General features: G+C 36.0%; 35 protein-coding genes (1 of these 35 running past the window's edge). 7 read left to right on the plus strand and 28 right to left on the minus strand.

Annotated elements, in window-relative coordinates; genetic code table 11:
- A partial coding sequence (locus DCO46_RS06410; RefSeq protein WP_116751740.1) for a DUF4844 domain-containing protein occupies positions 1–632 on the minus strand: 632 nt, incomplete at its 3' end.
- Between the two features lie 168 nt (positions 633–800).
- Positions 801–1,691 carry a winged helix-turn-helix domain-containing protein gene (locus DCO46_RS06415; RefSeq protein ID WP_116751741.1) on the minus strand — a complete coding sequence of 297 codons (891 nt, stop codon included), beginning with the start codon at positions 1,689–1,691 and terminating at the stop codon, positions 801–803.
- Positions 1,692–1,868: 177 nt separating this feature from the next.
- Here DCO46_RS06415 and DCO46_RS06420 point away from each other — a divergent pair, with 177 nt between their 5' ends.
- Both DCO46_RS06420 and DCO46_RS06425 read left to right on the plus strand, forming a co-directional pair.
- Entirely contained in the window at positions 1,869–2,408 is a 540-nt protein-coding gene (locus tag DCO46_RS06420) for a hypothetical protein (protein WP_116751742.1), read from the plus strand.
- A 35-nt stretch (positions 2,409–2,443) separates the two neighbouring features.
- A complete protein-coding gene (locus DCO46_RS06425; RefSeq protein ID WP_116751743.1) occupies positions 2,444–3,115 on the plus strand; it encodes a YceI family protein in 672 nt (223 codons plus the stop codon).
- Positions 3,116–3,249: 134 nt separating this feature from the next.
- Here the strand turns inward: DCO46_RS06425 and DCO46_RS06430 are convergent, their stop codons facing one another.
- Entirely contained in the window at positions 3,250–3,765 is a 516-nt protein-coding gene (locus tag DCO46_RS06430; protein WP_124019547.1) for a hypothetical protein, read from the minus strand.
- Between the two features lie 282 nt (positions 3,766–4,047).
- Between DCO46_RS06430 and DCO46_RS06435 the strand changes: the two genes are divergently transcribed.
- From DCO46_RS06435 to DCO46_RS06445, 3 genes are all read left to right on the plus strand, one after another.
- Positions 4,048–4,407: a VOC family protein gene (locus tag DCO46_RS06435; RefSeq protein WP_116751745.1), complete on the plus strand. Its 360-nt coding sequence runs from the start codon at positions 4,048–4,050 to the stop codon at positions 4,405–4,407.
- Between the two features lie 137 nt (positions 4,408–4,544).
- Positions 4,545–5,006: a MarR family winged helix-turn-helix transcriptional regulator gene (locus tag DCO46_RS06440; protein WP_116751746.1), complete on the plus strand. Its 462-nt coding sequence runs from the start codon at positions 4,545–4,547 to the stop codon at positions 5,004–5,006.
- Between the two features lie 65 nt (positions 5,007–5,071).
- Positions 5,072–5,275, plus strand: a complete 204-nt coding sequence (locus DCO46_RS06445; protein WP_207784953.1) for a hypothetical protein — start codon at positions 5,072–5,074, stop codon at positions 5,273–5,275.
- Between the two features lie 91 nt (positions 5,276–5,366).
- On the opposite strand, the gene DCO46_RS06450 is transcribed toward DCO46_RS06445, so the two are convergent.
- Positions 5,367–6,290, minus strand: coding sequence for a hypothetical protein (locus DCO46_RS06450; protein WP_116751747.1), 924 nt, complete (start codon positions 6,288–6,290; stop codon positions 5,367–5,369).
- A 204-nt stretch (positions 6,291–6,494) separates the two neighbouring features.
- Between DCO46_RS06450 and DCO46_RS06455 the strand changes: the two genes are divergently transcribed.
- The gene (locus DCO46_RS06455; protein WP_116751748.1) at positions 6,495–6,878 is read left to right on the plus strand and encodes a VOC family protein; all 384 of its coding nucleotides are present in this window, start codon (positions 6,495–6,497) and stop codon (positions 6,876–6,878) included.
- 118 nt (positions 6,879–6,996) lie between these two features.
- Here the strand turns inward: DCO46_RS06455 and DCO46_RS06460 are convergent, their stop codons facing one another.
- Both DCO46_RS06460 and DCO46_RS06465 read right to left on the minus strand, forming a co-directional pair.
- Positions 6,997–8,469 (minus strand): serine hydrolase domain-containing protein, encoded by a 1,473-nt coding sequence (locus DCO46_RS06460; RefSeq protein WP_116751749.1) that lies wholly within the window; start codon positions 8,467–8,469, stop codon positions 6,997–6,999.
- A 155-nt stretch (positions 8,470–8,624) separates the two neighbouring features.
- Positions 8,625–9,764, minus strand: coding sequence for a helix-turn-helix domain-containing protein (locus DCO46_RS06465; protein WP_116751750.1), 1,140 nt, complete (start codon positions 9,762–9,764; stop codon positions 8,625–8,627).
- A gap of 232 nt (positions 9,765–9,996) precedes the next feature.
- Here DCO46_RS06465 and DCO46_RS06470 point away from each other — a divergent pair, with 232 nt between their 5' ends.
- Positions 9,997–10,395, plus strand: a complete 399-nt coding sequence (locus tag DCO46_RS06470) for a VOC family protein (protein WP_116751751.1) — start codon at positions 9,997–9,999, stop codon at positions 10,393–10,395.
- 110 nt (positions 10,396–10,505) lie between these two features.
- On the opposite strand, the gene DCO46_RS06475 is transcribed toward DCO46_RS06470, so the two are convergent.
- The 22 genes from DCO46_RS06475 to DCO46_RS06580 all read right to left on the minus strand — a co-directional run.
- The gene (locus DCO46_RS06475; protein ID WP_116751752.1) at positions 10,506–12,911 is read right to left on the minus strand and encodes a sugar-binding domain-containing protein; all 2,406 of its coding nucleotides are present in this window, start codon (positions 12,909–12,911) and stop codon (positions 10,506–10,508) included.
- 152 nt (positions 12,912–13,063) lie between these two features.
- Positions 13,064–16,585, minus strand: coding sequence for a malectin domain-containing carbohydrate-binding protein (locus DCO46_RS06480; RefSeq protein WP_116751753.1), 3,522 nt, complete (start codon positions 16,583–16,585; stop codon positions 13,064–13,066).
- 183 nt (positions 16,586–16,768) lie between these two features.
- The gene (locus tag DCO46_RS06485) at positions 16,769–19,498 is read right to left on the minus strand and encodes a glycoside hydrolase family 20 zincin-like fold domain-containing protein (protein ID WP_116751754.1); all 2,730 of its coding nucleotides are present in this window, start codon (positions 19,496–19,498) and stop codon (positions 16,769–16,771) included.
- 109 nt (positions 19,499–19,607) lie between these two features.
- Positions 19,608–20,495: a sugar phosphate isomerase/epimerase family protein gene (locus tag DCO46_RS06490; RefSeq protein ID WP_116751755.1), complete on the minus strand. Its 888-nt coding sequence runs from the start codon at positions 20,493–20,495 to the stop codon at positions 19,608–19,610.
- Positions 20,496–20,746: 251 nt separating this feature from the next.
- On the minus strand, positions 20,747–21,892 hold the full coding sequence (locus DCO46_RS06495) for a sialidase family protein (protein WP_116751756.1): 1,146 nt from the start codon (positions 21,890–21,892) through the stop codon (positions 20,747–20,749).
- Positions 21,893–22,037: 145 nt separating this feature from the next.
- Entirely contained in the window at positions 22,038–24,791 is a 2,754-nt protein-coding gene (locus DCO46_RS06500) for a glycoside hydrolase family 78 protein (RefSeq protein ID WP_116751757.1), read from the minus strand.
- Positions 24,792–24,976: 185 nt separating this feature from the next.
- The gene (locus DCO46_RS06505; RefSeq protein WP_116751758.1) at positions 24,977–26,545 is read right to left on the minus strand and encodes an MGH1-like glycoside hydrolase domain-containing protein; all 1,569 of its coding nucleotides are present in this window, start codon (positions 26,543–26,545) and stop codon (positions 24,977–24,979) included.
- A 103-nt stretch (positions 26,546–26,648) separates the two neighbouring features.
- The gene (locus tag DCO46_RS06510) at positions 26,649–29,105 is read right to left on the minus strand and encodes a glycosyl hydrolase family 95 catalytic domain-containing protein (protein ID WP_116751759.1); all 2,457 of its coding nucleotides are present in this window, start codon (positions 29,103–29,105) and stop codon (positions 26,649–26,651) included.
- Between the two features lie 308 nt (positions 29,106–29,413).
- A complete protein-coding gene (locus DCO46_RS06515; protein ID WP_116751760.1) occupies positions 29,414–30,841 on the minus strand; it encodes an acetylxylan esterase in 1,428 nt (475 codons plus the stop codon).
- A gap of 155 nt (positions 30,842–30,996) precedes the next feature.
- Positions 30,997–33,777, minus strand: coding sequence for a glycoside hydrolase family 78 protein (locus tag DCO46_RS06520; protein WP_116751761.1), 2,781 nt, complete (start codon positions 33,775–33,777; stop codon positions 30,997–30,999).
- A gap of 117 nt (positions 33,778–33,894) precedes the next feature.
- On the minus strand, positions 33,895–35,760 hold the full coding sequence (locus tag DCO46_RS06525) for a six-hairpin glycosidase (protein ID WP_116751762.1): 1,866 nt from the start codon (positions 35,758–35,760) through the stop codon (positions 33,895–33,897).
- Between the two features lie 143 nt (positions 35,761–35,903).
- The gene (locus DCO46_RS06530; protein ID WP_116751763.1) at positions 35,904–36,821 is read right to left on the minus strand and encodes a glycoside hydrolase family 43 protein; all 918 of its coding nucleotides are present in this window, start codon (positions 36,819–36,821) and stop codon (positions 35,904–35,906) included.
- Between the two features lie 97 nt (positions 36,822–36,918).
- On the minus strand, positions 36,919–38,487 hold the full coding sequence (locus DCO46_RS06535; RefSeq protein WP_116751784.1) for a glycoside hydrolase family 28 protein: 1,569 nt from the start codon (positions 38,485–38,487) through the stop codon (positions 36,919–36,921).
- Between the two features lie 123 nt (positions 38,488–38,610).
- A complete protein-coding gene (locus DCO46_RS06540; protein ID WP_116751785.1) occupies positions 38,611–40,014 on the minus strand; it encodes a glycoside hydrolase family 140 protein in 1,404 nt (467 codons plus the stop codon).
- A gap of 150 nt (positions 40,015–40,164) precedes the next feature.
- The gene (locus DCO46_RS06545) at positions 40,165–43,263 is read right to left on the minus strand and encodes a DUF6298 domain-containing protein (RefSeq protein WP_116751764.1); all 3,099 of its coding nucleotides are present in this window, start codon (positions 43,261–43,263) and stop codon (positions 40,165–40,167) included.
- A 146-nt stretch (positions 43,264–43,409) separates the two neighbouring features.
- Entirely contained in the window at positions 43,410–45,074 is a 1,665-nt protein-coding gene (locus DCO46_RS06550; protein ID WP_410503662.1) for a polysaccharide lyase, read from the minus strand.
- A 134-nt stretch (positions 45,075–45,208) separates the two neighbouring features.
- Complete coding sequence (locus DCO46_RS06555) at positions 45,209–45,886, minus strand: DUF3826 domain-containing protein (RefSeq protein WP_116751766.1); 678 nt, start codon at positions 45,884–45,886, stop codon at positions 45,209–45,211.
- A 135-nt stretch (positions 45,887–46,021) separates the two neighbouring features.
- Positions 46,022–47,725, minus strand: a complete 1,704-nt coding sequence (locus DCO46_RS06560) for a polysaccharide lyase (protein ID WP_116751767.1) — start codon at positions 47,723–47,725, stop codon at positions 46,022–46,024.
- A gap of 100 nt (positions 47,726–47,825) precedes the next feature.
- Positions 47,826–49,793 carry a RagB/SusD family nutrient uptake outer membrane protein gene (locus DCO46_RS06565; RefSeq protein ID WP_116751768.1) on the minus strand — a complete coding sequence of 656 codons (1,968 nt, stop codon included), beginning with the start codon at positions 49,791–49,793 and terminating at the stop codon, positions 47,826–47,828.
- Between the two features lie 18 nt (positions 49,794–49,811).
- Positions 49,812–53,186 carry a SusC/RagA family TonB-linked outer membrane protein gene (locus tag DCO46_RS06570; protein WP_116751769.1) on the minus strand — a complete coding sequence of 1,125 codons (3,375 nt, stop codon included), beginning with the start codon at positions 53,184–53,186 and terminating at the stop codon, positions 49,812–49,814.
- Positions 53,187–53,802: 616 nt separating this feature from the next.
- Positions 53,803–55,827: a glycoside hydrolase family 127 protein gene (locus tag DCO46_RS06575; RefSeq protein ID WP_116751786.1), complete on the minus strand. Its 2,025-nt coding sequence runs from the start codon at positions 55,825–55,827 to the stop codon at positions 53,803–53,805.
- A 127-nt stretch (positions 55,828–55,954) separates the two neighbouring features.
- Positions 55,955–57,671, minus strand: the 3' portion of a protein-coding gene (locus DCO46_RS06580; RefSeq protein ID WP_116751770.1) for a T9SS C-terminal target domain-containing protein. Its footprint extends 743 nt past the window's final position; 1,717 of the gene's 2,460 nt are visible here — the last part of the coding sequence; its start codon lies beyond the right edge, outside the window; it ends in the stop codon at positions 55,955–55,957.

The following is a 57,671-nucleotide window of genomic DNA, read 5'->3' on the forward strand; positions in this document are numbered from 1 at the left end:
AAGGCTTTCTCTAAATCATATATATCTTTTGGAAGTTCTTCTACTAATTCATAATTAAGAAATCGATACCTTTTTATTCCAGGACCATTATCAAGAATATTATATTCCAAACACTTTACACATTTTACAATTTCAAAATCAAAATCAGGGATTTCACTATCTCTTTCTAATATAAAAGTTTCTAATTGAGTTTTACATTTTCTACATTCTGTAGAAAGAATCTCATGTCTTTTACGTTCGTCTTCTAGTATTTTGTCTGAATATTGTTTTTTAGTTAGCTCATAATTATTAAGAGGAATTTGATATACCAAAAAGTTTAATTTTTCACCAATATTGATTTTTAAAATTTGCGCAATTTCTTCAAAATAATCCGCTATAAATTCTCTTTCTTCTGTATCGAATTCATGAGAATCAATTTTTCCCAAATAATTTTCTAATACATTTTTTATTTCTTCCTCTGATTTTTTATTTTCACAAGTAGAAATCAATTTTACAAGTAGGTTATTAAAAAAAATCTCCAATTTAATGCATAAATCTTTTTCAGATGGATTTAATCCGCGCTTTTCCCATTCTTCGTCAGAAAATTTTTGTTTATTTTTTAAATCATTCAATTCAGAAATTTTAATATTCATATTTTTTATTTAAAATTAATGAGCAAAAAATTGCTTGACAAATAAATGCATTTTATAGGCTTTCAATATAATCCCAATGGGATATTTTTATTGGTTTCTTGTTTTTTTCTACCGACATATAACTCCTAACGGAGTATTTCAAGGAATTAATATTATATAGAAACTTCCTTAAAAACTAATCTCAAGCTTATACCCTTTTCCGCGTATCACAACAATTTGGACATTCGGATCATATTCCAGTTTTTTTCTAAGTTTTGATATAAACATATCCAGACTACGTCCCACAATAACCCCTTCATCTTCCCATATCTCTTTTTGCAGTCGGCTTCTCTCTATGGTTTCATTGGGAGACAATGCAAAAATGAGCAATACTCGGGTTTCAGTTGCCGTCAGGTCTATTGTCTGTTCATTCATGATAAGCTTCCGATTCTTCGCATCAAACAACACTGAACCCAAAGTAAACATATTAGTCTGTTGACTGACAGGCAAATCTTTTCTTGGCTTAACAGGTCTCAAAAAAACAAATCCAACAAATGCTAAAAATGACAGACCGCCCAGGAGATATTCTTTTTTTACTGTAGTTATACCTGTTGGTTTAAATTTAATGTTAATCATGTAACATGCTCTGGGCTGCTTTCTTCCTAAACAGGCTACAATATCATCTTTCTTATTTTTTGATATAGCGTATCCGTAAGCTACACTTGTATTTTCACAGTTCACTACGTTGACAACATAATCACGTGCGAGTGGATCCTTGGCTAACAAACGCTCAGTAATATTCACCAAAGAGTCCGTTTGAAAAGTAAAGTCATTCTCAAAACTGATCTGGTATTCATTTTCGGCGATTTTTTTTACCGGAAGCACTCTTGATGTATTGTCTCCTGATTGTAAAAGTAGTTCATGTCCGATCCTGCGGAGCAAAACTTCCCTTCTGGAGATATCAAAATCATCACCATCACTTATATTGAAAGCCACACAGATTACAGAGATAAACAGGAGTACTATCAGCGTAAGCAGGTATCTGCGTTTTCCGGACAAAAGGTTTTGGCTACTAAACATAGTGTCAATTTTTTATTTACAAAGTTTACATTTTTATTTACAATCTAAGTTCTTCAGGCTGAAATATATCAAAGTAATTTTGTTCTACTACTTTAAAGGATGTAAAAAATAAAAAGAATGCCTTAGATGAACAAGATTTATCATGAGATAGATCTATTTAATTAAACCTGTAAAAATATGAAGAAAATCATTTATGCGCTGATCTTATCGCTGGTTGTGGTAAGTGGACTAGTGTTTGCAAATTGCGAAATTAAAAACGAAACTCCTAAAAAATCAATCTCAAAGACACTCTCTGCCGCTGAAAGGAAAGCCGGATTGAAAAAATGGGAAGCTACTCCTGATGGTATAAAACTCAAAAAGTGGAAAGTGTCTCCACAAGGTAAAAAAGTGCTTGCCGGTGCTGCTAAAATAAGCAAGTACACAAGCACCTTTACCAATATGGAGGCAGTTGTAACCTCCCTTTCTCTTCCGCCAGGATCATTATTAGGTTTCGGAGTGATGGCCAGGATTAATGGTGAGGATTATATTCTTAGATTTGAGCCGCAAAAGTCTCAACTTCAGCAATTGCAAAGCCTGAAAGTTAATGACAAAATAATTTTAAAAAGTCATAGTGTATCGTACGCGCCCAAGTATTCATATCCAATAATATCGGGCGACTATGTAGAACGAGATAGTAAAGTAATTTATAAACGAACCCCTCGCAAAGGCGGTTGCTAAGTAATAAATTAAAGATAAATTCACGTATATACATTATGAAAAACAAGCTAACAATTTTAATTATTATTCCTTTCTTCTTCGGTTGCCGAGGGCCTGTAAAAGAGGAGAATAAAAACAATGCACCAGCAAGCTCCTTATCCTTAAATAGTGGAAATGAAAACTATGTTGCAATAGACACTAAGCAAAGTACTGTAACATGGAAAGGTTCTAATCTGATTGGTTCAAACAGTCATACAGGATATGTCCATATCTCAAAAGGAGAACTGCTTATTGAAAACGGTCAGCTTATGGGTGGTATAGCTGAAGTTGACATGAATACAATTGAAGATGAAAACCACGGGAGAGATAACGACCTTGTTAATCACTTAAAAGATACTGACTTTTTTGATGTCAAAAAATTTCCCGTTTCTACAATCGTACTTACCAGCGCCACATCAATAAATGGAGAGAACAAAAAAATTGCCGGAAACCTGACCATTAAAGGCATCACAAATCCAGTCACTTTTCCTGCCAAAATAGAAGTCAGGGACGGAATTGTTAAAATGAATGGCAAACTGGCTATTGATCGGACAAAATGGAATGTCCGTTATAAATCAGGAAAATTCTATGATCTTTTAGCCGATCAAACTATATCTGATTCTATTCAGTTCCATATAAAGATCTTAGCAAAAAAAGAAACATATGAATCTATAAAAGACTTTAATTAAATCAGATTATGTTTTCCTATTGCGGAATCATATCAGGTGTTCGATTGCCTACCCTGATATTCCACAAAGTCCTAAAACCTTCAAAGTCAATTGATTTTGGAGGTTTTAATTTATAAAATGAATATTTTTGACCGTTAACGGATGTTTTTGAGTTCCCAATGTTTAACTATATAGTAATTCCAAATTCCTTTTTGCATCGTAATTTCTAATTGATAGTCTTTGGGATTACGGTTATAATTTTTTCGATTCGTTTCAGAATTAACTTTAAGGACTTCAGTCCGGTTTTTAAATTTAAAAAACACATGTGGATTTTTTTTGGTATAAAAACCTCCTACGTTGCAACTTACTATTTCTATTTTGTTTTTTTCTGCTTCTTTTTTATTTAGGTAACTCCACATTACATTCGCAAGTTGTCCAAAACTCAAATATGAAACTACAATACCCTGCAATAAATAAAATCCAACCACATAGATTTTAGCATACGTTTCTTTAAAACTCAGGTATGTTTTAATTAAAAATTCTCTTCTGTAAATTCCAAAAAACACCAGACCAATAATTAATGGAAGGCAAAAAATATACATAACATATCTTCTATCGTGTCCAAGTGTAACATCTTCAAAAAACATATAATTTACAATGAAAAAAATCATGGAAAAGATCAAAAGAGGATAATGTATTCTGTCTGTTTTTTTCTCTTTATTTCTAAATTTTCTTTTTTCTATTTTCTTTAGGTTTGGTTTTTTTCTCAATATATTTTGTTGATTGTTACTTTTCTTCAAGCGAATATAGAGAATATTTACACTACAATCTATTTAACTTAATCGGAGCTAAACACCATAGCTTTTTGACAACCAAAAAATAAAAACACAAATTTATTTGCATATTGTTGTCGTGTATACTATATTTGCGACAACAATTTAAATATAGAAAAAATGAGAGAACTTACATTTGCATCATTACAAGTAAAAAATTTAGAAGCATCAAAAGACTTCTACGAAAAGAAATTAGGATTTGAAGTTGGAAACACTAATCCGCAGGCTTGTATTTTTAAGTACGACGAAGGAAGAGCAAGCTTTGCTATTCGTACTCCGCTTGAACCTCTGGAAAATAGAGAATTAGGAATTGGCGTGGCACTTTGGTTTGCTGTTAGCGAAAATGTAGACGAACTGAAAGAGAAATTCATCGGAAACGGAATAACAACAGCGGGACCAGTTATAGAAACTCCTTTTGGAAGAGCTTTTCATGTAAAAGACCTTGACGGCTATAAACTTACTTTTTTGGAGACAAAATAAAAGTAAATAATCCGTAATTTTAAAACAGACTGACGGAAGAAAAATTTTTCCTTATCCGGTCTACTAAAGGTTCTGTTGGCTATCTTTGAAAACATAAACCTGTTTTTTAATATTGATACAAATGCTTTAACATCATTATGGCTAAGGAAATTAATTTTCATTTTAAAAGTCCAAAAGACAGTCCCGGGTATTTACTCGGACAACTCACAATGCTTTGGCAGCGCAAACTAAAAAAGGTTTTAGATCCGTTAGATTTAACACAGACTCAGTTTGTATTGTTGGCCGCTTTGGGCTGGCTGTCAAAAAAAAGCAATTCTGTAACGCAAATTGACATTGCGAACCAAAGTAATGCCGACAGAATGATGGTGTCAAAAGTATTGCGAACGCTGGAAGAAAAAGGTTTTGTTACAAGGCACGAACATGAAACAGATACAAGGGCAAAAACCATTCGATTGACGAATACAGGCGAAAGCATTTTGCAAAAAGGTCTTATTGAAGTAGAAAATGCCGATCTTGATTTCTTTTCTTCTTTAGATGAAAATCTTCCGTTATTCAATTCTAATATGGCAAACCTTATTGATAAAAATAAGACGGAGTAAAAGTGATTCTGTTTAATATTTATCTTGGCGTAACAGTAGAAGCTATTAAAAATTATTGTGATGATATGATATTGAATATCATAAACAATACTTTTACCAATACTAGTCACGATAATTCAACCATTAACTCTATTAATGTTCAGCCTAATTTTAATCCGATTGATAAAGTTGTAGAACTTTACGAAGAAAAGGAAAAACTTTATGAACGTTTAATACAAGCTGAAAAAGACAAAGTCGAATATCTTGAAAAAATAATGAACCGAAAATAGCATATAATAGACAACAAAAAACTCCTTAATTTCTTAAGGAGTTTTTTGTTGTTTTACTTTTTTACTAACCACTTGATATTGGTGTGTCAGCTTATTTTTTTTCTAAAACATGGATGACTTTATTTTTGGTATCCCATATTGTAATGTACGCTGATAAAAAAGAATGATCAAGAGTGAATGTATTTTTTTCAGTTATTTCTAAAGGCTTATGAGCGGGGCTAAAATCTTCTTTTTCCATACCATAAAGGTTTACGGTTAAACGTTCATCGATTTTAATGTTAGACCAATTGTACATTGAACCGGGTTCGTCGTAAAAATTTTCAATATCCCCTTCTTTTTTCAACTTTTCAAAATAGGAATCCTCAATAGTAAAACTACCTTTTCCACCAGCTGTATCAAAAGTTATCAAAAGATCAGTTCCTTTATGTTTTATTTTCATCATTGGGTGATTGTCTAATTTTCGTGTAAAATACGGTAGTGAGGTAATGTAATTTTTATGTTTTTTAATGTCTTTCCAATTCTCAATATTCTCTTTTTGTTTATAGAAAGTAAGTTCGTTTCTTAAGTAATCTATTTTCATGTCATAGCCTTTAAAATAATCAAAACCTATCTGACCAATCACTGTAGGGGAAATCTGCTCCAGAAAATCAAAATTATTACCTTTTATATTTTTTAAAGCCTTATACTCATTAGTTCCAACTTTGACCTGATCAATTAGCGGATATTCGAGTACTTCATATTTTTGTCCGCTAGCCACAAATCCAGAACCTATTACTTTAGATTCAACTCCAACTACTTTTTTTGAATGAACAGAAAAAGCTTTGCTGTTTCCCGTATCAAACATCCAGCGACCTTTTACTCCATTGACTTCTCCATCAATAAAAGGCCAGTCATTAATAATGTCAACCGGTATTTTTACCACATCTCCTTCTAAATAGATTCTTTTATTTTCTTGAGAATAAATAGTAAAAGATGTAGAAAAAAAGACAAAAAACAAGAACTTTAGCAGCTTCATAAGTATGTTATTATTTATAGATTAATATTTATCAAAATTGTTCTAATGTAGGCAAAAAATGGTACGTGTGCATCGTCGCTTTTAAAAATGCCTCCTAAGTCATTTGATTTTTTATTTACAATAATTTATTTCCTGTACATTTATAATCCTTATTTTAGTTTTCCATTTTATTAGGCATAAATTTATTAATCTAAATAAATAGTTATGAGTGACAGCAAAACCACCATAAAACCTTTTCTGACAGTAAATAATGGTATAAAAGCGGTAGAATTTTATACTTCGGCCTTTGGAGCCATTGAAAAAGAAAGGTTTGAAATAGAAAACCAAAAAATATCTTCGGTTATCGAAATCGAAAATGCAGAATTTTATCTGAGTGATGAGGAACCTTGTGATGGCGCAAGCCCTGATATAAAATCAAATAGTTCAATCAGAATCATTTTAGAAACCAAAAATGCGGACGGGATATTCGAAAAAGCAATAAAATTTGGCGCAATAGAAATTTGCCCAATGACAACCGAAGAAGACTGGAGAATCGGAAAACTGAAAGATCCGTTTGGGCACATTTGGGAGATTGGCTATACTCTGTAGTGATACTTAGTTCTTCGAATTAACTGGTTTATTTTGATTTATATAAAAAACCACCTCCCAGGTCATTTAGAATTGGTGGTGGTTTTTACATTAATTGTATTTACCTGATCTGTCAGGACTACTTTTCTTTAGCAGTAATCTCGATTTGAGCAGTCATATTATCTCTTACCAAGGTTACAGCATTTATTTTTCCATCTTTAAAATCAAATTTCAATAAGTTAGGATAGTCTGTAATTTTAAATAAACCATTTTTCAAATACACCAACTCATTATCATTTTTCCCTTTAAAATGTTCCAATATCATAGATTCAACATAAAGACGGTTATTTCTTTCTACTATTTTGGTTTCTACTCCCTGCCCATACAGAAAATCGTCATAAGTTCCGATTAGTTTTTCTTTTAGGGAAGATGGTATTTCCTGAATGCTTTCATTAGTTGTTTTATTGTTCCAGTCCATCAGCTTCAGAATCGTTTTTTGAGTGTGGCTCATTACAGGAAAACGATTGGGTTTTTCGCCATTGGCCAGAAATGCAAAACCGTTTCCATCTTTCATCGTACCTCCTACAGTACCCCCAACTCCGGTATTAGAACCGTTACAAAAAAACCAGTCATAGTTGTTGTAACCAAAAGACTTTTGCCATCCGTAGCTCCAGCCCCCAACAGCATTTTTTAGAGCGGTTACTGTGGTTACTTTTTTTGCCACATTATGAGAAATCACTTTGTTGTTTTTATTGCGTAAAGCATTTTGCATTTCAATAGCAAATTTGGCTAAATCGGTTGGCGTAGACCACATTCCTGATGGTGCAACTTGTGGCGTAATTGGTAAACCTGTTTTGATCACTTTTCCGTCTTTATCATGAACAAGAGCCACATTTGTTAGAAATCCCTTTTCATTTGGCTGAATCATTGTGGTGTTTTTCAATCCAAGAGGCGAAAAAATATATTCTTTTGCAAGCTCTGCCATAGATTTATTAAACGTGTCTTCTAATGCCATTTGAATAATGGTATAACCGCCACCGCTGTATTGCCAATTGGTTCCCGGAGTAAACAAAAATTCTATTTCTTTATCATATCTCGGTATCTGGCCTAAAAGACTTTGTTTTAGTGTCGGGATTGCTTCTCCCTCATAATGGTCTTCAAAACCTTCCTGACTTGTACCAGCGGTATGGTTTAGAAATTGTCTCCATGTTGGGCTGTTATTTTCAGTAAACTTGCTTTTTGGCAAATGCCAGCGTTTTAAGTAAGGATCTATTGGATTATCTAAATTAATTAATCCTTTTTCTTCAAGCATAAAACAAAGAAGCGCCGTAATTGGTTTTGAAATTGAGGCTGTAGAAAAAGCGGTATTCTGATCTATTTTTTCTTTAGAATCTATTGATTTTACACCAAATTGTTTTGAATAAACAATCTCGTAATTTTCAAAAACCACAACACTAAATCCGGCCAGTTTATATTTTTCTAATTGCTGGTCAATATTTAAGCTGTCTGTAAGAAAGCTGTAATCTTTTTTGTTTGTCGATGCTTTTTTGCTTGTCTGACAATTCGCATTTGTTACTATAAGAAGCAGTAGTACATAAATAATATTTTTCATGGTATCGATTTTTTTTGGTTAAAAATTTATTTCGATACAAAGATGTGGAAGCAGTCGTTCCTGCGCGACCGAATGAAAAGATTCGAACGCATTTGTGTGGAAAAATAAGTACGAGTCGTTTCAACAACAAGTACGAGTAATTACAAAATTTTGATTTACAAGTTTTTACGATACGAAGTTGGCGTATTTCCTGTATGTTTTTTAAAAGCGGTATTAAAAGAAGATTTTGAATTAAATCCAACTTCATACAGGATTTCAAGAATGGTTACTTTGCTTTTTGCAGCATCTTTTAAAATATCCATCGCATTTTCTATTCGATACGTATTAACGAAGTCGTAAAAATGCTGTTCTAATTTATGATTGATTAAAAGAGATAAATCACGAACAGGAATTTCAATAGCAACAGCAACATCCTGAATTGTCAGCGAAGGATTTAAAAATGGTTTTTCTTCAACCATATACTGTTTCAGTTTTGATAAAGCGGCATTGTATGCTGTTTCGTTTACGGCTGCCGGTTCATTATTTTTTTCTTCTAAAACAATATCCGAAACGAGTTTTAATTTTGAATCGATATTTCTAAATAAATCAGGATGATTTAATGCGTTATATAAATACCAGCAAATAATAAACAGCTCTAATACTAAAATTACAATTTTGATTGATTCAGAGATATATAGGTAATCAGAAAATTTAAAAATATTTTTAAACATCACAATCAAATATAGAACAGACAGTACGCTCGTAAACTGAAAAAGCCAGTTATAAGAATTAATGTTCGTACCGGCATTATTTTCGAGATATAGTTTTTTTGCTTTTCGCAACAGCATAAAAACGGCAACCAGATATACAACTGTCTGAAGATGAAAGAGAATATGGGTAAACTGCAGTTCTACCCTACTTTGGCGGTTTATAATAAAATTAATTTTAGAAGCGAGATCTACGGCATAAAAACGAGGCAGCAAAATAATGTTCACAATTAAAAAGGGAAACAGATGTATGATGTATTTGAGTTTAAACTTAAAATCAGAAAAACAAACCGATAAAACATAGAGATAAAAAAGAGGAATTTGTAAAAAAGAAAGTGTTATTCTTAACATTCCCAGATTTGAAGGGCCATCCGATACTAATTCAAATAAAGGCCCGCTAATATCTATAGCCGTTACGATTAAAAAAGCAGCAAAAAGATAATTGCTTATTTTGTACTTTGTTTTTACTGTCACCAGAAAAAAGGCAAGAAATAAAGAAATGAACAGGGAGATTACAGTTACAATCATTAATAAATTAATCTTATCCATTCATTTGGTGTTTTCTTATTAGTAAGCGTTTAGACTTTGTGGAATAATTTTCATTTTCCTGAAGCGAATATAAGAAATATTTGTACTACAATTTTTTGCCTTTTTTTAGTTAAAAAACAGAAAGAACCCCGTTTTCTTCATCGCATAAAACCATAACATTTTCTGAGTGGAATATAAAAGTTAAAACACTGAATTTCATAATTTTACCAATTAATCGAAAAATAAAAAAAATATGGAAACCAGAATGATATGGGCAAATCTAACTTCGGAAGACCTGGAAGCCACACATAAGTTTTATACTCAGCTTGGGTTTGAGTCAAATGTCAAACATAGTTCTGACGAAATTGCAAGTTTTTCTTTTGGTAAGGATCGGTTTATTATCAATTTCTTTAAAAAAGAAAGATTAAAAGATGAACGAAATGGCGGGGTTGGAAATTGGGAAAATCAAAATGAGGTTATATTTTCACTTTCTGCCAACAGCAGGGAAGATGTAGATAAATGGTGCGAAAAAGTTCGTGAAGCATGCGGAGAAATTTTCTCTGAACCACAAAATTATGAACAAAGCTATACCTGTTGTTTTTCGGATCCCGATGGCCACAAATTTAATTTCTTGTATTGGCCCGGAATGTAGAAATCTAAAAAATAAACCATATAAGTAATATAAGTGCTTTTAAGTTTTTCGCTTATTGCCTTATATAACTTATATGGTTCAAAAACTTTGCGTCTCTCGACTTTGCGGGATTAATCTACTTTAACTTCAATTATGGAAGCTTGTAAACCAGAAGTTGTCGCTTTTAACTGAATATTTTCTTTCTTTCCATTCGACTGGATAATTGCAATACATTTTCCGCTGAAAAGTTTACAGGAATTTGCTTTAAAAGAATTCAGATTGGCCTGATAACCATTATCAACACCCACTAATTTTCCGCCTCCGGTTACTTCAAAATTGATTAAATCGGTGGCATTTGGCAATAAATTCCCGTCTTTGTCAACGGTAGAAACCGTTACATAAACCAAATCATAAGTATCATTTTTAATGGTCGTTTTATCTGCTTTTAAATCAATTTTAGAAGCTTCTCCGGCAGTATGAATTTCCTTTTCTAAAACTACTTTTCCGGCTTTTCTCGAAATCGCTTTTAATGTTCCCGGTTCAAATTTTACTTTCCAGGAAATATGCAAATCATCATTTTGCTTTGCTTTTTTTCCTAAAGATTTTCCGTTTAAGAATAATTCTACTTCATCGGCATTATTATAGTACGCCCAAACATCTACTTCCTGTCCTGCTGTCCAATTCCAATGCGGAAAAATGTGTAAAACGGGTTTCGCAGACCATTCGCTTTGGTACATATAATACACGTCTTTTGGAAGTCCGGCCAAATCGATAATTCCGAAATACGAACTTCTTGCCGGATACGGGTATGGATCAGGTTCTCCGATATAATCAAAACCTGTCCAGATAAAAGTTCCCGCCATGAAATCCTGTTTTTTGATAGTTTTCCAGTTTTCTTCATGCGTTGCACCCCAATAGGATTTCACCTGATCGTAAGCCGAAACGGTCCAGTCGGCATTTCCGTCAAACGGCGCACCGTGTTTTGTTGGCCAGGCTTTAATTCCATCCGGAGCATCATAATGCCCGCGCGTTTCCAAAGCCGAAACACTTTCTGAAGCCAATATTTTCTGTCCTTTAAAACGTTCCGGGAAATCTTTGTAGTCTTCGTGTTTATAATTAAAGCCCAAAAGATCCAAAGCGCCCGACTGGTAAATAAAATTCTTTTCAATTATATTTTCGGTCAAAGCCGAAGTTACGGAGCGGGTCGTGTCTAAAGATTTTACGATTTTGGCCAGCTCTCTCGTAATTGCAATTCCGGTACTGTCGAACTGCTCACGAATTTCATTACCAATACTCCACATCATAACCGATGGATGGTTGCGGTCTCTTTTAATAAAATCTTCCAAATCCTGTTTGTGCCATGCATCCCAGTCTTTATGGTAATCGTTGGTTACTTTTTTCTTTTTCCAGACATCAAAAGCTTCATCCTGAACGATAAAACCCATTTCGTCGCACAATTGCATCATTTCTAACGAATGCGGATTATGTGACATTCTGATGGCATTGGCTCCCATTTCTTTTAATAAAATCAGCTTTCTTTTTACGGCATGAATATTTTCTGCCGCTCCCAAAGCGCCATTATCATGATGAAGGCAAACGCCCAGTATTTTTGTCGGAATTCCGTTTAATGAAAAACCTTTTTCCGAGTCAAAACTAAAAAATCGAAAACCAAGCGGTGTTTCGTAATTGTCTGTTAGTTTTGATTTTTCGTAAACTTTAGTAACAACTTTGTACAAATAAGGATTTTCTGTATTCCATAATTTGGGTTGTTTTACTTCTAAATTATGAATCTTTTTTTCAGATGTTTTGGCACCGATTTTTTCTGTTGAAGTAAAATTAGCTACTTCTTTGTTTTCTGCATTTACAATAGAAGTAACCAGTTTAAATTCTTTTGCAGATGCATTATCATTATCAATCGTAACTTCAAAATGTACTGTTGATTTTTCTGCCGAAACCTCCGGGGTGGTTACAAAAGTTCCCCACTTCCCTACGTGTAGTTTTTCACTGGCAACCAAACGGACATTTCTATAAATTCCCGAACCGGTATACCATCTTGAATTGGGTTGTGCATCATTATCTACTTTTACGGCAACAATATTCTCTTTTCCGAAGTTTAAATATTGAGACAAATCATAACCAAAAGAAATATAGCCATTTGGACGAATTCCTAATGACTTACCGTTTATGAAAACTTCACTATTCTTAAAAACACCGTCAAACTCAATTGAAACGGTTTTATTTTTCCAGTTGGCAGGAACTGTAAATACTTTGCGGTACCAGCCCTTTCCGGCAGGCAAAAATCCCTGCGCCTGTTTTGTTTTACTGTCTTTATCAAAAGCTCCTTCAATACTCCAATCGTGCGGTAATTGGAGTGTTCTCCAATCGGCTGTATTGAAATTGGCTTTTACAGCTTCCGGGTGATTCCCCAATTTGAAGTTCCAGTTTTTATTGAAATCTTCTACAATTCTGGCTTGTTTTTGTGCAAAAATTGCTGTTGAAAACAAGATTGCAAATGCAAGTGTAATTTTCTTAACCATATTTTTATTTTTTCTCTCGCAAAGTCGCAAAAGCGCAAAGTTTTTTTCTGAACCATATAAGCTATATAAGAAAATTTAAGTTTTGCCTTAATTGAACTTATATAGCTTATATGGTTTAATTTTCTTAGCGACTCTGCGAGATTAATTTTTATTTACTGAAATTCAAAATTATCCAGCAACAACCCTTTCAAATCATCTCCTTCTAATGTAATTTTATACGTTCCGGCATTAATATAACCTCCTGATGTTGTGTTTAAAATTTTCCATTTTTCGGGTGAAGGGAAGAATTCAATTGTATCATTTCGCATTAAAATTCCGTATGCGTCTTCCATTTTGAATTTGACTTTTAACGGTGTTTCATTTCGATTCATAAAACGGAAACGCATCAAATAAATTCCGGCCACTCCGGGTTTTACTTCAAATTCAATACTGTTTTCAGTCTTTTTAGTGAATTCAATATAATCTGCTTTTTTGAAATTTCCTTTTTCGATTCCAGTTCCTGTTGTTTTTGTTTTTTCAGCTTCGATAACGACTACTGGTCTTGAATCGTCCTTTTCCCCCATATCATACGTTGGAACAACTACAATTGAAGGTATTGTTTCTGAATTATCAAAAAGAACTTTTTCTCCTTTTTTTATTTTTTTAATAAAAACCGTAAATTCAGTCTGATTACTATTTTTTGCTTTTTCTTCTGTTTTTTTATAATCCGAAAGCCATGCTGCTGTTTGGAATTTACGATCAACCAAAGCATACATATCTGAATCTTCTTTGGCCGTAAACGAGCCTTTATTTTTAGAATTAGACGAAAACTGTAAATAATCCGCTCCAAAAACCTCCGAAGGCAATTCGGTAAAAACAACTTCAGAATCTGAATATTGTTTTGAATTAATATCCAGCCATGAAGCTATTCTGTTGGTTTTATCATAAGAATCTAAAACCAGATTTTGAATGTTTTTTGAAGATTCTGACGCTGGTCTTGCATGAATATCTTTTGTTGCAATTGCAATTGCCGAAATAATCGCCTGTGAAGCTTTTATGTCTGGAAAAGAAATAACAATTTTTCCGTTTTTGCTTTTTATCACAAATGTTTTCTTCAGTGCGTTATCATGTCCGGCTTCTGCCCAAATATCAAAATCCTTTAAAACTACATTTTCGTTAATAGCAACGTCAAACAAACGCCAGCCTTTGCAATCCATTCCGCCTCCTGTTCCGTACCATGGTTCTGTAAAGTATAATTCTACTAAATATTCTCCGTCTGGGGCAGGAAATTCGTAGCGTAATTTATCAACACCATATCTAAAACTCTGAAATAACGCCGGATCTTTAGTGCCATTTATTGGATCGAAAGTGGTTCTCTGGCTTGCGAAAAAATCCGGAAGTTTTTCGAAATTATCCGTCCAAGATAAGGAACCCCAAGTATTTTGTCCATTTTTGTGCGTATCGGTAAACCAGGTATTCCCGGATGAATCTGTCAATTCAGAACCTCCGCAATTTACCCTGTATATATAATTATAACCGCTTTTAGCTTTTGTAATGTCCGCTTTATCAGTTATTAAAGCATCGAAATTTGGTGCTTTGGGAAGCGTATTTAAAACAATATAATCTTTGGCAACCGCTTTTCCGTTTACATATCCAACCGCATACAAAACATTGTATTGAATATTGACATTATTGAATTGAAAATGCTGTCCGACTCCCGGATTTTTTAGTTTTCCTAAGGAAGATTTATTCGCATCATTGAACAATTCTACCTCATCACAATTCGAGTAAATATCGATTCCATTTTTGATTCCGGTTGTTTCCCAACGGCTTGGCCAGGTATGCGAAACAATATAAACCATCGGATTGGTTTTGTTGGAAACATAATTGGCACGGTACATATAAAACGCATCCAGAGGTTCGCCCCAAATCGTAAAAAGTCCTTTGTAATTTACAGGTCCGACTTTGTCAATATCCCTAAAGCCTTCTCCGTTCTGAACACGTCCCGGATTTTCGTGCGACGCAAAAAGCCAGTTGAATTGTCCGGCAATTTTATCTTTTACCGATTCGGCTTCGCGGACTTTGATTTCCATTAATTGAGAAAAACGGTTCTCGCTTAAAGTTCCTTTTTGATCAAACTCCCCTTCTGTGTGTAAATCTGCTGAACGCCATGCCCCGTACTCTCCGTTTAATAACTGAGTGGTCATTTCCAAATGATATTTTAACGGATCTCCGCCATACGTTCCGGACCAGTTTTGAACCACATTCCAATCGGTTCCTTCTCCTCCATTGCAAGTGGTTACAATTCGTTGCGAAGCCGATAATGGATCCATCTCGCGGATTATCTGTGTGCATTCTTCTGCAAATTCCTTCGAAATCGTACTTTCATTTTGCAAACCCCACATGACAACCGACGGGCTGTTTCTGCGTTCCTTAATCCATTCGCGTAACAGCGTTTTAAAATTCTCTTTAAACTCAGGCGTATCATACCAAATATGTGCTGAAAACTGACTCCAGAACAGAATCCCGTTTTCATCCAGTTCTTTTTGGTACAATAAATTATGAGGCTGGTGTGCTTCTCTAAAAGCATTAAATCCACCCGCTTTGATTTGTTCGATTCTCGAATGAATCATTTCATCTGAAAACGAATGACTTTTCCCGATTAAATGTTCGTATTCACAAACGCCATTAATAAAAACAGGTTCGTCATTAATAAAAAATCGATTGTCTTTTCCGTCGCGGCTAACCGGCCAGCTCACCCAACGAATTCCGTAAGGTGTTGTTAACTGATCGATTATTTTTCCGTTTTCAAAAACCGAAGTCACCAATTTGTATAAATACGGATTTGATGGAGACCATAATTTCGGATTTAGAATTTCCGGAAGGGTCTGTACAACTGTTTTAATTTCTCCTGAAGTATTTTTTAAAGTGCTTTTTGAACTTACAACCTTTTTTCCTGAAATATCAAAAAGGACATTTTCTATGATTAAATTCCGATCTGAAGTTCCGTAATTCCTAATCTCTGTTGTTGCATGAAGAATAGCTTTTTGTTTCGAAACCGATTTGTCATTCCAGATATGAACACCAAAAGGTTCGATTCGAACCTCATTTGTTATAACCAAAGAAACTGGCCTGAAAATCCCCATTGGCTGCGAACCTTCAGAAAATCCCCATTCACCAGAACAGCCACCACAAACCCAGGGAAGGTCTGCTATAAATGATGGATGGGCTGCTTTTACAAGAATCTGATTTTCTTTAGTAAAAGAAACTGCTTTTGTAATATCTAATGTAAAAGTCGTTCGCCCGCCTTTGTGCTGCCCGACTTTTTTGCCGTTCACCCAGACATCCGCATATGAACTTACACCTTCAAAATAAAGAAAAAGCCGTTTCCCTGCCGTTGATTTATCTAATTTTAAAGTCTTTTTGTACCAGGCAGTTCCATGTAAATTTCCATGTTTTGTTCTTCTAAAACCATAATACTGATCCCAATTGTGAGGTACATTTACCTTTTCCCAATTGGAATCAGTTTTTGGATTTTCTACAAAATCTTCTTCTTTCAGCGGAAGATTATCCAACATTACGGTTTCCCAAGATGAGTTCAGCGAAATTTCTTTACGGACTGAACTTTTGCTTTGACTCCAAACAAAGCAAAAACCTGAAAAAAAACAAAAAATAAAAAAAACTATTTTCTTCATATTTTTTTATTGAACCATATAAGTAATATAAGGCTATTAAAGTTTTTATTCTACTAAACGTAGAATCGTGTTTGTCATTTCGACGTAAGGAGAAATCACACTAGTAACTCGACAAAGATTGGCGAACTGTTTGTGTGACACTACGTTCCTCAGGATGACAAGATTGTGTTTATATTTTTAGTTTTAATAAAACAACCAGTCTATTGCTGCTTTTTCTCCTGCATCGATATATCCGACATCACGTGGTGTAATGATTTGATCTGCATCTATAAAGCCTAAAATCAATACTTTTCCTTTTCCTAAATCTAATTTATTCTCACCCGGCTGGAACGTGTAAGTATGAATATTTACACGTGGCAATTCTTTTAAATTCATTGCACTTGCCAGAATAACTTCGGCCTGACCGTGAGCGTTTCCTGCAGCATCGGTTTCTAAACTTGGCGGCAATAAAAACCTCTTTTGATCTGAATTGAAATAACCGACTACTAATTTAACTGCTTTTGTATTTCTAAACTTCAAATGTGTTCCTTTTTCATTTTGATCGTTTTCTACGAAAGTAAATCCGCGTAGGTTTTGAAGTTCAGGAGCAATTTTGGTTAACTCCGAAATATCTGTTCCGTACACTTTTGTTCCCGGTTTGATTAGATATGTTCCCGGTTTTTCATCGATAAAAGATACTTCTGCCGTTTTCCACGGTTTTCCTTCTTTGGTTTCAATTTTACCATCTTTTGATGCTTTTAACTTCTCCAGATTTCTTTTAAAGTTAGCTAATTCACGTTCGTAATGAGGCAATAATTCGGCCCATGTTTTGTTATTCCCGTCATCGCCTCCAATCGGAATCCTGCGTTGTGCAGTCTGCATACTATTGGCATACAGATAAGAGTCTTTGGTAAGCTTCACCAATAATTCGTAATGCTCAATACTTTTTTCTAAATGAGGCATCGCTTTATCCAGATCTGAAATATCATTTGAATAACTGTATTTTAAAACCAACAAGGCTGCTTTTACTTTTTCTGAGAAGAAATCAGCGAAAGCCTTATAAGCATGAATATCATTTTTAAGACGTAAAAATTCTTCTTTGTCTTTGGTTACGCCTGCTTCCGCTTTATCGATTGCTTCAACCGCTAATCTTCCGTGTTCTGTGATTTCCGCTATAATTTGCGTCGGAAGTTCGCCCGAATGTGGTTCTTTGTTCCATTCCTTTTTAGCATATTCCAAAAGCAATTCGCCCGCAGGTCCGCAAGATTCGTGGAATCCCGGATACACACGCCATTTTGCCGGATTTACCAACTGGCTTTCGAACATTCCTAATAATAAGGTTTGACGGTTTCCTTCTGTAATTCCGAACCGTCTTAAGGTTTTTGGAGCAATTTCTCCTGTTTCTTCGTAGGCTTTTAAAATATTATTGGCTGCTTTCTGGCTAGTTCCATATTTTGAAGCTAGATCTTTATCCCAAAATTTAACTTCTTCATTTCGGTCTCTTTTACTGTCCCAGGCATATCTTGCCCAGGCTTTGTACCAAATCCAGTCACGATCCATTTCCAGAAGTCGCTCTCCCGTTTTGGTTTTATCTGCCGAATATGGCCAGTCCCAATACGATGCCTGTGGATATAAATGTAAGGCATTGGCTCCGTGAACACTGTGCATGGCTTTTACCGTTTTCTGAATAAAATCCGGTGAACCGTATCTGAAAGGTTCTAAATTGGCTAAAATATGTACGTTCTCAATATGAATTGATTTTAAAGCACTTAATTGTTTATGTGTTTCTCCCCAGGGTCCGCCCGGCGTATAAGTTGTTAAAGATTCTCCTGTATATTTACTTTCTGTATAAAGGTTTTTATATAACGGAAGTGATTTTTCCATTACCAAAGGCCCGTCTGTATCGTGAGAGCGCAAAATAATTGGTGGTTCGTCAGTTCTTCCCAATGCTTTTAATCCGTCCTGAACTCCCGGAATAATTGTTTTCGTAAACCATTCTACATCATCATCAACCGTATTTATTGCTTCTCCTAAACAAACCAATAATCCAACGTTTGGATATTTTTCGATAAAAGCGGCAATAGATTTTCGGGTATAATCTGAAAGTAATGGCGTAATTGGACGTGAACGATCCTGAGTTTTGATGTTGTAATGTTCTGCAAATGGTTTAGAAACAATAATATTATAAAACATCTGAATGACCCAGATTCCTCTTTTGTTGGCTTCAACCGTCAGGAATTTATAGATTTCTTCATTCTTTTTGAAATCTTCGTCGCTTACTTCTAATGCAAAAGGATATTCTTTTAGTTTCACTAAGGAAGCGAAAGGGTGTCCGTTCCATAAATATAAGGAATTCATGCGGTTGTCTACCAGCATATCCAAATACTTTATCCATAAAGCTTTATCATAAAACCACGGAAAAGTTTCCGGCGTGTAAGGATACTCATAAACATCACGTCCGGGAAGATAAACCGGTTTCTGCATTCCGATACAGGCACCTCTCAACACCATTTCCGGACTGTCATCGATATTGATTTCTGACGGAAGCTGGCCTGAATTTTTAATACGGTCTGTTAATTCCAGTGCGCCATACAAAGCTCCGCTCGCATCTGTTCCTTCGATATAAATGATATTTTTTTGAGTACGAATCTGAAAGCCTTCTTTTTTAGTCAGTTTACTATCGTCAATTTTAGCGCTTTTAGCATTTTTTTTCCAGAAATCGGTTCCTTTTTCTCCAATAACAATTACTTTATCTTTTGAATTTTTGAATTTATCAGAAGAAGTTACGCTGAATCCTTTTGTTGAAAGGGTTTCAGATAATTTATCTGCTCCAAATTTTGCTCTTGGCGAAGCTGCATCACTAACAATAGTGATGTTTTGCGCTGTTGCGAAAGAGGCGTAAAAACATAAAAAAAGTAATTGTAAATATTTCATGGTAATATGATTTATTCTGGAAAATGAATTAATCTGCTTGATCTGCTAAAAATCTGCGAGAGTATTTTTTTCCCGCAGATCTAGCAGATTTAGCAGATATTTTTTGACTTTAGTTTTGGAAAATGCGTTTTAAATAAGCCACATTTGCGCCGTAATTGGCTTTTACATTATGTACTTGAGTAACATCACGGGAACGCTCTACAATCAGCCATCCGCTCCATTTCATTTCTTCGAGTGTTTGTTTGATTTTTGGCATATCGATCGCCGGATCATTTTCTAACCAAAATTTATCTGTATTTGATGCATGTATTTGCGCTAAATATTTCTTCCCTAAGATTTTTAATTCGGCTGAAATATCTCTTCCGTTATCAACCGCATTAGCAAAATTGAAAGAGCTTTTAATATATTTTGAACCGACTTCTTCCAATAGTTTTTTCTCGTCTGTAGCATTCAAAGAAGTTTCAATCGCAATAACACCGCCAATTTTACCCACTTGTTTTCCTGCCCATTTTAGTCTTTCTATCACAATTGGCCTTAATTCAGGATTCTTAGTCAGATCACTTTCTGTTCCAAGTGGTAGGTACGCCACTTTTACTTTCATATTTTTCATGGTTAAAACACAATCATTAACCATTTGTTCGATGCTTTCTCTTTTTGCAAAAGACTGCGCATAAAACCCGGACATCGCAATTGAACTGATTCCCACTCCTGTTTCTTTTGATTTACCAAGGAATTTTTGTCTTTCAGCAGGATCGCCTAGTTTGCTGTCAAAAGTCGGTCTTTTTCCTAAACCTCCCATATCCAGTTCAATTCCGTCAGCTTTTATTTCTGCTGCTAAACCAAAAGCACCTAATTTTTGTCTTTTTAAAATCATCCAGTCACAAACCGCAACTTTATATTTTTGCTTTTTATTGGAAGATTGAGCTGTTACGCAACTATTGAAAGTCGTTGATATAACAACAAGTATTGCGATAAGTAAATTTCTTTTAGATTTCATGCTTATATTTTTTTTGTCACAGATTATATAGATTAAATGGATTAAAAAAAATCTGCTCGATCTGCTAAATCTGCGTGAAAAAAATTACTCTCGCAGATTTAGCAGATTTTGGAGATTAACTAGAATAAAAAATCATTTTAATCCTTTTAATCTGTAGCTTTATATTTTTTTGCCACTAATTCCACGAATTTTTACGAATTATTATTTTAAAAAATTTGTGGAAATTAGTGAAATTCGTGGCAAACTTTATTTTACTCTTCTTCGGCTTTTACTGCCGTTACCACTTTATTTTCATCGCCCGGCCAGATTCCTTTTTTGATTGGAAGTGCAACCAGTTTACGCGGATCAACTTTAACGTATTTTAGTTTTTCTCTTCTCCAGGTATAAACGATATGAACCATTCCGTCTGAACTCTGAATCATGGATGGATATGAATACTGACTGATTTTTGAATCTTCTAAAACCAAAGCTGCATTCCAATGAATTCCGTCTTTCGAAACCGAAACATTCAATGGCGTTCTTGGACCTTTTGCTTCTGTTCCCGGAGGAAGAACGTGATTATAGACCAATAAATGTCTTCCGTCTTTAAGTGTTACGGCATCCGTTCCTGAATTATTATTGGGAAGTCCGATTAATTCTACATCCGACCATGTTTTTCCGTTATCTTTTGAAAATGTGCTGAAAATGGCTCTGTTTCGGGTTCTGCCGATTGCCTGAATACTTCCGTCTTTGTGGAATAATATACTTGGCTGAATAGCATTTATTTTTTGTTTTCCTCTTGCAAGCGTATCACCCATGACCCATGTTTTTCCGAAATCCGGAGTAGATTCCATACGAAGTCTCCATCCATCACCTTCGATACTTGACGGACATAATAAAGTTCCGTTGCTTAATAAAACAGGTTTGTTTTTGATTGGTCCTAAGAAACCATCTGGCATTTTTTGTGCCTCAGACCAGGTTTTTCCTCCATCAGATGAAGTTCTGATTACACCCCACCATTCTGATGGTTTTGGACCTATTTTATAAAATAACATCAAATCTCCACCGGGAATCTGATATAAAACCGGATTCCATGTTGGTAATCTCGGACCTTCTTTCATTACACCGTCAGCAACTTTGACGCCTTCATTCCATGTATCACTTCCTTTTGGTTTGATAGCAACATAAATACAAACGTCAGGATGTCTTTCGTGTGTACCGCCAAACCATGATGCAACTAAATCGCCATTGGTCGCTTCGACAATTGTAACAGCATGACAAGATGGATAAGGAGCTTTATCGTAAATAAACTGATCTACCAAAATACCTTCTTTCCACGTCTTTTTTTCCAAAGCCGATTTACAACTTCCTAAAAGAAATAAACAAAACAGGACAAATGTTACTTTTAAAATCTTCATTCTTAGGTTTAATTTGTGAATTACAATTTTTGATATTTAATGCAAAGTCAATAATTTTTTAGACAAAATTATTTATTAAGTGTAAAAATGACACTAATTTTTTAAATATCTATCCTGTACTGTCCCGAATTAACAGAAATGCCGATTATTTAACATTTAGAACGTAAGATCCTGAAGAAAGTATAAGGACAAGATTACCTTTTTCTGTTTTATATGTATTTGAAGTTTTATTTAGTTTTTGATTATTGATCGTAACATTTGAAGCATTTTCTGTCGGAAGATAAACAACTGCCGATGTGTTGGGCGGAATCGTAACATTCCAGACTAATGTATTTTTGCTCTTTTTCCAATGGCTTTTGATTAAGCCGTGAATAGATTCATAGGAAGCATTAACGAAAGTCAGTCCCGAATTAAAATCAGGTTTCATGATGATTTCCTTGAAGCCCGGAGTTTCAGGATTACTCTTAATTCCTGCTGTATTTTCATAATACCAAATCAGTAAATCACCTAGTAACATCACATGGTTCTGCGAATTCATTTTAGGATCGGCCGTATTGCCGTTCCATAATTCCCAGATTGTTGTCGCTCCGTTTTTTGCCATGTATCCCCAACTCGGGTAGGTATTGTTTGAAGCCAGTTTATAAGACAGATCTGGTCTGCCAAATTGAGATAAGGTTCTCATCAGAAACTGAGTTCCGATCACACCAGTGCTAATATGTCCTTTGTATGTGACTTCGACTTCATGAATGATATTTTCAAAAACTTTATTTTCTAAGTTTTCAGGGACCATTCCGAAAGTCAGTGGTAAAAGATTTGCGGTTACGGTATTGTTAGCATAATTGTTGGTTTCTGAATTGAAAAATTTAGTATTGAATGCCGATTTAATTCTTTGCGAAAGATCTTCATAATACTGAACATCCCCTTTTTCGGCATTGCTTATTACTGCAAACTTTTTCATTTTTTGCAATAAATGATAATAAAATGCACTTGCGATCAATTCGCCATTTGTAGTTCTGGCCGAATCTTTAGAATGAATCAATTCCAGGGATTCCGGCGGAACACACCAATCTCCATATTTGTCTTTGGTCATTAAATCTTTAACCAGATAATTTTTCTCCATGTACATTATCCATTTTTTCATTGACGGATAATGTTTTTCGATTACTTTTTTGTCAGCAAATTGCTGATACAGCATATCGGCAACCGTAATATAAGTTCCCGGCCAGGTTACATTGTCTCCATAATAACGCCAAAAGGCCGGTGCCACGTCCGGGATTCCGCCATCGGCAGTCTGGGCGTTTTTAATATCGTCTAACCATTTTGCATACAAAGTCTGATTATCGAAAATAAAACTTTCGCCATAAGCTCCCGTTGTTCGGTCTCCAAGCCACGGCTGACGCTCATTTCTTTGTGGGCAGTCGATTGGCATTCCTTTGTAATTTCCTCTGATTCCCCAATAGGCATTTTTAAAAACCTGATTCATTGTAGCATCAGAAGATTCAAAAGTTCCGGTTGTTTTGATATTGTCATAAATCACCTTTCCGACAAAATTATCCAGAGCAGGTTTTACCGGAAATCCTGAAACCTCAACGAATCTAAATCCGTGAAAAATAAAACGGGGTTCCCAGGTTTCCTCACCTTCGCCTTTCAGAATATAATGGTCTGTAGTTCTGGCGTCACGCAGGTTTTCGATGTATAAAGAACCATCGGTTTGTAAAGATTCGGCAAATTTTAAAGTGACTTTATCTCCGCTTTTTCCTTTTACTTTCAATTGCAGCCAGCCGACCATATTCTGACCCATATCCAGAATATAAGTTCCTTTTGGAGTCTGTTTTATCGAAATTGGTTTTACTTCGCCCATCACTTTCATGTTCGGCGTCATTTGCGCTTCGTAAAATCCACCCGGTTCCTGAACATATTCTGCATTCAGCCAGTTTTTATCGTCAAAGTTTACGGTGTTCCAGTTTACTAATTCTTTACGGGCATCATAATCTTCGCCATCATATTCATTATTGGATAAAATGGGTCCGTTTGTAGTAACTTTCCAGGTATCATCTGTTCTGATTATTTCTTTGCTTCCATCAGTATATTCGACAAACAATTGCAAAGCCATTTTCGGGTAACCAAAGGTTTTGATTTTGTATGGTTTATAATCCTGACGCATGGTAAAAAAACGTCCGTTTCCTAAAATAGTTCCAAGGGCATTTTTTCCTTCTTTTAATTCAGAAGTGACATCAAAAACATTGTATTTTACGTTTTTGGTATAATCGGTGGGAACGGGTGCCAAAACCTGATTTCCGATTTTGTTTCCATTAATATACAATTCGTACATTCCTAAACCCATCAAATATACTTTGGCGCTTTTTATTTTCTTTTTCAGGTTGATTTCTTTTCTTAAATAACGCGCTGATAATCTGGAATACTGCGAAATACTGTCTCCCGGAGATGCCTTTTCATAACCAATCCAGCGTGTTGATTTCCAGTCGGCATAATTTAAAATTCCCATGCTGAAAAATGCTTTTTCAGCAGATTGAAATTCACCTTTATTGGTCCAGATTTTTACCTTCCAAAAAGCATTTTGTCGGTTTTCTAATGTTTTTCCTTTGTAAATAATGGTTACGGATTCGTTGCTTTCAACTTTACCGCTGTCCCATAAATCGGCGTTATTGGTGTTTAAATTTTCCAAAGTCGAAGCGACAATAATATGATACGCAGTTTGTTTTACCTCGTTTACATCTGCTTTTATCTGCCAGCTTAATCGGGGCTGCAGAACGTCTATTCCTTCCGGGTTATTTAGCATTTCACATTTTAAATCCACAACGCTGATTTTGCTTTGGGCTTTCGCCGAAATTGTGAAAAGTGAGATGATTATTGTGAGATGTAAAAAAAACTTTTTCATGGTATTGTTATAATTGTTTCTCGCAGATTTAACAGATACAGCGGATTATTTTTTATTTAAAAATCTGCAAAATCTGCGAGAGTAAATTTTATTTTCCTTTGTCAAAAATCGCCAATCTTTGTCGAGCCACTAGTGTGATGCTTCGTTCCTCAGGATGACAAACTGCCCAATCTGCGAGAAACCAATTATTCCGAAATCACTCTCTCCAATTTCTCAGAAACCGCAATTTCTTTTCCGTTTTTAAAGATCCTGAAACCTTTTCCCTTTTTATATTTTTCTCCTGTTTTATCCCAAAGAATCGTAATGATATTACCGTGGTATAAAACATTATCGAGACAAAACCAATCCCATTTTTCTTGTGGAATCAACGGATTCACTTCGATTTTTTCATCGGCTCTCGGGCGAAGACCAACCAAACCGGTTATCATCAAATCATTAAAAGTCGAATGGTTATAATAACGGCTTCTTTCTCTGTCTCCCATTAACCAATATCCGGTTGTTTCGTCTAAATATTCTCCTAAATAGGGTTTACCTCTGTAATATTGCGATTGGACGTACAAATCCATTTGCTTGAAATAATCTGTTTTCGCTACATAGTTCTGATTGTAATTATTCAAAACATTGGCTAAAGCTGTTAATGTCTGCGAGCTTGCAAATGGCCAGATGGCACCATCCCATTCGCAGGTTCCTGTTCCGTGTGTTCTAAAACGCGGGCTTCTTCTTTCTGCCGTTGTCAATCCAAACGGTGCCGAAAATCCTTTTTCGTCTTTAATCTGTTCCCAGGCTTTTTCAAAACCTTTATTTTGTTCCGGCAGATTAAAATACCACGGAATAAATCCGATGGCTTCCCTAACCTGAGCTAATGTATCTTTTTCTGTAAAGGTCTCAAAAAACTCGCTTTTTGGGTTCCATAATTTGGTTTCAACCAATTTTTGAAGTGTATCTGCTTTTGCCGAAAAATAACTTTCCTGATTCGAATCGCCTTTCATCTTTGCCATTTTCGCCAAAGCTTTTGCATTTCCAAACATATAACTGTTAATCGTTGGGCGTGCATTTCTAAATTTTCTTGCACCGCTTAACGATTCTTCCATTCCGTCTTTTACATCAAACTGCCAGAACAAACCGTCCTTACGTTTTCTGTCGCCTTCCCAGGCTGCATATTCTGAAACTAAATCAGGGTACATATCCAGTAAAAACTTATCGTCTTTATTCACCAAATAGCGATTGTATAAAGCATCTGCCGTCCAGCTGCTAAAGGTTCTAAGCTTTTTCATTGGCTTTCCGTCATTTCCTCTAAACCATAAATGAACGTCCTGCTCGATATATTGCGGATCATGAACCCATCTGAATTCATTAATATGATGTCCCAAAGCACAACTGATCATATTATATTTATCGGCATACGAACGATCTACCAAAAACTCCGTAATCGCAAATCCCTGCGGTGTTTTCTTAATATGTTTTCTCACACTCCACCATCTGAAATAATAGATTTCCTCAAAATTCTGCTGCGGACATTCAAACAACGGAATATTCTTTTCCATCCAGGTCCACGCACTGTCATTTGGAATCGCAAATTTCAAATTTTCATCTTCCATGGTGTTGAAATAATCAACATAATGTTTGAAGTTTTTTTCTTTTAAAATAACCGCTTTTCCTTTTTGAGAATGCCCCGCACCCGATTTGCAACCGCTGTTTATACAAGCGATTACTATTGAAAGTATTATTATTTTATGTTTGAAATTTGTCAACATTTAAAATACATCTTTTTTAAAGTTAAACCATATAAGCAATATAAGTTCAATTAAGTTTTACTTTACATTTTCTTATATTGCTTATATGGTTTTAAAATATTTTTTAATTCCCAATAAAAGTATAGGTCTGACCTGCTTTCATATTCACATCGTAAATAGTATAATTTGGCAATTGTACTTTAGGCAATTTTGCTTCTTTAGAAATAATCGGTTTCTTTACTTCAACATCATAAAACAAAGGATTTGGATTTTTTGCTTTTGCTTTTTTAATCGAAGATCCTTTTAAAGTGTTTTCTACTTTCAATCTACAGTTTCCTCCTATTTTCGAATAAATTTTCAATTCTGAAACTTTATTGTTTTTCCAGGTCATGTCAATTACAAATCCGCCTCTGGCAACCAATCCTTTTATGCTTCCGTCTTTCCAAACGTCTGGTAAAGCCGGTAATAAATGAATGGCATCTTCCTGGCTCTGCATCAGCATTTCGGCAAAACCGGCCGTGCATCCAAAGTTACCATCAATTTGAAAAGGCTGATGTGCATCTAACATATTCGGATACGTTCCTCCGCCTTTTCTTTGCTCAGCTGTTACCAAATGCAATTGATCCTGAATCAATTTATAAGCATGATTTCCGTCTAATAATCTGGCCCATAAATTCACTTTCCACCCCATTGACCAGCCTGTAGATTCGTCTGTTCTGTAAATCAACGATTGTTTGGCTGCTTCAAATAATTCAGGCGTTTTAATTGGCGAAATCTGATTACTCGGATACAAGCCATACAAATGCGAAACATGTCGGTGATTGTCTTTCGGATTGTCCCAATCGTCCTGCCATTCCTGTAATTGATTGTGTTTTCCAATTTTCATTGGAGGCATTTTTGCCAAAGCATCACTCACTTTTTTCACATAAGCAGCATCTGGCGAAACCAATGCCGAAGCTTCAACAACATGGGTAAACAAATCAAAAATCAATTGATTATCCATTGTTGTTCCGGAAGCAATTGTCGATTTTCCGGTTCCGCCTGCGTGTGTATTCTCAGGTGAACTTGACGGAACTACTACTAAATATTTCGTATTAGGATCTATCACCATAAAGTCAAGAAAGAAATCAGCCGCTCCTTTCATGATCGGATAAATTTCTGTTAAATATTTTTTATCTCCGGTATACAAATATCTTTCCCACAAATCCTGACAAACCCAGGCACCGCCTGTTGGCCACATTCCCGAAGCAGCAGAATCTACCGGAGCGGTGACACGCCAGATATCGGTGTTGTGATGTAAAACCCAACCGCTGGCATTGTACATTATTTTGGCCGTTTCTGCTCCTGACACAGCTAACTCTTTTGCCATTTGCACAAAAGGTTCGTGCATTTCCTGCAAATTGGTTACTTGTGCCGGCCAGTAATTCATTTCGGCATTGATATTTGTGGTGTATTTACTATCCCAGGGCGGAGTCACCATATCGTTCCAGATTCCCTGTAAATTCGCTGGCTGTCCGCCCGGCTGAGAACTCGATATTAAAAGATATCTACCGAATTGAAAATATAAAGCGGCCAACTGCGGATCAAATTGTTTTGAAAAATCTCTGATTCTCTCATTTGTTGGTTTCTTTGCCAAATCATTTGAACCTAAATCCAAAGAAACTCTGTTGAAGAATTTTTGGTAATAATCGACGTGGGCTTTCTTTATTGTTTCAAAATCTTTTACTTCGGCTTTAGCCAGATATTCTTTGCTTTTTGCAATTTCATCCCCAGATATGTCCTTATAATTTTTAAAATTAGTAGCAATCGAAATATATAAAATTACTTCATCGGCTTTGTTAATGCTTAAAAATCCGTTACTTGCGTCAATTTCCCCACCCTTATTTTTAGCGGTTAATCTTCCCTGAAATTTTACTTTTCCTTTTACGCCTTCAAAATTGGTTCCCAACCCCGAAAGTATAATTTGGTTTCCTTCTGTTGAAGCCACCGTTTTATCAATCGGACTGTTCATAAAAACATTACAGGTAATTTGTCCCGGCTGACTCGCAGAAAGTTTTACCACAATAACCTGATCTGAAAATGCGGTTAGAATTTCTCTGGTAAATTCAACTCCGTTTACTTTGTATTTAACTTTTGCCGTCGCATTGCTGATGTCTAAATCTCTGTAATAATCAGTATATTTTTGATGTCCGGCGAAAGAAATATAAACGCTTCCAAAGGTCTGATACGGCATTCCGTCATTGGTCTGAGACATGATATCCTGTGTAGCCAGATCCTGCGCTTCATCAAATTTTCCGTCAAAAATTAACTGACGAACAACCGGAAGTGCTTTAATAGATTTGGAATGTGCATTGCTGTTTGGAGAACCTGCCCAAATCGTTTCTTCGTTCAATTGCAAACGTTCTACTGCCGGATCGCCAAAAACCATTGCGCCCAAACGTCCGTTGCCCAAAGGCAAAGCTTCGTTCCAGATTGCAGCAGGTTTATCGTACCATAATTTCAGGTCGTTTTGAGCTGTTGTGCTTTGTAAAACAAACAGCGAAATTCCTAGAAAAGCAATTATTTTATTTTTAAACTTCATATTTTATACTTTTTGGGCAAAACCCAACTTATTTTTTAACCACAAATTTGCTTCGCCTATTCACTATCGTTCGGGTCACAAATTAGCACAAAAACATTTGTTTTGAAATTTGACGAATACCTGCAGGTTTACAAAACCTTGCAGGTATTGTTAATTTTAATGCGACAGTGTCGTCTTTCATTACGAGCGCGTGAGGGATAGAAGCTGGCTACCGAAGTAGCGCGGATAGCCCGACCCGATTTGGGAAAGTGGGCGAATTGAGCGGTTTCTAGATTGCCCCCTTTTTCAAATTGGGTCACGCCCAAATTTTACTTCTTAACCTCATAAACTTTCAGATTTTTTTCTCCGAACATTTCATATAATTTGTTGATGTCTTTCAGAGCATTTGCAGGAAGTTTTTCTCCTTTATCTCCAAAGACAAACAGCTTTTCTTTTGGTTCGATTACACAAGCCGACTCGTCGATTTCCCCTTTCTCATTCTTTACTTTATTCAAATCTAAATCTAAATATTTTGCCATAAATGGATATAAAGCCATACGTTTTGAAACTCCGAAATCATGTCCTTCTTTTGCAAAATGAGCATTTTCTACCAAATCTTTCTTTCCGTACAATTCATACGTTCTTTGGATAAAAGGAAATTCCAGTTCCGGAACCGCCAGTGTCCAGTCTTTTCCATCAGAAACAATTAATTGTGGTTTTGGTGCCATCATCGCTGAAACCTCAGCGTTGTTTGTTCCGTTTCCGCATAAGTGTATTCCGCGTCCGCTCTCGCAAGGACATCCGCCTGAAAAATGCGAAGACACCATCACAACCGGAGCGGTCACTTTTACCCTGTCGTCTATAGCTCCCAAAAACATGGTATGCGAACCTCCGCCTGAACCTCCTGTAACCCCAACTCGTGACATATCTGCATTTTTTACCGTTGCCAAATAATCTAATAAACGTATTCCGGTTAAAACCTGAACCGTTGAGGCTATACTGTTTCTATGTGTTTCTTCCGGAAACTGAAGCAGTGATTCTCCCCAGGCAAACAAATCGTAACTTACTACCATTGCTCCCATTTTTGCCAAAATCGCACAACGATACTGCTCGTCTTTTCTATATCGTCCATCCCCAAAATGTCCGTCAGGAGTTAAGATAACTGCTGCTTTTTTGTTTAATGGATAAGGTTTGTAAATCGAACCCGTTGCATAAACACCCGGCAATATTTCTAATGCAATATTCTCAACACTGTAATCTTTGTATATTCTTTTAGGAGTTAAAAGTGGCTTAGATTTAGGCCTTGGGGGAGCCTTGTCTAAACCAAATGAGGTTATCATACATGCTTTTAACTCCTTTTTGCGTTTCTCCCAATCTGCTTCGGTCGAATAAAGGCTTTCTAAGTAAAACAAGCGTTCTTTTCCTTTATCTACAGAAACTTTATGGTTTTCATATTTACGAATGATAAATGTTCCGTCCGGCTGTTTGAAATACATCAATTCGAATGGAGCTAAAATATTGGTCAACGAAACAGCAAGGTTTCCGGGTTCAATTCTCCAGTCGGCATAATCGAGTTCTTTTCCTTTTAATAAACCTCTGTCATCGTTGATGGTTACGTTAAAAACAGTTTCTATTTTCTTTAAAGTCTCTGATACAGGTTTTCTAAAATTAGTATCAGATGTGCTTTGCGCGTTTGAAAACGTCAAAGCAAAAATGGAAACTGCAATTGTAAATATTATTTTTTTGAGATTCTTCATTTTTATATTGTTGAGATTTTAGACGCTGATGACACGGATTTACTTTGTAAAGACGCGGATAAAAACGGATTTTTTTAAATGTTTAATCTGATAAAGCAAAAAAAAATCCGCGCAAATCTGCGTCTTCGCGTTAGCGAATCCGTGTGATCCGCGTTCTATATTTTGCATTCTATAGTATAATTTCCAGACCCCAGTTCTAAAGTCGGCTTTTTATCTTTTTCATTAAAAATTGTACGTACCACTTTTTTATCAATCTTTATTTCTGAATTTTTAGAAACTGGCAGTTTTATCGTTGCTGTTGTATTCGCGGGAATTTCAACTTTCAGGATAAATTTTCCCTCTTTCTTTTCCCATGACGAAACTATTTTTCCATAAACCGATTGATAATCCGCTTCTGCGAAAGTCATATCGCCCACTACTTCAGGCTGAATAAAGAAATGTTTGAATCCCGGCTGCTCAGAATCAGCTACTATTCCGGCCAGACTCTGATAAAACCATTCTTCAATTTGCCCCATCATAAAATGATTCCACGAATTTCCTTTTCCCGGATCCCATTGTTCTGTCAAAGTGGTCAATCCAAATTTTATCTGAAAACCGTAACCCGGCGCATCATAATGATTGTTTATTTTATACATCGTTTCGTTTTCTCCATTTCTGGCCAGAGCCTGAAACAAATAGCGATTTCCAACATCACCCGTTGTTAACCGGTCGCCTTTTGCTTTGATGTCTGCCATTAAATTCTGCATTACGGCTTCCTTGTACTGCGGTTCTACTATATCCATAAAAACTGGAACAGCATTGCTAAACTGACTGCTTGTTCCGTATTGCCTGGTTTCTGTATTGAAAAATTCCTTGTTGAAAGCCTTTTTAATTTCTGAAGCCAGAGTCTCGTATTTCTCAATGTCTTCTTTTTTATTCAATAATTTTGACGCTTTTGCTACCAAACTTGCTCCATAATAAAAATGGGAAGTTGCCGAAAGCGCAATCGGACTGTTTTTAGAATATCCTGCGGCATGCGTTCCGTAATCATACCAGTCGCCTAGTCCGTGCGAAACAATATGGTTCTTTGATGTGCTTTCTAAATAATCAACATATCGCTTCATTACCGGATAATATTTCTCTATAAGTGAGGCATCTCCATAATATTCATAATACATCCACGGCAGGATTACACCTGTAACGCCCCATTCCGGAGAATCGGTAAAATCTCCTCCAAAAACGATGTATTCGGGAACAATTGTCGGAATCAGGCCGTTATCTCTTTGTGAATCTGAAATGTTCTGCATTGTAGCCGGAATATAACTTTGTAAATTATAATTGAACATTAATCCGGGTCCATTCAGATGTATTTCCTCAAGCCAGCCCAATTTTTCCCTTTGGGGACAATCGGTGAAAACGCTTTGAAAATTACTTTTTATGGAATTATTAATCAGTTCGTGGGTTTTGTTGAAAATCTCGTTTGACGATTTAAAATTTCCCGCTTCTCCTGCCGAATTATAAATGAAATTTGATTTTAAACCTACAATTGTCGGCAGATTTTCATTCTTTGTTTCTTTATAATTGATGTTCTCGATCTGAATGTACTGAAATCCGTAATAACTAAATTTCGGCTGCCATTCTTCTATTCCTTCACCTTTTAAAGTATAATCATAATAGTATGGCTTCCCGGATCTTCCCTGTCCTATAGTTCCGTCATCGTTTAAACCTTCGCCAACCCAAACACGAACCGTCTGCCCTTTTTTTCCTTTTACTTTTATGGTTGGAAATCCGGAAAGGTTTTGTCCCATATTGAAAACATAGATTTCTGGCTTTGGCTGTTTGACTTCTTTTACTTCAAATTTTTTCTGAATCGTAACCGGGGGGGCTGTCTGTGCTCTCAGAGTTCCTTTTGGCGCTTCCTGAATTACCACTTTTTTCCAGTCTGAATCGTTAAACCCTTTATTATTCCAGCCTTTCTGTTCTAAATTGGCATTGTAATCTTCTCCTCCAAAAATGCTGTTGTACGTAATCGGACTTTTGCTGTATTTCCAGCTTTCATCAGACTTTATATTTTCTTCTGAACCATCTTTGTACGTAATTTTCATTTTGAAGAATAAAGTCGGCGGGCCAAAACTCACAAAGAATTTGGTATATCTTTCGGCCAATGTATTGTACATTCCGTTTCCTAACAAAACCCCAATCACATTTTCTCCGTTTTGTAACTGATTCGAAGTTAATTCATATGTATTGTAATTAACGGTTTTATCATAGTCTGTCCACAAAGGCGCAAATTCGCTGTTGCCAATTTTCTTTCCGTTAATAGTAAGTTCATAATGGCCTAAACCTGAAATGTAAACAACTGCTTCTTTGATTTCTTTTTTTACTTCGAAAGGTTTTCGCAACATAATGCTTCTGCGTGACAAAGAATCTGAAGCATTGATCAGAGCATCTTTTTTCTCTCTTTTGTAAGTTGCAGAATGATAATTTCGGCCTTCCGGCAAATGGCTGTTGGCTTTTGTAATTGCACCGATCCAAATTGGATTTAAATCTGATTCTAAAGGTGCAATTCGAAACGAGGCGATGGTACTCCACTTCGATTCTTTATTATGCTGATTCCAGACTTTTACTTTCCAGAAATATTTGGTTTCTTTTTTTAGCGGATTCCCGCTGTACGTAATTTGAAGGTTTTTGTTTGAAATTACTTTTCCGCTGTTCCATACATCTGCATCATTTTTTTTAAGTTTTTCCTGAGAAGAAGAAACTAAAATCTGATACGCATTCTGCGATACATTTGTCTCTTTTGAAACCAGCTGCCAGCTTAACCCCGGTTGATTTTGGATAACAGCTAATGGATTTTCTGCCATTTCTGTGGTTAGATGCACAGGCAAAATTTGTCCATTTGAAATGAACGTGATTAAAAAGCTAAATCCTAATAATATGTTTTTGAAATTCTTCATTTCTTGCTTTTAAAATTTGAACGCTGATGAAACTGATTTTTTTCTGTTTAAAAATATAAAATCTGTGCAAATCTGTGTTTTCGCGATAGCAAATCTGTTTAATCCGCGTTTTGTATTTTACAACTTTTTCGTAATCAACGATTCAATATTGAATACTGCTTCCGGGATTAATTTTCCGGTTTGAGGCAGGTCATCGTAATCTTCTGTATCTGGTTCTGTATCTGCATCAGGTGAATGTCTTTGTTCTCCTGTGCGGAACATAATTCGCTCAAATCCATCTGTTGGCGCATAAAATATTTTGGTTGCTTCTTTTTCGTCGTTTACTTTTACCGTATACGAACGATTTTTAGCATCTAACTTTACAGCAACTTTATATGTTTTATTGGCTTCGTATTTTGCGATTGTATTAAAACGTGCCCCTGTTTTTACTTTTAATTGCCCGTCGCTGTCAAAAACCAGTCTTACTGAAGGCAAACCTTGTTTGTTTTGAAATTCAATTTGCAATAAACCATGATTGTTTTGTTCAGGCATTACAGTAAAAACGGCTTCCATTTTTGCTGCAAACGGAATTACTCTTTCGGCACGGGAATAATCAAAAGCGTCCTGGTCTCTTAAAGTCAGCCATTTTTTGCCATCCGATTTTTTCTCAATTTTTGTTGATGCCCATGAAAGGTCGTATGTATTCCAAAATTTCAGCTCGTCTCCATTTGGAAGTGTATTAAAAATATCATTTACATCTTCCGTCACAACCGAAGTTACCGGAACCGGAATCGAAGCCACCCAGATATCTTCTTTATTCATGCTGTAGCCCACCCAGATTTTTCCGTCTGGCGGAGTTCCGTCTTTTTCAGTGATTCCACGTACATATTGCGGACCTGCAGATTTGTAGTTCCCGCCATAGCGCATCGGACTTACTTCTCCGTGAACCAACAATAAATCTTTATAATTTAAACCATCATCACTTGTCGAAATTGCCAAAGGCCAACGATATTCTGACGGATTATAAAGCGTGGCATAACGATTATCTGATGTTTTTTGTCCCCAGATTTTAGCATTGCTGTTTACAAATCCCGGCGCACGCAATGGCATATAATCCCACGACTTTCCGCCATCTCTGCTGATAGAAGTCAAGGCATGTTTCCATAAACCAACCACGTTTCCGTTTGGCAAATGATAATAACTAAAGGCTTTATATGGTTTTTGTAACGGAATTAACTCATCGTCGCGATCTGCTTCTTCCACCCATTGCTGTAAAACTAATGGTTCTGATAAGATTTCTTCGCAGGCTTTTTTTAATCCTTTATCTTTTGATGTGGTATAAAAAGGAAAGTTTGATTTCGATTTATCCCAGGTTTTATTATATCTGATGAAATAAATTTCACCAAAACTTCCGTCTTTTCTGATTTCGCGAATGACACGTCCGATTCCTTTTCCATCATTTGGATCGTCTTTTTCATCCATTGCTATTCCGTAATATGCTAAAGCAAAAAGGCGTTTGTCTTTTGAAGTATAGAATCCCATTCTTTGGTGCATAATCGCATCTAAGTTTTTGGCAACTCCTTCAACTCCTTCTTTTTTCCATCCGTCAGGAATACGGTAAATTGGAAAAATTACTTCCGGTTTTGTCCAGGTTACACCGTCTTTGGAAGTCATTAATAAAGTCTGGCTTGGCGGAATATGTTCTCCTGAAGGGGCACTTAAATAATGCAGATAAAAGGTGTTATTCCAGTACGCCATCATCGGCTGGTGATTGTACGTCCATCCAAAACCATCTGCTTTTTCAGGATGTTCACGGCTTGCTCGCATGATCTGTGTCGCGTGAACTCCAACTGCCGGACTTAACTGCCCGTGATGGTAATCTACATTCGAAAGTGTTTTACCAACATAACGCACAGTGTCATTTTGTGCATTTACAACCATACCAATCAATAAAATTGTGGCAGTGGTTATGATGTTGGTTTTGATGTTTTGGAAAGTAATCATTGTGTTTTATTTTTATCTGCCTGATCTGCTAAATCTGCGTACTAATAATTACTCACGCAGATTTAGCTGATTTGGCTGATTATTTACTTTTCTGCCATAGATTAAAAAATTTAAAAAATCCTTTAAATCTGTAGCATTATCTTTTATTTTCTTTCAATTAATCCCTTTAAAACCTCCTCTGAAATTGTTGTAATCGTTCCGTGTTTGTGTCCTTCCGGAAGTTTTATTTTTGAAGAAACATCTTCAAAATGAACAAAATCTGAAGTGCTTAAAGCTTTATAATTTTTTGAGCCGTAATTATCATAATACAACAGCCAGTTTTTACCCACTTTTACCACCGTTGGTCCTTCAGACAAATATTCGGTTAAAGGTTCAGAACTGTTTTTAAACGGACCTAAAGGCGTTTTTCCGAAAGCTACTTTTATGTTTCGCATTGGTCTTGTATTGTCTTTCAAAACCAAAACATAGTCCTTCTTTGCTTTTTTTACAATCACACAATCAATCACACTAAAGCCGGGATCGTAATATAATTTCGTATCTGAAAACGTTTTAAAATCTTTCGTCGTCACATAATACATTCTGTGATTGTTTTTCTCTTCTTCCACTCCCTTTTCAAATCGAAACGGAATCGTAGATGCCCAGATAATGATGTATTCTTTTTTAACATCGTCATAAAAAATTTCGGGTGCCCAGACGTTTACCACTTCAGGTTCATTTTTCATTACTGAAATATATTCCTGTTTTGACCAGTGAATCAAATCTTTTGAACTGGCGTATCCAAAACCGTTGCCGCCTTTCCAGTCTGTTGTCCAGACCATGTGATAGGTTCCGTCAGTTCCTTTTATAATGGACGGGTCACGCATAATTTTGCTGGCACCGATTTCCGGTTTTAAGAACGAGCCTTCAAGACCCTTCCAGTTGTAACCGTCTTCGCTGTACGCGAGATATAAACCTTCTGTTGCCGGTTCGCGGAACGAGGTAAAAAGATACAAGTCTTTCTTTTTCTGCGAATAACTAATCGCAAAAAGGGAAAGGGTTATGATGATGAATATTTTTTTCATGTCTTATTTTTTCTCCTGCGAGGTTTTTAAAACCTCGTAGGTATAGTTTGTGCGTATTGAAATACCTACAAGGTTTTGAAAACCTTGCAGGAACGCACTATTCTGTAATTGCTTTTTTATCCAGATCTTTTCCTTTTTTAACTGCTGTCGTTACATTGTTAAAAACATTGTTTTTAACAAATACATTTTTCGTTTCTTTTCCATCTGCTTCAATAAAAATATCGGTTGCATTAAACGGAAAATTATTGTTGATCAAAGTATTAGAAACATTATTCAGTCTGATAACCGGAACTCCTTTTATTGGTGTTGATGAACCAACATTGTCTAAAATCAGGTTTTTGGAATCTGAGATCTTAAACGATGACCCAACCGATGTATTTACTTTTACATCATGAAATTCAACATCTGTGGCTGTATTTACTTCAAAACCTTCTTTGCCTTCTATGTTTATATTTGAAAACGAAATATTCTGAACCGGCATTTCTGCTATTCCTAAAATCGCTCCGGCTTTGTTGACATTTGTTCCGGTAATATTACTCATATGAATGTTTCTGAAAATTGGAGTTTTCTCAGTTACAGGCTCTTGTTTGGTGTCTTTATCATAAAAAAGGCTCAATACAAAAGCTTCTTCTTTGATGTTTTTCATTACGATATTATCTATACGAATATCTTCTACAACACCACCACGACCGCGAGCCGATTTGATTCTGATTCCTCTGTCTGTTCCGTCAAAAACACAGTTGGAAATTGTGATTTTCTTGATTCCGCCGGACATTTCACTTCCAATAACAACACCGCCGTGACCGCTTAGCATCGTACAATTTGTAATCGTTACATTTTCGGTTGCAATTCCGTATTTACGGCCGTCTGCATCTCTTCCTGATTTGATTGTAATACAGTCGTCTCCAACGCTAATGTGGCAATTTGAGATATGAACATTTTTGCACGAAGATGGATTAATACCGTCTGTATTTGGTGAGTGCGGATTAAAAATTGAAATTCCGGTTATCGTTACATTATCGCAAAACTCCGGATTAATCGTCCAGAAAGGGGAATTTTGAAACGTTACGCCTTCAATTAAAATATTTTTACAATTTAAAACCTGGAAAAAAGCTGGTCTGAAAAACTTTTTGTCCATCGTTCTTTTATAATATGGTTCATAAGCAATTCCCTGATTTTGCTCATCCCACATTTTTTGATATTTAGTCTCCGGAATTGGACCTTTTGCCGATTCAATTCGATATACTTCATTCCACCATGCTTTTCCTTGTCCGTCTATTACACCTCTTCCTTTTATGGTAATATTTTCGGCATCTTTTGCATAAAATAAGGGCGAAAATGTTTTCATCATTATTCCTTCATAACGCATTTCTACAAAAGGCAGATAATCATCAAAATTCTCTGAAAATTTTAAAAGCGCTCCTGAATCTAAATGAATAGTGATGTTGCTTTTTAGTTTTAATGATCCTGTCAAATATTCTCCGGCAGGAAAAAAGATGGTTCCTCCGCCATTTTTAGCTGCTTTTTCAATAGCATTCTGAATGGCTTCCGTGCATTTTATTCCTTTGTTGTTTCCTCCTTCGTTTAGGATATTCAGCCAGCAGTCGTTTGCGAAAGTGGTGTTTAGTCCGGTTATGAAGCAGAGAATGAATAGTATGTTTTTCATAGTTGTGTTACTTTTTCTCATTATTGTCATTCTGAGGGATGAGGAATCTTCGCAAGGTATTTGTCAATCTTTGTCGAGTTTCGAGTGTGATCCTTCCTTCGTCAGGATGACAAGACTGTGTGGTTACTTTGTGTTCAAAATCAAAACCCAGTCATTACCGTCTTCTTTTTTTCCTGCTGGTTGAAAATTTTGAGTTCCTTTATTATCAAATATTCCGATTTTAGTTTTCTTTCCATTTCTTGGATTGTACCAAATCGCTTCGAATTTATCTCCGGAAATTTTTCCTAGTTTTACTTCTATTATTCTTCCGTTGTAAGTATACAGTAAAGCGTATTTCTCTCCTTTTATGGCCGGAATATAATCGTATTTTTCTCCCTGGTTAACAACTAAGGAAACATCTGGAACTCCTTCTAAAAATGGAATTTCTTCCATTAATTTTTTAATGTAAACCATTTGTTTTGCTCCTGGCGCATCGATTGCCGATGTCCATAATTCTTTGTTTCCGTAAGCGGGTTTATCGCCTTTTCTGAACATTTGCATTACAGCGTTGTGTCCGTATGTGTAACCTGCCGCACCTGAAAGTACCGACCAATATCCATAACGTCTTACATCGTTTGCTGTCCATTTTGGCTGTAAAGTATCGTGCAAACCGTGTGGAATTCCTTCGTAGGAAGGTTCTCCGTCAAGCGAAGGCTTGGTTGGTTTTAATTCAAAATCTCTCAGGATGAATTTGTAATTGTCTTCTTTGAAATTCGTTTTCACTGAATCCTGATCGTATCTTCTGTGACCTGACTGAAACATATTGAAATCCAGCCATTTTTCGTTATGAAAATTCTCTGAAGAATCTGTTCTCCCAAAGGGGTGAAAAGTCACTAACTGATTTGGATTACTTGTTTTTAAAGTATTTCCGATTGCATTCCAGATATCCTGAAATTCATTTCCGTGTGTGTCTCCTCCGTTTAACCAGATTACATTGGTTTTGTTTTTGTATCTGTCAGCTAAGAATTTAGCGTATAATATTGCCTGTTCCTTGCTTACTTTATTTCCTTTTGAAACGTTTGTTCCCCAAACCGGAACCATTGCCAGATAGATTCCGTTTTTCCGGGCTACTTCTAAAGTATAATCTACGTGGTCCCAATAATCGTATTCCTGTGGGTTTTTAAAATCATTTCCTTCAGTAATTAATGGTTTGGAAACATCATCATTTATTAAAGCTGCATCGCCATACACATTAACTGCATTTATGTTGTGTAAAACCATTACCTGAACAACATTGAATCCTTTTTCTTTTCTGTCTTTAAAATATTTATCAACGCCTGCTCTGTCCAGTTTTCCGAATGTCAGCCAGCCTGTGTCTCCTAACCAGAAAAATGGTTTCTCGTTTTCGGTAACAAAATAATGCTGATTTTTAGAAACTTTGATTTGAGGCAGAGTTCCTTTTGTTTTTGCAGATTGCGAAAATCCGCTTTGTGCTGTCAACAAAAAGCTTATACAAAGTGCGTATAAATATTTAATTTTCAGATTCATTTTGAGTTGTTTTTTGAATTTATGTTTTTTGGTTGTTGCCACGAATTGCACTAATTTTCACTAATTTTTATTTGCTTTGGCTTAATTTTTTCACGCACATTTTGTAGATTATTAAAAAATAATTTGTGTAATTCGTGGCAAACTTTTCTTTTATTTTTTCACTACAAAAAGCACTTTTTCCTTTATTTCACTTTGAGGAATGGTTACTTGTTTTCCTCCGCTGATATTTGCTTTTTTACTGATGCTTCCTGTTGCTGCATTAATGGCATACACTTCAAAAGTTCCTTTATAACTGGTTAAATCAATAGAAACATCCTGATCGTTTTTCATATAGAAAAGATAACTTTTCCCTTTATTTTGTAATATCCAAAGGTTATCTGTGTACTTATTTTCTTCTGCAGGTTTCACCTCTGAAAGCGCTGTATAAAACTGAGGTAATTCAATTTTCGGAATATTCGGCAATGAAGCTCCGGCCATTAAAACCGGCCATCCGAATCTTGAAGATCCGTCTGTAGAGTATAAAACTACTTTTTCAGGGTATTTCTGGCGGTATTCGCTAATGGCACGATATACCTGATTGTCTGTTTCTTTTCCGGTTTTTAGTTTTCTCGCATGCTGACGTGGTGCCAGATTTACTCCGCCTTCAGGTGCATATGCTGATCCGTCTTCTTTATAATACCAATATCTGATGTCGATTACATCAACCGTTTTTATTCTTTTTGCATCATTTAAAATTGCATCCTGAACATCTTTAGTTGCACTTAAGCCAATAAGTCCTTTTTTTCTTGTTTCGTCTTTCCATTTTTGGACTTCATCCAGCCAAAATTCCATAAAGTGTAACGGGCCTGTATATTCGGCACTTGTTAGCTGAATTACATTACTGTTTTCCTGAAAATTTTCCAACGATTTTCTGATGAATCCCTGATGCAGTTTTCTTCTCTGCGGATTGGTTATATCATAAAATTGTTCTGCCATAAAAATACGTTTGTCTCCTGCATATGGCGGTGGTTCCGGAAAACCGGTACTATTGATATTGTTTGCTGAACGCCAGGGTGAACTTGCCCAATGCGCTCCGGCTTCCAGAATATTATGCTGAAAATATTGCTGATTGATTAATAATTGTCCATTTGGTTCTGCTAATTTCGCAAAACGAGCCAGACGATTCCAATACCAATCGTTGAATTTCGTTAAATCATATTTACTTAAATGATCCCAGGCAAAATCCTGTCCGCTTCTTGCGAAAGGCTGCTCGTAAAACGGAGGCCAGACATCGTCATCGATACGGCGAACACGTTCGTGATCGTCCATTCTTCTGTCGTACCATAAACCATAATTGTGTTCTAAGGCTACAATGTTGTTTGAACTTAGATAACCGACCGTTTCTTCAATCTTATCTGTTAGTCCAACTCCTGTTCTTCCCGGAACAAAACGTGTAATGTGCGGTGTTGATTTTTTTACATCATTATCTAAAAGACTTCCTCTCCACCAGGCTACATTGGTTTCTTTTCCTGCAATTAATTTTCCGTCAAAAGTCAGCAAACCATTTTCTACTGTTATTTTTGAAGCTGAAGCAGTGGTTTTATTTTCATCTGAAATCTTTAAATCGGCAGCATTTTTAAGCTTCAGATTATTTGTATTGATTGGGTTTTGTTTTGAAACTTCTGCAATCCATTCTGATAATGTTTTTGCAACTTTAACCGAATTCTGAGTCAGTTCTTTGGCTACTTCAACACTCGGGCTTGATGATGGTTCTGAACCTAAATCATAGATATAAGAAGGCGTTGGAAGTTTTCCTAAACGGTTTTCTAATTGTGCATAAAATAAACTACGCGGATTAATGTGTCCGTTTACATCTTTCCAAATTCCGTTTCCTGCAAATTGTCCCCAAACTCCAAAAGCCCAGTTCAAAGCTGTTGGCGGACTGTAACATTCTATTTTTGATGCCGAAGATTCCCAGAATACACTGTTTCCTGCTGTCCAGCCTGCTCCTCTTCCGCCTTGTTCTCTATTATTGTAACTTAATGCTGCCCCGTCGATGTTTACGATATCAAATAAAACTCCGGTTACCCAGCTTCCGATTGCTCCGCTGTTGCTGTATGGCAGATGAGATTCGCATTGCACAAAGGCATTTGGTCCCGCAGTTCCAAATCCTCCAACAGCAAAATCGTGATATCCGTATTCTGAATAACAACGCTGAAATAGTGTCTGCTGCCCTTCTGTATAAAAAGTATGTCTTCTAAATGAGGCAATTTCAGAAACCGGTTCTGTAGCAATACAATCTTCAACTGTAATTTGCTGTGTTGTTTTTAATAAAGCCACGGCTCCGCCAGCAAAATGTTTGAAATTAACTTGCTTTACCCACGCATTTCTGGCATTTTCCATGCTTATTGCCTGCCATCTGTGCTCTTCATCTTTTTGGTTTGATGTATTATAAGTAGATTTTATTAAAAGATTTTCGATTCCGTTTTGTTCGATACGACCTGTCCAGGAATACAAAATCACTTTTGCGGGTCCGTAAACATTTTCTAACGCCATGGTCAGAGGTGCGCTTAGTGTAATTTCTTTCCCGTTGATATTGGTTATAACCCTGTTCCAGTTTACATCCCAGTCTCCTTTTTTCCATCCGATCCAGGAAGTTTCTCCTCCGAAATCCTGCATTTTCATTTCTTTAATCCAATTATTTGTCAGCGGTCTGCTGATGATAATTTCGTCTGAAACTTTTAGTTTTGAACTATTTTTCAGCTGGATTTTTTGTGTTGCTAAAGGAGAAAAAGCGGTTTGTAATTCAAAGGTTTCAAGTTCTTTTTTATCATCGATTCCTAAAACACGAATTAACGGTTCTCTTTCCAGTCCGGTTCCTAAAAGTATAGTTCCGTTTTCTGTATTTCCGCTTCCGCGAAGGACAACTCCCGATTTTCTGATGTATAGAGTTCCGTTGATTTTAAAAATTCCCTTATCTAAAAGAACAGCGCCGCGAAAACCTGTTTTATCAGCTTTCAGATTACCCACATAATCAATTGCGGCCTGAATTCTTTTAGTAGCGTCTTCTTCTTGTTTTGAAATGAAAATTTTGTTTTCCAGATCCGGAATTGCTTTTTCTGATGCCATATATCCTGCAAAAGAAAAATCAGGAATCTTGTTCCCTACATTATCTGCGGTATAGGAAAGTTTTCCTTCTTTGGTTTTTACAATATCCGGGAAATTGTTCTGGGCTGTGATGCTTGCATTAAAAAACAAAGAAACACACATTAGAGATAATGTGTTTTTGAAGCAAGGGATTATATTTTGTCTAATGAAATTCAATTTTAGTATATTTTCAATTTTCTAAGTTAAGCATTTCCACAATTTTGTCATTCCTCGGAATGACAACCTTTAGGTACATTCTTTATCTTGAATTATTGCAACAAAGTTTTCAACTTCGCTAACGTGTCTGTATTATTTTCGATTTTTGTCCAGTCAGTTTTACTGTTTGGATCTATATTATTAAAATACTTCTCAATATTGGTATAACCGTCTCCGTTTGAATCTTTATTAGCATCAGAAGCATCATTTGGATTCAAACCAAATTTCTTTTCCCATGCATCCGGAATTCCGTCATTGTCAGAATCTTTATAGGCTTTTCCTTTATAAACCGGATAACCTCCAACCTGGTCGGGATGTGTTATAATTCCTCTTTTGTATGAATCAGCAGGAAGTCTTCTTTTGATGAATTCTTTTCCGATTACATTTTCCAATCCGTCTTTAACTTCAATTTTTCCGGTACGAACCTGTTTGATTACTCTTTCGTCAACGGCATCTCTTTTCGGGATTGTTGCTCCCACATTATTCAATACAAATTCATATGCTTCTTCTGCTTTCATAATTTTAAAGGAAGGCATTGAAAAAGGTTTTGGCTGTCTGATTGCTTCCAGAAATGATTTTGTTACTTCCGGTGTCTGATCTTCTAATTGTATTCCGCCATTCCAGTTATCTGCTGTAACTTCCGGTGAACCTACCATGAAATTCCCCGAAACATAGGCTCTGCCATATTGTTTTGGCTGAATATATCCTGATTCCGGTTTTACAATTCTGTAACGAATTGGCTGATCTTCGGGCGTTATTGGTCCGGGTTTGAAATAATTATTGATAATGTTAAGCATTGAACGGTAATCACCACCATCTAAAGTACGGTTCCACCAGTTAAAAACTACATTATTTACAAAATTAAAATCGCCGTACATTCCGATAGAAGCATTTCTTGAAATATTATCTGCCCACAAATTTCTCATAAAAGTGCTGTTCAATCCTCCAATCGTACTTCCGAATGCGTGGTTGTATGTATCTAAACCTTCTGATGAAATCGTATTTTGGATGGTAATATTACAAGCCGGTAATTTTTCTAATTTTGATTTTTCATTAGCAGCAAACTGATGTCTGTAAAGTGAAATATTTTCGTCTAATCCCCAACTAACGGAGCAGTGGTCTACGATGATATTTCCCATCGGGTTTCCGCCAAGAGCGTCATCTCTTCTGGTAACTTCAGTTGCACCACGTCTGAAACGCATGTGTCTGATAATAACATCGTGTGTATCAATTTCCAGTGTTTCGCCCGCAATACAAATTCCGTCACCCGGTGCAGTTTGGCCTGCAATGGTTACGTAGGGTGCACGCATGCTGATTCTTTTCTTTAGCTGAATAATTCCGGAAACATTAAAGACGATTGTTCGTGCTCCGACGGCTTCGCAGGCTTCACGAAAAGTTCCTTTTCCGCTGTCTTCTAAACTGGTTACTACAAATATTTTACCGCCGCGCCCGCCTTGTGTATAGGCACCACCGCCTTCTGCACCCGGGAAAGCAGGAATATCTGCCTGCACAAAATCTTTTGGATAAGAAGCCCAGGGCAAATAAGGTTTTCCTTGTTTTGCTTCTTCCAGAATAGTGTTATAATTGGCTGTCCAGATTTCGCTTAATCTTTTTTCTTCGTCTGCTAAAACAGCATCCGCTTTTTCCTGTACCGGTTTTGGAATAACGGGATATTGCGCATACGCAGATGAAACCAGCGAACAAAATGAAAAGGCCATTAGTGTTCTTTTTAAAGTGTGGTTGGGGAAAGTATTTTGCATTTTTTTAGTTCTTGGTAGTTAGTGGGTTAGTCCTTAGTGACTAGTTCTTAGTAATTCGTTTAAACGTTTAGTAATAAACTAATCACTAAGGACTACTTTTGATCTGATTTTGCTTTTTCTCTTTCTTCAACACGTTTATGCCAGTCAGCACTTTCTTTGTTTAGGTCGTAACCTTGTTTTGATAAATAATTGTTGATTCTTCCTTTGTATTTACCAAACCAGCCATGTTTTTCTTTTGAAGAACCTCCGTCCATTGCGTGTTCTCTTGCTTCAACCAAAGCCTTATAGATGTAGTCTTTTTGTTCTGCAGTTAAATTTGGAAGCATGTCATTGTAAGCTACAACTGTAATTGGCAATACGCCATATGTCATTCCGTCTTTAACTTCAGTAATTTTGTCTTCTGATAATTCCCTGCCTAATTTTTTAAGGTAGGATTTATGCAGTTTTGCAATTGACTCGTCTGCTTTTGTTTTCAGCTTATCAATTTTCTCGTTTTGTTTTTCTTTTGCTAAACCGGCGTCTTCTTTTACTTTTTTGATTTCGGCATCTCTTCCATCCTGGATTTCGCTTAAATCTCTGAATTGTTGTGCAATGATATTTGAAACTGCTTTTTCTTTTTCGGCATTTTTCAAATCTAACCCGGTAACTATTTTAGCCGCTCTTTCGTTGGTAACTTTAATATATTCCGGATCTAAGTGCTGTTGTGCAATACTGCCTGCGAAAACAAACAACAACATTAAAACACTAATATTTTTTTTACTTTTTGACATAATAATTTAGACTTTGATTATGAAGAAATAAGAATTTTATTTTTTTGAAATAATCCCGCAAAGCCATAGGGCGCAAAGTTTTGATAACTAACTTAAAATTTTATTTACGATCTGCGTCTTTGCGGGAAATAGTATTTAATCCAGTAAAGACTTTACTAAAGTCTCGTGATTGTTGTTCAAATCTTTCCAGTCTGTTTTAGAATTTGGATCTGTACCGTTGATATATTCTTCGATATTGTAATATCCGTCGCCATCTGTATCTAATTTTGCATCAGAAGCATCATTTGGGTTTAAACCATGTTTCTTTTCCCATTTGTCCGGCATTCCATCTTTGTCTGTGTCAGCATAGGGTTTTCCTTTATATTCAGGATATCCGCCAACTTGCGAAATATCTGTAATGATTCCTTGTTTGTATGAATCCATTGGTAAACGTCTGTGCTCGAATTGATAAAAAGTCTTTTTCTCTAATCCTTTTGCATATTCCGGAACTCCCGTTTTTACCGTTCTTACGATTCTTTCATCTACTTTATCTCTGATTGGCAACGTTGCACCAACATTTTTAAGTACAAAATCATAAGACTCTTCTGCAGTCATGAACTTATTAAACCATGGCATTGGAAAAGGTTTGTCGCTTTTCATTTTAGCAAAGTAATCTTTTGCTTCTTCGTAAGGCATTAACTCTCCTTTTTTGTTTTCGATCTGAATCCCTCCGTCCCAGTTGTCTTTAGAAACTTTTTCGTTATTGTTTACTACGTTTCCGTTTACGTAAGCTCTTCCAAAAACCATATAAGGCAATTTGCTTCTTCCAGATTCCGGTTTTAAAATTCGATAACTGATTGGCTGAGTTAAATCGGTAACCGGTCCCGGTTTGTAAAAGTTATTGATGATATTATAGTTTGCTGTATAATCACCTCCGTCTGTTGATCTGTTGTACCAGTTAAAAACCACATTATTCACAAAATTGAAGATTCCGTTCCATCCGATAGAGGGATTTCTACCCGCATTGTTGGCCCACATGTTTCTCATAAAAGAGCAGTTTTCCCCACCTAAAGTACTTCCGAAAGCATGATTGTAAGTATCTAAAGCTTCTCCGAATAAACTGTTTTGAATCGTAATGTTAACTGTTCCTACTTTTACATCTGCATAACCCGCACCCGGGCTGTACATATGTCTGTAAATTGACATATTTTCGTCTAATCCCCAGGTTGCAGAAACGTGGTCGATCATAATGTTTCCTACCGGATTTCCTCCAATAGCGTCATCACGACGGCCTACGAAAGTTTCTCCACGACGGAAACGCACGTGTCTGATAATTACATCATGCGTGTCAATCCATGTAGATTCACCTGCAATACAAATTCCATCTCCGGGAGCTGTTTGTCCTGCAATGGTAATATAAGGTGCACGAATAATCAACGGACTTTTTAATCTGATAATTCCGGCAACATTAAAAACCACAATTCTTGCTCCGCCTTTTTCGCAAGCTTCACGTAAAGTTCCAGGGCCTCTGTCTTCCAGACTTGTTACTGTGTACACATTTCCGCCGCGGCCTCCAAAAGTATACATTCCTCCTCCTTCAGCACCTGGAAAAGCAGGAATGTCTGCCTGTGGCAAATCGTTTGGTCTTGATGCCCACGGAATGTAAGGTTTTCCATGTCTGGCTTCTTCTTCAATAACAACCAGGGCTTTTTCCCAGGCTTCGTCAGAAAGTTTTGCCGCTTCTTCTTTTATTGCTTTTTCCTGTGCCTGAACTTCTGCGCTCAGTTTAGGATATTGTGCAAAACACTCTAAACTTCCCAAAAAAAGAAGAGATACGCTTAATAAAGTGAAATTTTTCATACTAATTTTTAATTGTGGTAATTCTTTTTAAACAAATCACCTGTATCTTTTGACGAATACAGGTGAAAAGTTTATATACTAATTCATTTTGATATTGAAATTATTCCTGATAATTGAAAGTTCCAGCCCCTCCAAAATTATCATTCCAGCCTATAGTTTGCAATAACCATGGGTTTTGAGTTAAAGGTGTTGTATGAAGACCGTTAATATAATAATTAGGATTGAATTTTATATTAACTGCTGCACCATTAAAGCTATCCATAGGTGTAACTAATGCCGTACGGGTAAAGTTATCATTATAAAACGTTGCCAAAGCTGCTAACTGAGCATCAAAATTTGCTGCATCAGGATCTGCTACAATACCTGCGCGGGCTGCTGTTAAAGGATCTGTACCTGATGATGTTGCTGTATTTTTGTATTGTAAAAAGTTTCCGGTACGTTTTGTTCCATTGATTGGCGTTAATCCTAATTTGGTAACAGTACCACCAGTAACTCCTGGAAGCACTGCATTATCATACAACATCCATCTCTGAACATCCCAAAAACGTTTTCCTTCGTAAGCTAATTCTACTCTGCGCTCATATAAAACTGCTTCAATAGCTGCATATTTATCAGTCAGTGTTCCTATTCCGTAATTATTTGCAGAAGCTATACCAACACGGCTTCTAATTCTACTTAAATAAGCTACAGTATTACTAGTCTGGCCTAATGCCGCATAACATTCTGCAATATTCAATAATAATTCAGCATAGCGATATTCCATAATATCAGTTCCTGAATATTGAAAGTTAGTCTCTTTGCTCGCTGCTGTATTACTCATTTTTCTAACAAATGCCGGGCTTGAAATTGCATTATTTGATTCCGAAAAACCTGCTTTGTTACTACCATCTACCCAACGATAAGCCCAAAGAACAGCATTTGGAGTTTCTTTATATCCCCATTTTACCCCAGAGAAAGCAAATGTTCTGTAAAATCTAGGATCTCTGTTTACGAAAAAAGTAAAATCATTATATCCGTTTGCAGCAGTTGGTCTTAAACCGCTTTTCATAGGAAACAAATCAATCATTTCTTTAGGAGCAGAAATCCCTCCGCTTCCTCCCAGGCTTGGTAAACGAATTCCTTTCTCCCATGAATTGTTTGTGACATTAGGCGTTACTCCTGATCCACAAAGTTGTACCGTGATTGCTTCCGAGCAAAAAGCATTATCTATTAAAAACATTGACTCCCATTGTTTGATTGAATTGCCATACAACCCATATCCGTCTTGTGTCAATTGAGCTTCTGCTTCCAGTCCGGCTTTCAAAGCGGCTTCCCAACGTTCATTACCACCATCCCAGTTTTTATTAAATAACGGACTTGCAAAAGTTAATAAAACTCTAGATTTCTGAGCTAAAGCTGCTCCTCTTGTAAAACGTCCGTATTCAGTATCCCATTTTCCTGGCAATAAAGAAGCTGCCATATCTAAATCTTTTACTATCTGAGCAACTACTTCAGAAACTTTTGCTCTTGGAATCTGAATAGTTGGATCATCTGCTGATGCATTCTGATACGTAGTTACAATAGGAACTCCTCCATAAGTACGCATTAAATCAAAATATTGTATAGCTCTCAAATAGTACATCTGCCCTTTTGCACGATCGCGAAATGTTTTATCCAGATTGGAACCTTTTACATCAATTTCTTCTAAAAAAGCATTACATTCCCTAATCCTGTTGTAAGGATGATTATTAATGCTTGTTGTTAGTTTAGCACCATAATAAGTACTCGCTTCTGCAGAATTAATTAAGGTTTTGTTTGGATTTATATAATCCTGTGTACCTCCAAGTTCTTCTGTTAACCTAGAATTCGCATCAGTAAAGGACCCAACTACAGTTGATACAGGAGATTTATATGCACTAAAAAAATCATAGTACTGGTTATCTACATAAGCCTGCGCACGTTCCTGAGTTTGGTAAAACGTATCATCATACAAACCAATACTCTTCTTATCTTCTAAAAAATCATCACTGCATGAAGTACCTAATGCCATCAAAAGCGATAATGTTATATATTTAAATGGTGTTTTCATAATTACTTTTAATTTAAATTAGAATGATACGTTAAAATTAAGCGACCATGTTCTAAGTGTAGGATAATTTACAGAAGAATTATCATACATATTTCTGTAATGATCCGGATAAGGATTGTATAAATCCCAAAGGTTATTTCCTGTAACTCCTAAAGTCATACTAGCAATCTTGGTATCTTTAAAAACTTTTTTAGGAATTTCATAACCAACACTTAAGTTTCTAACAAAACAACGGAAAGTATTTATTTCCCAGAAATCTGAAGGACTTGACATATATGTCCATTGTGCTACGTTCGGATATTTACCATTTGGGTTATCTTCAGAATACATATCTTTCCAGAAACTTTCACGAGACCACATATTATGTGCCGATGACGTTCCCTGATTTACTAAATCAACGAAATTAGCTCCACCCCATGACGTTGCAATTTGAGTTCTTAAATAAAACCCTTTAGCTTTGAAACCTAAGTTTGTAGTAAACCCGTAAGTTCTGCTGCTATTTGCCAGTTTCACGTAGTCATTCTCTTTTGCTATCTGACCATCAGCAGGTGCTAAAGTTCCGTCAGGGTTAAGTTGTCCCGCAACATCCTGATATGCCAATGAACCTTTTCTAATTCCGGAAGCGGAATTGATATCAAAATATTTTGGTGCACCGCCAACCTCAGCTGCACGCTCAGTTAAATAAGCCCAATAATTGGCAATATCTTCATCTGTACGAAGAATACCGTCACCAGTAGATGTTCCTTTCCATACTTTGAATCCCCAAACCGGGTTAAATCCAACAGAATTTCCTTCTCTTGTTGCATTATTAGATGGAAGTACATTCCCCTGATCAGGATATTTTTTCACCTCATTATTGTTAAAGCTAAAATTGATCCCTACATCATAGCTGATATCGCTTTTTATTTTATCGCTCCATGAGATACTAAACTCTGATCCCCATGCATCAATTGCACCATAATTTTGTTCTGCAAATGCACCTCCTACAGAAATTGGTACGCCTGTAGCACTACTCATATCTGTTAATATGCTTGTTGATTTATCATAATAAAAATCAGCAGTAATATTCAGTCTGTTCTTTAAAACATTTAAATCAATACCTAAGTTATTTTTTACTGTAGTATCCCATGTTACACCTCTGTTAGGAGTTACTCTAGGGGTTAAACCTATAGCATTAGTTCCTCCATTAGATCCAAATTGAAAACCTTTATCAACAATAACATCATAAAATTGAGACCATCTCCATGGTTGAATATTGTCTTTTCCTGTTTTACCAATAGAGTAACGAATTTTAAAGAAATCAACCCATGGTACATTTTTTTCAAACCATTCTTCTTTAGAAACTACCCAACCCAATTGAAGAGATGGAAAATATCCCCAGTAATTTTCGGGTGCAAATTTTGTAGAAGCATCACTACGGAAAAGAAACTGGAATAAATATTTTTGTTTATAGTTATAATTGAAACGTCCAAAATAAGATAATGTTCCTCCTTCAACCTTAGTTGCCTGGCTATTAGACTGACTTAATGTTCCGGCTGTACGGTAATCGCCTAAGTAATCTTTACCTGTTTGTTCGTAAGCTAAACGAGTGAATGTATTATAAACTTCTGAAGCTTCACCACCAACCATTGCTCCAATCTGATGGTCTCCAAAAGTTCTTTCATAGTTAATTAAGAAATCTCCCTGAGTACTTTTACTATCATTATTATTATAATAAACTCTTGAATTTCTTACGTTTGTCTCCAGAATATAATCCCCATCAGGGTTTGTTGTTGCATTGTAAAAAGTAGGATCAGCTGCACTCGCAAGGTGATTACCTAACAACTCATAATTTCTGATTCTTGCCAAATCGTATGGCAACTGAATTTGTTCTGTATAGCTTGAACTTTGAGTTCTTGCATAATTAACTTTAAAAGATAAACCTTTAACAGCTTGTACTTTATAATTCAAAGAAGCATTAACGTTATATGAATTATCTTCTGTAATCTGATGTGAACCATTATTTAAGTTCGCAAAATAGTTCCATCCGGCAATATTGTTATTTGCATTAGCACTTTGGAAATTCTTATTTGAATTTGGAAATGGTGATACATAATATTGTTTCCCATCAACAACTGTCTGCCAAGGAACATGTTGTGGCATGTGAAGCAAAAATCCATAATCAGCTTGTTCTCCACCAGAAGCAGATGCGTAACTACCGTCACTAATATTAGATGACGCTTTAGTAAAAGATTTATCAACAGTTCCGGCGTTACCTGAAACCGCAGCAGAAAAATCTAAGCCTTTTGCAATTTTAGCATTAATCCCTGTACGGAAATTCCATTTGTCATATTTTTGATACCCAAGGTTTGCGTCCTGAGTAAAATAAGTAGCTCCTGCAAAATAAGTAACGTCTTCACTTCCGCCACTAACCGAAAAAGTGTGTTTTTGCTGAATTGCCGGTTTCCATGCTTCTTCCAACCAATTGTAATCTAAATTTTTCATTTCTTCCAGTTCAGCCGGAGAATACAATCTAAATGTTTCAATAGTAGGATTTTGAGAAGTAAGATATCTATTACTAAATACTCCAAACTCATAAGCATTTAAAACTTTACTATGGCTAACTGCATCATTAACAGCAAACTGACTGTTGTAATTGAATTTTGCCTTACCAGCTTTACCACGTTTTGTTTTTATAACGATTGCACCTTGTGAAGCACGGGCACCATAAATTGCTGCCGAACCATCTTTTAAAACAGTCATACTTTCAATTTCAGAAGGATCTAATCTGTTGAATTGTTCAAGTGTTGGTTTACCAGTCGCAGGATCAACCTGAATCATATCGTCAATAATTACTAACGGTATAGTAAAATTTCCATCCTTAGAAAATCCGAAAGTCTGACGAATCTGAATACTTCCAGCTTCACCCGGACGGCCTGAACCACTTGTAACAGAAACACCCGGAACTAATCCTTTCAAAGCATCAGAAAGGTTTGTTACCGGCAAATCAATAAGATTATCCGTGTTTATTGTCGCAATAGCACCAGTAAGTTCCTTTTTTCTCTGAGTACCATAACCAACGACTACGATGTTTTCTAATTGATTAGAATCATCCTGCATGCTCGTATTAACAATAATACGTCCGTTTAATGGTAACTCGACTTTTTTCATTCCGATAAAAGAGAAAACTAATGTTCCTCCGCTCTTTACCTTAATTTTGTACTTTCCACTGTAATCTGTTGTTACAGTATTTTTTGTAGATTTTTCAGTCACGTTAACTCCAGGAATCAAGAGTCCTGAATTATCAGTAACGGTTCCTGTTACTGTTACATGTTCTGAGTTTTGAGCATAACTCAAAACACTCATCAGTGTAAACAAAAGAAAACTACATCTCTTTATAAGTGCTTGTTTCATAAATTGTTTTTTTGGTTAGGTTAATTAGATTGTTAGTTTAGTCATGAAAAAAATTAAGGTTCTCTCAAGATAAAAAATATTTAAATAAATCTTAAACCATTTTTTAAATGTTAAAAACACATTTATTTTTTATGATTCAAAAATATAACGACGATACATTACAACCGTCCTGTTCTATCCTGTATTAATCGGATAATCACAAAAAAAAACACTTAAAAAAGTAATATTGATAAAAATAAGGAAGAAAAAATATGTGAAAAATAAAAAAGAAAGAGTTGCTTTGGTTTTTATTAAATTTTAAACCTTTTTTAAAGGCAAATCTATAAAAAACAAAACAAATCTCCCTTTAGGCTGTTTAGTTTTCAAAATATTTACGTTCGCCCTTTATATCTAATTTATTAGGTTTAGGCTGTTTTTTATAATTTTCAGTTTAACTGACTAAAAAAACAAGTATTTTTAAAAATAAAATACTTACAAAATATCATACAGGATAGCTGTATAAATTTACAAATGGATTGTTAAAAAAAATTCTTTTAAAAGGTAAATTCTGACCAATGCTAACGGTATTTAAATTTAAAATTCTAAAATAAAACCTTTTAATCAATATTACCTCAACTTAGTGCGACATCCATACCGTCATTTCTCCCTTTCCTTTATTACCCCACGCAAAATAGGGAACCAATTTCACGGTTAACGATTTTTCACCTTTTAAAGAAATCGGTTTATAAAGTGTTTTATTCCAGGAATTATCCTGAGTAATAGTAGAACTGGCTTCAATAGTCACAAACTTTCTGTTTTTTAATTCTGTAAAATCAGTTTTGAAATTAGACTTTAAATCTAAAATCACATCATTTACACTCGTATTTGCAGGAAGCTGATCAGATTCTAAACAATAAACCAAAGGCCCTCTTTTTACCGCCACCTGATTTTTAACCTCTTCTACAAGCGGATTTGCCTGCATTATCTCTACCGGCATCGGAAGATTCAATTCGATAACATCTCCTTTTTTCCATTTTTGATTTACTTTTAAATAAGCACCTGAAATGATTTTATCCGTTATTCTTGAATTATTAACTGAAACTTCTGCATTCTGACTCCATCCCGGAATCCTTAAAAAGAAATTCTGTAAATCTTTTGGTACTTTTATAACTTTCAGTGTTATTTTTCCATCCCACGGATAATTGGTTTGCTGCTCAATTTCGATTTCTTCTCCATTTAAAGATTTTGTTTTCAACTGATTACTTCCGTATAAATTCACATACAAACCTTCTTTTGAAATATTGTAAGCATAATTTCCAACTTCGGCAACGGTTCTGGTTACGTTTGGTGCACAGCAGTTTGATAACGCGATATAGCCTTCACGTTCATTCCCCCAACGTTGATGAAATGGCAAATCATTTGAAACATTCAGCGGATTATTATACAGGAATTTTTCTCCTTCCAGATCCATTCCGGAAAGTACACTATTGTACAATGCCAATTCTACAATATCAGCATATTTGGCATCTCCCGTAATCTGTAGCATTCGCCAGTTCCACAAAACATTTCCAATATTGGCACAGGTTTCAGTATGCGCCGTTGCATTTGGTAATTGAAAAGGTCTTCCGTAAGCCTGATGAATTTTCTGCACTACAGTTGGATCATATGAAGTTCCGTCTGGCGAAACTCCATCATACAGAGAGCCACAAGCACCTGTAATATACATTTTGCGATAGGTTACATCATCCCAAATCGATTCTAAATTGTCCAGTAATTTCTTTTCTCCTGTTTCGGCATATAAATCGGCAACTCCGGCGTAAAGGTAATTCGCCCTTACAGCATGACCCATTGCGGTTGTCTGCTGTCTAAACGGAATTCGATCCTGATTATCATCGGTTCCGTCATTTGTAGTTCCTCTAATATCGATTAGATTATTTGCTAATTCTAAGTATTTCGGATTTTTAGTTGTTCGGTACATCTCAACAATGCCCATATAATGTGACGGACAAATTGCATTTCGGGCTAATTCCGGTGAAGCTTTTTTGTAGAAATCATATAAGAAATCAGCAACTCCTTTTGCAATATTCAAAAAGTTCGTTTTTCCTGTGGCACGATAATGAATGCAGGCTGCAGTCATTAAATGTCCCATATTGTATTTTTCAAAACCCAATTGTTTTTTTACTTCTTCAGGACCTAAGGTTCCCCAGCGTTCGTCAATTAAAACCGGGGTATGGATATAACCGTCTTTACGCTGAACTTTCGCAAAAAGCGCAATCGCCTTATCCATTTCAGCATCGAGTTTTTTGTCTTTTGTTACGGCATACGTTGCCGCCATTCCTTCAAAAATCTTATAGAAATCACCATCATGAAACGAAGGTCCTTTAAAAGCTCCTTTGCTTAAACCTGCTGCAATTTCGAAGTTTTTGTAAGCGTGTGAAATCTCATCGTTATGATACAAATCCCACATATAAGGCAGTGTGTTTTTGGTTTCTACATCAAATTGTTCTTTCCAGAAACCGTTCGTCCATTTTACATCCTGTAAACCTACACTTTGCAGTTTCGAATAAGGGCTTTCTGAATTGGCAACCAAACCTTTGTTTTGTGCCAGTAATCCAGAACTAACAAAAAACAAACTAAGGGAAACATTTAATAAATTTTTCATTTTATAATGATTTTTTTGAACCATATAAGTGATATAAGTTCATTTAAACTAAACTTTCTTGAACTTAAACCACATAAGCATTAAGTCAATCTTATAATTTCTTATATCACTTATATGGTTTAATAATTTATTTTACGAAGAAATTAATCGTTCTGCTCATTGAATCTCCGTCTGCATCTTTTACGGCCAGGACGAAAGAAGCAAATCCTTTTTCAATTGCTGTAAACTGAATTTCTTTTCCTTTTAAAACTACTTTTCCATTTTTGAGATCAGAGAAAGTATATACTGGCTTATTTTCATAACCTTTAAAATAATCTGTTACGTCTAAGACTTTTTTCTCACCTGAATTCACAAAATTATGAGGCTGTGCCAGCCAGTCTAAATAATTATCCAGTTGCGTAAATCCGTCTTTGTCTGTATCCTGATTGGCATCTGAAAAATCTCCTGCTTTTGAATTTTCGCTTAAACCAAAAGCTTTTTCCCACCAGTTTGGTAATCCGTCATGATCGGTGTCCCAGTCTGTGGGGCGGTTTTCTGATGCAAAATCCGGCCATCCGCCTGCATCCTGTTCGTTATCGATCATTCCGCCTAAACCGCTTTTACTTCCTTTGTAGGTGAACGTTCCTTTTAAAGTTTCATCTACAATCCGGTTATCGTGTTTATCAAAAAACGGCTGGTTTGCCCCAACATCCGAAAGTACATTTTTATAAGCCGCTTTCGCTGATTGCGTTTCTACATACGAAGGAAAAAATGGTTTGTCGACAAATGTTTCATACTCTACTTTCTCATTATGACTTATAGTCGATTTTCTTCCTTTTTCCTGAGATTTCTCATCAAAATAACCCGGCATTATATTACCATTAAAATAATAACGCTGCATTCCTTTTCCAACACCTTCGTGCTGTGCATTTAACGCCACAAATATTTTAGTAGAAGCTCCCGGTTTGTAAAAATTATTTACAAAATTTACTTCGTTTGCACCACCGTCTGTAGTTCGCTGTCCCCAGTTGTAAACCACATTATTGGTGATATCCAATCGGCCTGTATAATAACCGTCTCCGTTTAAGCCTCCGCCAATACTCCAGTTTCTTCCGTAGTTATGGGCCAGTAAATTGTGATGAAAACTTCCGATATCACCACCAATTGTAGCTGCAAATCCGTGCATTTTTCCAACCTCATATTTATCATGTCCCGCCACATTTAATGCTTCAGAAATTAAAGTTCTTTGCAACGAAATATGATGCGCACCACGCGAACTAAATGATTCATCAATTGTCCAGCTAATCGAGCAATGGTCAATAATACTGTAATCAGCACCCGTTAGTCCCATTCCGTCAAAAGTAGTTCCGCCGCCAATTCTTACTTTTAGGAATCGAACCACACCATCGTTTCCTGTTAATCCTATTGGCGCTCTGCTGATTGTGATTCCTTCGCCAGGAGCTGTTTGCCCCACAATAGTAATATAAGGCTGATTTGCGACTAATCTCGAAGCCAGTTTTATATTTCCTGAGACATTGAAAACAATTGTTCTTGGTCCTATTTCCTGATTGATAGCATCACGTAAACTTCCCGGTCCGTCGTCATTTAAATTGGTAACTTCAACCACTTTTCCGCCACGTCCTCCAACAGCATAACGTCCGTAACCTTCTGCTCCCGGAAACGCCAATTGTGCAGGTTTGAATGACCAGACATTTCCTAAGGTTACTTCTCCATTATTATCTACTTCATCGACTCTCCAGTAATACGTTGTTCCGCTATATAAGTCAGAAACTGAAAAAGATTTATCCGTCAGTTTTCCTTTAAATTCTTTTGAGTTTTCTGTTGCATTTTCTACGGCATTTTTA

It is taken from the genome of Flavobacterium sp. HTF, from assembly GCF_003105115.1.
Lineage (GTDB): Bacteria > Bacteroidota > Bacteroidia > Flavobacteriales > Flavobacteriaceae > Flavobacterium.

Bases quoted from the DNA above. Each gene is read 5' to 3' on its own strand.
- DCO46_RS06415 (WP_116751741.1), bottom strand. From the start codon at position 1,691: ATGTTTAGTAGCCAAAACCTTTTGTCCGGAAAACGCAGATACCTGCTT.
- DCO46_RS06420 (WP_116751742.1), top strand. From the start codon at position 1,869: ATGAAGAAAATCATTTATGCGCTGATCTTATCGCTGGTTGTGGTAAGT.
- DCO46_RS06425 (WP_116751743.1), top strand. From the start codon at position 2,444: ATGAAAAACAAGCTAACAATTTTAATTATTATTCCTTTCTTCTTCGGT.
- DCO46_RS06430 (WP_124019547.1), bottom strand. From the start codon at position 3,765: ATGATTTTTTTCATTGTAAATTATATGTTTTTTGAAGATGTTACACTT.
- DCO46_RS06435 (WP_116751745.1), top strand. From the start codon at position 4,048: ATGAGAGAACTTACATTTGCATCATTACAAGTAAAAAATTTAGAAGCA.
- DCO46_RS06440 (WP_116751746.1), top strand. From the start codon at position 4,545: ATGGCTAAGGAAATTAATTTTCATTTTAAAAGTCCAAAAGACAGTCCC.
- DCO46_RS06445 (WP_207784953.1), top strand. From the start codon at position 5,072: ATGATATTGAATATCATAAACAATACTTTTACCAATACTAGTCACGAT.
- DCO46_RS06450 (WP_116751747.1), bottom strand. From the start codon at position 6,290: ATGAAGCTGCTAAAGTTCTTGTTTTTTGTCTTTTTTTCTACATCTTTT.
- DCO46_RS06455 (WP_116751748.1), top strand. From the start codon at position 6,495: ATGAGTGACAGCAAAACCACCATAAAACCTTTTCTGACAGTAAATAAT.
- DCO46_RS06460 (WP_116751749.1), bottom strand. From the start codon at position 8,469: ATGAAAAATATTATTTATGTACTACTGCTTCTTATAGTAACAAATGCG.
- DCO46_RS06465 (WP_116751750.1), bottom strand. From the start codon at position 9,764: ATGGATAAGATTAATTTATTAATGATTGTAACTGTAATCTCCCTGTTC.
- DCO46_RS06470 (WP_116751751.1), top strand. From the start codon at position 9,997: ATGGAAACCAGAATGATATGGGCAAATCTAACTTCGGAAGACCTGGAA.
- DCO46_RS06475 (WP_116751752.1), bottom strand. From the start codon at position 12,911: ATGGTTAAGAAAATTACACTTGCATTTGCAATCTTGTTTTCAACAGCA.
- DCO46_RS06480 (WP_116751753.1), bottom strand. From the start codon at position 16,585: ATGAAGAAAATAGTTTTTTTTATTTTTTGTTTTTTTTCAGGTTTTTGC.
- DCO46_RS06485 (WP_116751754.1), bottom strand. From the start codon at position 19,498: ATGAAATATTTACAATTACTTTTTTTATGTTTTTACGCCTCTTTCGCA.
- DCO46_RS06490 (WP_116751755.1), bottom strand. From the start codon at position 20,495: ATGAAATCTAAAAGAAATTTACTTATCGCAATACTTGTTGTTATATCA.
- DCO46_RS06495 (WP_116751756.1), bottom strand. From the start codon at position 21,892: ATGAAGATTTTAAAAGTAACATTTGTCCTGTTTTGTTTATTTCTTTTA.
- DCO46_RS06500 (WP_116751757.1), bottom strand. From the start codon at position 24,791: ATGAAAAAGTTTTTTTTACATCTCACAATAATCATCTCACTTTTCACA.
- DCO46_RS06505 (WP_116751758.1), bottom strand. From the start codon at position 26,545: ATGTTGACAAATTTCAAACATAAAATAATAATACTTTCAATAGTAATC.
- DCO46_RS06510 (WP_116751759.1), bottom strand. From the start codon at position 29,105: ATGAAGTTTAAAAATAAAATAATTGCTTTTCTAGGAATTTCGCTGTTT.
- DCO46_RS06515 (WP_116751760.1), bottom strand. From the start codon at position 30,841: ATGAAGAATCTCAAAAAAATAATATTTACAATTGCAGTTTCCATTTTT.
- DCO46_RS06520 (WP_116751761.1), bottom strand. From the start codon at position 33,777: ATGAAGAATTTCAAAAACATATTATTAGGATTTAGCTTTTTAATCACG.
- DCO46_RS06525 (WP_116751762.1), bottom strand. From the start codon at position 35,760: ATGATTACTTTCCAAAACATCAAAACCAACATCATAACCACTGCCACA.
- DCO46_RS06530 (WP_116751763.1), bottom strand. From the start codon at position 36,821: ATGAAAAAAATATTCATCATCATAACCCTTTCCCTTTTTGCGATTAGT.
- DCO46_RS06535 (WP_116751784.1), bottom strand. From the start codon at position 38,487: ATGAAAAACATACTATTCATTCTCTGCTTCATAACCGGACTAAACACC.
- DCO46_RS06540 (WP_116751785.1), bottom strand. From the start codon at position 40,014: ATGAATCTGAAAATTAAATATTTATACGCACTTTGTATAAGCTTTTTG.
- DCO46_RS06545 (WP_116751764.1), bottom strand. From the start codon at position 43,263: ATGTGTGTTTCTTTGTTTTTTAATGCAAGCATCACAGCCCAGAACAAT.
- DCO46_RS06550 (WP_410503662.1), bottom strand. From the start codon at position 45,074: ATGGCCTTTTCATTTTGTTCGCTGGTTTCATCTGCGTATGCGCAATAT.
- DCO46_RS06555 (WP_116751766.1), bottom strand. From the start codon at position 45,886: ATGTCAAAAAGTAAAAAAAATATTAGTGTTTTAATGTTGTTGTTTGTT.
- DCO46_RS06560 (WP_116751767.1), bottom strand. From the start codon at position 47,725: ATGAAAAATTTCACTTTATTAAGCGTATCTCTTCTTTTTTTGGGAAGT.
- DCO46_RS06565 (WP_116751768.1), bottom strand. From the start codon at position 49,793: ATGAAAACACCATTTAAATATATAACATTATCGCTTTTGATGGCATTA.
- DCO46_RS06570 (WP_116751769.1), bottom strand. From the start codon at position 53,186: ATGAAACAAGCACTTATAAAGAGATGTAGTTTTCTTTTGTTTACACTG.
- DCO46_RS06575 (WP_116751786.1), bottom strand. From the start codon at position 55,827: ATGAAAAATTTATTAAATGTTTCCCTTAGTTTGTTTTTTGTTAGTTCT.